The sequence below is a fragment of the Sphingomonas sp. genome, assembly GCF_017745215.1.
GTDB lineage: Bacteria > Pseudomonadota > Alphaproteobacteria > Sphingomonadales > Sphingomonadaceae > Sphingomonas.
Window position 1 is genome coordinate 54,632 of sequence record NZ_JAGHZV010000015.1, and the last position, 42,754, is coordinate 97,385.

Genomic DNA, 42,754 nt, shown 5'->3' on the forward strand with positions numbered 1-42,754 from the left:
CAGCTGACCGGCGAGAAGGCGACCGGCACGGTCAAGTTCTTCAACGCGATGAAGGGCTTCGGCTTCATCCAGCGCGACGACGGCCAGCCCGATGCCTTCGTGCACATCTCGGCGGTCGAGCGTGCCGGCATGAGCTCGCTCAACGAAGGCGACCGCCTGTCGTTCGAGCTCGAGGTCGATCGCCGCGGCAAGTATGCGGCGGTGAACCTCCAGTCGGAAGGCTGAGCGAGGCTCACGCAAGCCAAGCGAATCGGAAGGGCCGGGCGGAGACGTCCGGCCCTTTTCGATTCCTCCTCGTCGCCCCCGGCGAAAGCCGGGACCGAAGGTAGGAAAAGACGTCGCTCACGCCCCGGGTCCCGGCCTTCGCCAGGATCACGGTTGGCGTTGGTCGATGGCTCGGCTCAGTCCGCCGTGCCGGCGACGGGCAGTGTGAACGAGAAGCTTGCGCCGCCGCCGCCGGTGGCGGCGCTGTCGGCGGCGATGACCCCGCCATGCGCCTCGATGATCGACCGGCAGATCGGCAGGCCGATCCCCATGCCGCCCTGCTTGGTAGAGAAGAAGCTGTCGAACAGCCGCGCCTGGTGATCGGCGCTGATCCCGGGTCCGCTGTCCTCGATCGTGCAGCGGATCATGCCGGCGTCGGGCAGGCTGGTGCGGATCGCGATGCGGCGATCGGGGCTTTCGGCCTGCGCCATCGCCTGCATCGAATTGACCGCGAGGTTCACCACCACTTGCTGGAGCTGGATGCGGTCGCCGAGCACCGGCGGCGCGGCGAGGGCGAGCTGCTGCGTCACCGTCACGCCCCGCGACTGAAGCTCGTGGCGGAGGAACAGCAGCGCCTCGCCGATCACGTCGTCGAGCAGCACGCGGCCTTGCTGCGTCGCCTTGCGGCCGGCCATCGCGCGGATGCGGGTGATGATGTCGGCAGCGCGGCGGGCATCGTCGACGATCGCCTGGTTGATCTCGCGCAGTTCGTCCATGTCGGGGTCGGGACGGCTCAGCCAGCGCAGGCCGACGTCGCCATTGGCGGCGATCGCGGCGAGCGGCTGGTTGATCTCGTGCGCGATCGAGGCGGTCAGCTCGCCGAGCACCGAGACGCGCGAGGCATGCGCCAGGTCGGCCTGGAGCCGGTCGAGCGTCGCATAGGCTTCGCGGCTCTCGGTCACGTCGGAGACCGCGCCGATATAGTGCGGCGCGCCGCCGCCGTTCGCCATCGCATGCGCCACGGCGTGGACGTGCTTCACCGATCCGTCGGGCATCAGCAGCCGATATTCGAAGTCGAACCCGTCGCTGCCGGTCGCCGCGGCGCCGAGCACCTGGCGCACGCGGACCGAATCCTCGGGATGGACGCGCGCATGGAACATCTCGAGCGAGGCCGATTCGCCCACCGGATAGCCGAAGATCCGGAAGGTCTCGTCGGACCAGTGGATCGCCGCCTCGGCGGTATTCCAGCCGAAGCTGCCGGTGCGGCTCAGCCGCTGCGCCTCGGCGAGATAGGCGGCCTGGCTGCGGCGCAGCGCTTCGTCGGCGCGCTTCTTCTCGGTGATGTCCGAATTGCTCTCGAGCACGCGGAGCGGATTGCCGCGCTCGTCGAATTGCATCGACCAGCGCGCCGCGACATGGATCTCGCTGCCGTCGCGGTGGTGGTGCGTAAGCTCGCCTTCCCAGCGGCCGGTGGTGCGCATCTGCCGGTCGAGCTCGGCCTTGAGCTCGGGCTGGGTTGGCGCGAGCACCTCGATCGCCGGCCGGCCGATCGCTTCCTCGCGCGTCCAGCCGTAGAGCGTCTCGGCGCCGCGGTTCCAGCCCGTGACGATGCCGTCCATGTCGCGCACGACGAAGGCGTCATTGGTGAGCTCGAGCAGCCGCGCCTGCTCGCGCTGAACTTCGGCCGACACGCGGAGGCGTCGCACCAGCGTCGTCACCGCGAGCGAGCAGACCAGGAATGCGACCAGCGCCGCAATGTCCTGCACGTCGCGCACTTCGAGCGTGTGGCGCGGCAGCACGAAATAATAGTTGAGCAGCCCGCCGGCGAGCACGCCGAAGAACACCGAGGAGGCGAAGCTGTCGAGCAGCGACAGCAGCACGATCACGACGAGGAAGGCCGATGCGGCGGTGGCGAAGCTCAGCGCGAGGCTGGAGCAGAGCCAGGTCGTCGCGCCGAGCAGGATCGTCCCCGCGATCCACAGGATCGCCAGCCGGCGGAACTGCTCGAGCGCATAATAGCGCGCGAGCAGCGCGGCGATGGCACGCTGGATGCGCGGGGGGAGCGTGATCGGCACGTCAGCCGCCAGCCGGACGCTGGAGCCTGCGTCGCCGGGGATTGGGCCGGAAAGGAAGTCGGCAGCCGCTCATCGGCGGAAACATGCCGCGATTTGGTCCGAAATGCCATATTCCGGACGCGTAACGGAGACGTTATCTGCAATCTCTCGCAAAAGCCCCGGATCGCTCAGGCCGCGATCGCATGCTCCAGGCATTGCGCGAGGCGGTTGGTCTCGACCGGCTTGCGCAGGAAGCAGGTCGCCCCCTGCGCCATCGCGGCTTCCTCGAGCCCTTCGTCGGGGCGCGCGGTGATCACGATCACGGGAACGCGCGGCTTCTGACCCGAGAGCACGCCGGCGAGCTCGATTCCGCTCATTCCGCCCATCTGGATGTCGGTGATCACGCACGAACAATCCTGCGCGATGTCGGAGGCGATGAAGTCCTCGGCCGACGGAAACCCCTGCGCCTTGTAGCCGAGCGAGCGCACGAGGCGCACAAGCGCGTTCAGCAGGGAGGTATCGTCATCGACGATCGAGATGAGCGTTTCCGCCGTCACCGACTTTCCTTCTTCGTTCAGCCGCCGGTCGAGCGAACCGCTTTTCGATTATGGTCGTATCCTTCCACGGATGGCGCGGATTTCCAATAATACACTCGTGTTACGGAGAACTACGGTGTCTGCTGGAGGTCTTCGCCGTCGCCCAGCAGGCCCGCCATGCGCACCAGATCGGCATAGGTCCGCGCGCCCATCTTGCGCATCGCGGCGCCGCGGTGGATCTTCACCGTGACTTCGCTGAGGCCCAGTTCGGCGGCGACCTGCTTGTTCATCGAGCCCCTGGCGACCATCAGCATCACCTGGCGCTCGCGCGGCGAGAGCGTGGCATAGGCGGTACGCAGCCCCTCGATGTCGGTGGCGGCGGCGCGGCGCTTGCGGTCGCGGTCGATCGCGGCGGCGACGGCGTCGAGCATGTCCTGGTCGCGGAAGGGCTTGGGGAGGAAATCGACCGCGCCGGCCTTCATCGCGCGCACGGTCATCGGGATGTCGCCATGCCCGGTGACGAGCACCACGGGCAAGTGCGAATCGGTCTTGGCGAGCTGTTCCTGCAGGTCGAGGCCGTTGACGCCGGGCAGCCGCACGTCGAGCACGATGCAGCCGGGCAGGTCGGGCAGCGCGCTGGCGAGGAACTCGCGCGCGCTCGCATAGGTGCGCGTGCCGAGCCCCACCGAACGGAACAGCCGGGCGAGCGCGGCGCGCAGCGACTCATCGTCGTCGATGATGTGCACGATTGCCGTTTCGGTTGCTGTATCCGTCATGCCCCGACGCCTGACCCCCGGCGATCTATACGCACTTGGGGGCTGCCAAGTCATAACACGATGGTATGACGGGGGCTAAGGCCTCGCGGGCCAGGGGAGGAAGTGATGCGCAAGTCATTGGTTCTGACGGGATTGCTGCTCGCCGGCTGCGGCGGCCATGGCGGCGGCAACGAGTCGGCCGAAGCGCCTGGCGCCGCGGCGACGGCAGCAGCAGCCGCCAATCCCTCGACCGCGAGCTGCGCCGACAAGCCCGAGTTCGTGCCGGTGATCGCAGGTGCGGCGCTGGTCAATTGCGCCTCGGGCGACGTCGACGCGACCGGGCGGCACAGCGGGATGCTCGTCTACACGACCCAGGCGACGCCGGGTGCGGTGCTCGCCTGGTCGAAAGCGGAGGCGGGCAAGGCGGGGCTCGGCCTCAAGATGGACATGGAGACGATGATCTCGGCCGGCGACGGCGACCGCACGCTCGCCGTCTTCACCACCCCCGAGCAGCCGCGCGGCGCGCGCGTGACGGTCAACTGGGGCGTGAAGCAGCGGTAGGGCGTATCGCTCCCTTCCCCGTCATCCCGGCGAAAGCCGGGACCCAGGAGTCGCAAGCGATGCCCTCCGTAACCCTGGGTCCCGGCTTTCGCCGGGATGACGACTTGGGGAAAGCGGAAGGCGCTCAGCCCGCGACGATCTCGGCGGTGCCGAACCTGCCCGCCTGATAGTCGGCATAGGCCTGGCGGATCTCGTCGGCGCTGTTCATCACGAAGGGACCGTGCGCGACGATGGGTTCGCGGATCGGCGCGGCGTGGCCGAACAGGATCAGCGCGGGCCCCTGCGCCTCGATCGTCAGCGTGTCGCCATCGCCGAGCGAGGCGAGGTGCCATTCGGGCACGTCGCGCCCGCCGACCGCCACGCTGCCGCGCGCCGCGTAGAGGAACACGTCGCGCCCGGCGAGGCCCTCGAAGCTCAGGCTCGCGCCCGCCTCGAGCGTCGCGAAGCAGAGGAAGGTGCCGGTGAGCGACTCGACCGGACCCTCGATCCCGCCGAACGCGCCCGAAACCAAATGCACCGCCGCGCCGCCTTCGCGCACCACCGGCAGCGCGCCCGCCTGCAAGCCGACATAGCGCGGCGGGCTCATCTTGAGCCGCGCAGGGAGGTTCAGCCAGAGCTGGAGGATCTCCATCGGGCCGCCGTCGCGCTTGAAGGCGGCGGGCGAGACTTCGGCATGGACGATCCCGCTCCCCGCAGTCATCCACTGGATCCCGCCGGCGCGGATGATGCTCTCGCCGCCCGCCGAATCGGTATGCGCCAGCTCGCCTTCGAGGATGAAGGTCACCGTCTCGAACCCGCGGTGCGGATGCGGGCCGAAGGGCAGGCCGCGGTTGCCCGGCGGATAGGTCTGCGGGCCATGATGGTTGAGGAACAGGAAGGCGCCGACATTGGGCAGCCCGGGCCCGGGCAGCGGCCGCCGCGTGACGAGGTCGCCGATGTCGTCGCGAAACGCCGGGTGGATCGCCGTCACCGTCCGCATGCTCATCTCCGCAGCAGGAACACCGCATGCTCGGCGAGCAGGTTCGCCATCGCCGAGCCGGTGCTCCGGTCGCCCTTGAGGAACCAGGCGCCCTCGACTTCGATCCCGCGCTCCTTCACCAGCGCGCGGAAGTCGTCGACGGTGACGTGGTGGATGTTGGGCGTCGCATACCAGGCGACCGGCAGCAGCCGCGTCACCGGCATCCGCCCGCCCACCGCGAGCGAGGCGCGCACCCGCCAATGCGCGAAGTTCGGGAAGGAGACGAAGGCGCGCCGCCCGATCCTGAGCAACTGCTCGAGCACCCAGTCGGGCCGCATCGTCGTCTGCAGCGTCTGGCTGAGGATCGCATAGTCGAAGCTCGCGTCGGGATAGTCGGCGAGGTCGGTGTCGGCGTCGCCCTGCACCACCGAGAGCCCGCGCGCCACCGCCGCGGCGACGTCGTCGGCCGAGAGCTCGAGCCCACGCGCGTCGCAGCCCTGGCCGTCGCGCAGCGCCGCCATCAGCTCGCCGTCGCCGCAGCCGATGTCGAGCACGCGGCTGCCGGGCGCGACATGGCCGGCGATGATCGCAAGGTCGGGGCGAAGGCTCATCGCCGCTCGCCCGCGCGCAGGAAGCCGTCGATGACGCGGCTGAGCTCGGGTGACTCGAGCAGGAAGGCGTCGTGGCCGAACGGCGAGCGCAGCTCCACGAAGCTCGCCGGCGCCCCCGCGGCGTTGAGCGCGTGCACCACGGTCCGCGATTCGCTGGTCGGGTAGAGCCAGTCGGTGTCGAAGCTCACCAGGCAGAAGCGCGTCGCCGATCCCTTGAACGCGGTGGCGAGCACGCCGCCATGCTCCTCGGCAAGGTCGAAATAGTCGAGCGCGCGGGTGATGTAGAGGTAGGAGTTGGCGTCGAACCGGTCGACGAACGACAGCCCCTGGTGGCGGAGGTAGCTCTCGACCTGGAAGTCGGCGTCGAAGCCGAACGACTTGGCATCCCGCCCCTGGAGGCGCCGGCCGAACTTCTCGGTGAGCCCGGCCTCGGAGAGATAGGTGATGTGCGCCGCCATCCGCGCCACCGCGAGCCCCGCGGCGGGGGGATCGTTGTTGGCATAATAGTCGCCGCCGCGCCACTTGGGGTCGGCCATGATCGCCTGGCGGCCGACTTCGTGGAAGGCGATGTTCTGCGCCGAATGCCGCGCCGCGCTGGCGATCACCAGCGCCGAGGCGACGCGCTCGGGATAGGTCGCCGCCCAGCTCAGCGCCTGCATGCCGCCCATCGACCCGCCGACCACCGCGAACAGCCGCTGGATGCCCAGATGGTCGAGCAGCAGCGCCTGCGCACGGACCATGTCGCGGATGGTGAGCACTGGGAAACCCATCGCCCAGGGCTTGCCCGTCGCGGGGTTGAGCGAGGCGGGCCCCGAGGAGCCGAGGCAGCTGCCGATCACGTTCGAGCAGATCACGAAGAAGCGATCGGTGTCGATCGGCTTGCCGGGCCCCACCATCCGCTTCCACCAGCCGGGCTTGCCGGTGAGCGGGTGGTTGGAGGCGACGTGCTGGTCGCCGGTCAGCGCGTGGCAGACGAGGATCGCGTTGGAGCCGTCGGGAGCGAGGCTGCCATAGGTCTCGTACGCCACGTCGAGCGGCGCGAGCACGCCGCCGCCGTCGAGCCGGAGGGGCCCGGCAAGCGAGGCCGTGCGGGACAGGCCGAAACGCGCGTCGTGAAGCATGGCGCGTGCCTAGGGGCTCAAGCCTGCAGCTTCAACAGCTTCCGTCCCAGGATCATCTCGGCGGCGAGCCTCCCGCTGCTCGCGCCGCCGTTCATGAAGCCGAACCAGGCATCGGAGAGATGCTCGCCCGCGAACCAGATGCGGCCGTTGCCGGGGACGGTCTGCTCGTTGATCGTCGCGCCCTCGGCGGCGAGCAGGTGGCCGAAGCGCGTGAGCTGGCTGGGGCGGTAGTTGACGTAGCCGCCCAGCGTCAGCGGGTCGCGGCACCAGCCGGTGCGGCGGAACGGGCCCGTGGCGGTCACGGCGGCAAGCCCGGGGATCGCCGGCTCGGCGAGCGCGGCGAAGGCGGCGGCGCGTGCCTGCGGCGAGGTCGCGACATCCTCGACCTGGTCGCCGCCGAGGAACCAGGTCCACACCGGGTCGACGCGGTCGGCGCGGTGAACGCTGCCGTCCCAGCCGAGCGCGGCGCTGGCGGGGTCGACGTTCCACAGCTCGCCGCCGATGCCCATCGGCGCCTTCCACACCGCTTCGGCCGCGACTGCCTGGATCTTCTCGTTCCGCCCGAGCTCGGCCTCGGCGATATACGCGCGAAGGCTCGCCGGCAGCGGCACGCGATAGCCGATCTGGCGCATGATCCCGGCCGGGACCGCGACGACGATCTGGTCGGCGATCGCTTCGCTGCCGTCGAGGAAGCTCAGCCGATGGGTGCCGGCCGCGAGCGCGATCGACACCAGCCGCTTGCCCGTCTCGATCCGGTCGCGATGCGCTTCCGCAATTGCTTCGGGGAGCGCGCCGCTGCCGCCCTGGATGACATAATGTTCGTCCGACTGGCCGAGGATCTCGAACCGCTCGCCTTCCACCGTCGGCAGGTTGAACAGGAACGACATCGCCGACGAGTCCTCCGGCTCGGCGCCGAACTCGGTGCGGATGCTGCTCTCGAGCAGCGCCCGTGCCCAGGGCTCGTGGATCAGCGCGGCATGTCGGTCGAGATAGGCCTTGGCCGAGAGCCGGTCGATCGCGGCGGCGTAGCGCGGCTCCTTGTCGACGCGCGCGGCGTCGCGGTCGATCTGGCCGGCGATCCCGCGCAGCGCCTGCGCCAGCTCGGCCTCGGCGACACGGCGGCCGTTCGCGAGCACGACAAGCGCATGCGGCTCGGCCTTGCGGTCGACCAGGGGGATACGAAAGTGGTCGAGCAGCGCGCGCAGGTCTCGGTGGTCGCTGTTGACCAGCTGCCCGCCGACTTCGAACGCCGGGCCGTCGGCCGGGCGCTGGGTGAACATCCGCCCGCCGATCCGCTGGCGCGCTTCGTAGAGCCGCGCGTCGACGCCGGCGGTGCGGAGGTAATGGAGCGCGCTCAGCCCCGCGATCCCGCCGCCGATGATCGCGACTCGCCCGGGCGTGGCGGCGCGCGCCGGCCGCGGCAAGGCCGAGACCGCGCCCGCCGCAACGATCGCCTTGAGCAGCGCACGGCGCGTGGCACCGGCGCTGCCGGGCGTCGGCGGTGCTTCACCGGCCTCGGCCAGATGGTCGCGCCGCGCCGCTTCGAGCGCGCGCCAGAGGAAGCTGCTGCCCCGCATTGGTCCCTCCCTGCTTTGCGGCGATCTTGCCATTACCCGGCGCATCGGCCAAGCGGCTCGGCCATGAACGCTCCCGAACCCAAGCCCTGGATCATGGCGATCGACCCGTACAAGCCGGGCCGCTCCACCACCGACAGCGGCGCCAAGGCCGTCAAGCTCTCGTCGAACGAGAATCCGCTCGGCACCTCGCCGGCGGCACGCCAGGCGTTCGCGAGCGCCGCGCACAGCCTCGAGCGCTATCCCGACGCCAGCGGCACCGAGCTGCGCGACGCGATCGCCGCGATCCACGGGCTCGATCCCGCGCGGATCATCTACGGCAACGGCTCGGACGAAGTGCTTCACCTCGCCGCCGGTGCCTTCGCCGGCCCGGGCGACGAAGTCATCTACGTCAACTACGGCTTCACCGTATATCCGATCGCGACCCGCCGCGTCGGTGCCACGCCGGTGGTCGCGCCCGACCGGGACTATGCGACCGACGTCGATGCGATCCTCGCCTGCGTGACCGAGCGGACGAAGATCATCTTCATCGCCAACCCCAACAACCCGACCGGCACCTATGCGCCGCGCGCCGAGATCGAGCGGCTCCACGCCGGGCTGCCCGGCCATGTGCTGCTCGTGCTCGACCATGCCTATGCCGAATATATCGAAGGCAGCGACGACGACGGCGGGATGGCGCTGGCGAAGACCGCCTCCAACGTGCTCGTCACGCGCACCTTCTCGAAGATGTTCGGGCTTGCCGCCGAGCGGATCGGCTGGGGCTATGCCGCCGAGCCGATCATCGAAGCGATGCACCGCATCCGCCTGCCCTTCTCGATCACCATCGCGGGTACCGCGGCGGCGCTCGCGGCGCTCGGCGACACCGGCTTCGTCGAGCACACGCGTGCGCACAATGCCGAGTGGCGCCGCTGGTTCGCCGGCGAGATCGCCAAGCTGGGCAACGCCGGCATCCGCGCGGTGCCGAGCCAGGCGAACTTCGTGCTCGTGCTGTTCGAAGGCGAGCTGACCGCCGAGGCCGCGTACAAGGGGCTGATGGATGCGGGTTATATCGTCCGCTGGCTGCCGGGGCAGGGGCTTCCCCACGGCCTGCGCATCACCATCGGCACCGAGGACGACAATCGCGGCGTGATCGCGGCGCTGCGCCGGATGTCCGGGGCTGGGGCCGGCGTCGAGGCGGACGCGGGATGATCCCCTTCGCGCGCGTGACCGTCATCGGGCTCGGGCTGATCGGCTCGTCGATCGCGCGCGCGGTGCGCCAGCACATGCCGGGCGTCCGGGTGGTGGGCTACGACGCCGACCCCGAGGTGCGCGACATCGCGCTGCGCATCGACCTCTGCGACGACGTCGCCGACAGCGCCGGCGCGGCAGTGACCGACGCCGATTTCGTCATCCTCTGCGTCCCCGTCGGCGCGATGGGCGAGGCGGCGGCGAGCTTCGCCGAGGACCTGCCGCCCGATGCCGTGGTGAGCGACGTCGGCTCGTGCAAGGAAAGCGTCGTCCAGGCGCTCGCCGAGGCGCTGCCGGGCGCGACCGTGATCCCGGCCCACCCGGTGGCGGGGACCGAGAACAGCGGCCCCGAGGCGGGGTTCGCGAGCCTCTTCCACCACCGCTGGTGCATCGTCACCCCGCCCGAGGGCGCGAGCGAGCTTGCTGTGGCGCGCGTGATGGAATTCTGGAAGGCGCTGGGCGCCGAGGTCGAGACGATGGAGCCCGCGCACCACGACCGCGTGCTCGCGATCACCAGCCATCTGCCGCACCTGATCGCCTATACGATCGTCGGCACCGCTTCGGACCTCGAGGAAGTCACGCGCTCCGAAGTGATCAAATATTCGGCCGGCGGCTTCCGCGACTTCACCCGCATCGCCGCTTCGGACCCGACGATGTGGCGCGACGTCTTCCTGTCGAACCGCGAGGCGGTGCTCGACATGCTCCAGCGCTTCTCCGAGGACCTGACCGCGCTCCAGCGCGCGATCCGCTGGGGCAAGGGCGACGAGCTGTTCGAGCTGTTCAGCCGCACCCGGATGATCCGCCGCGGGATCATCGAGCAGGGCCAGGACGATTCACGCCCCGATTTCGGCCGCTCTCACGACTGATCCGCGCGATTGAGCGCGTTGATCCCCTCGTAGACCCGCGCCTCGGCCTCGGCGCGGGGCAGGCCGGGCGGGATCGGCTGGCCGAAGCGGAAGGTCACCACGCCGGGCCGCTTGGCGCCGCCCTTGGGCCAGACATGGCCGCTGCGGACCGCGATCGGCACCACCGGCAGCCCGAGCATGCGGTAGAGCCCCGCGAACCCCGCGCGCAGCGGCGGCATCTCGCCGGGCTTCACCCGCGTGCCTTCGGGGAAGATCATCACCGATCGCCCGCCCTCGAGCGCGTCCCTGGCGTCGCGCATCATGCTCCGCAGCGCCGCGGCGTTGGCGGCGCGATCGACGACGATCACGCCATAGCGCCGCGCGCACCAGCCCCAGACCGGGATCTGGACGAGCTCGCGCTTCATCACCGTCGCGGGCGCGCCGAGCAGCCGGGTGAGCTCGAGCGCTTCGAAGATCGCCTCGTGCTTGGCGGCGAACAGCACCGGGCCCGCCGGGATCTCGCCTTCGACGCGGGTCTCGATCCCGAGGATCCACCGCGCCGACCAGCGCATCACGCCCATCCAGCGATTGGAATAGGTACGCAGCGCTTCGCGCCCGAACAGCGCGGCCGCCGGCGCCAGCAGCACCAGCGGCACCGACAGCCCGTAGAAGACCAGCGAGAAGACGAGAGTCCGCAACCAGTTCACGCTTCAGCCCGCTCCCACCAGGATCGCCACCGCACGCACCAGGAACTTGTGATACTCGCGCAGCAGCGTGACGAACTTGGGCTTGCTCGGTACCGCGTCGCCGAGCACTTCGAGGTCGCTCCCCAGCATGTGCGCCAGTTCGAGCCGGGCGCGCGCCATGTGCCAGTCGGCGGTGACCAGCCGCACGGTCTTGTACTGGTGGCGGCGCACCCATTCCGCTGTCTCGTCGGCGTTCGAGCGCGTGTCGACCGCCTGGTGGCCGAGATCGATGCAGCAGGCCATCAGCCGCGGCTCGATCCTGTACTCGACCGCGAGCTCGCGCGGCTTCACTTCACGGCCCACCCCGCTGACGAGCATGTGCTCCGAGGCATCGTCGCGCAGCAGCTGGACGCCGCGGTCGATCCGCCCGGGGCCGCCGGTGAGCACGACGATCGCGTCGGTCTTGCGCGCGGCGTCGAGCGGGCGGCCGAGCATCAGGTAGAAGGCGACGAAACCCAGCGCCCAGGCGAGCAGCAGCAAGGCAACCACGCGGCGGATCACAGCGTTTTCCCCAGCGCGCGCAGCACCGCGAGCCGCGCCGCGAAGGTCGCGAGCAGCGCGAAGGCGATGGGCAGGAGGAGCAGCACGAACCAGTCGCGCTGCTGAAGCGCGACGCCCGCCATCACTTCGGACCCGAGCGACCCGAAGCGCGACTGGAGGAACCAGACGAGCCCGAGCGCGAGCAGCGTGCCGAGCACGCCGCCGATCATCGTGTCGAAGGCGATGCGCCGCTGGAACAGGCGGGCGACTTGAACATCGGTGGAGCCGAGCATGTGCAGCACTTCGATCGTGTCGCGGTGCGTGTCCAGCCCCGCGCGCGCCGCGAGCAGCACCACGGCGGCCGTCGCGCTGGCCATCAGCAGCACCAGCCCGCCCGCGAGCCAGCTCAAGGTCGCCATGAACTGGCGGACGGGGGAGAGCCATTTGGCATGCCGGTCGATCCGCGCGCCAGGCGCGATCCGCTTCGCTGCCGCCTCGGCTTCGGCGACCGCGGCTTCGCTGCGCACGTCGACGTCGATCAACGCGGGCATCGGCAGGTCGGGATCGAGCCCCGCGTCGCCGAGCCACGGCTTGAGCAGCTCGGCGAGCCGCGCGCGATCGGCTTCCTCGGCACGCGCGACGCCGGGGAGGCCGCGCAGCGCAGCGACCAGCGCGTGCGCCTCACGATCGCGGATGTCGGCGTTGGGCTCGATGATCTGGACGGTCAGGCGCCCGGCAAGCTGGCGGTCGAGCTGCGCGGTCGCGGCGAGCATGCCCAGCCCCAGCGCGCCCGAGAGCACGGTCAGGAACAGCATGATCGCCATGATCCAGGTCATCGCGCGCGTGCGCCGGCCCTCGTCGAGCAGGCGGCGGTCGGGCGCATTGGGGTTGAGGCTGAGCTTCACGGGCGCTCGGCCCCCGGCGGATGGCGGAGCGCGCCGGTGGGATCGTTGAGCTGCCCCTTCTCGAGCCGCATCATCCGCGCGTTGGGGATGCGGTTGAGCAAGTGGAAGTCGTGGGTGGCGACGACGACGGTGGTGCCGAGCCGGTTGAGCGAATCGAACAGGTGCAGCAGCCGCTCGGCCATTTCGGGGTCGACGTTGCCGGTCGGCTCGTCGGCGACGAGGATCTCGGGCCGTGCGATCACCGCGCGGGCGATGGCGATACGCTGCTGCTCGCCGCCCGAGAGCGTCGGCGGCCTGGCCTTGCCGCGGTCGGTGAGGCCCACCCAGGCGAGCATCTCGCGCACCGGCGCCTCGATCTCGCTCTCGGGCATGCCGGCGACGCGTAGCGGCAGCGCAATATTGTCATAGGCCGAGAGGTGGCCGAGCAGGCGGAAGTCCTGGAACACCACGCCGATCCGCCGGCGGAAGCCGGGAAGCCGGGTCCGCGGCAGCGTCCCCGCATCCTCGCCGAACAGCCGCACCGCGCCGCGCGTCGGCCGCTGGGCGAGGTAGAGGAGCTTGAGCAGCGAGGTCTTGCCCGCGCCCGAGGGGCCGGTGAGGAAGTAGAAGCTGCCCGACGTCAGCGTGAACGAGAGGTCCGACAGCGTCTCGGGGCTGGTGCCATAGCGCAGGCCCACCTGGTCGAATTGCACGATATTGGCCATTCGTCGACGCTCGGCCGCTCCTCTGCACCGCCCGGCCAGCCATCGCACAGCCGCCCCGCGGGCTCAAGGAGGGCGCAAGTTTCCTGTGGGAAACGGGTGCGATCCGGACCGACAGCCTTGCAGTTGCAAGGTCATGCGGACTAGAATCGCCGCCCATGATCCTCGAATGCAGCCAGTGCCGCACGCGTTACCTCGTGCCCGACAGCGCCATCGGCGCCGAAGGCCGCACCGTCCGCTGCGCGAGCTGCAAGCACAGCTGGTTCCAGGCGCCGGTCGCGCTCGATCTCACCACGCGCGCCTCGCCCGCCGATCTGGCGAAGCCCGAGCCTTCGCCCCGGCCGCGCTTCGCCGCCGCGGCGCCCCGGCCCGAGCCGGCGGCGGTCTATGGCGACGAGCCCGCTGCGCCGCCGCCCGAATACGACCCCTTCGCGCCCGAGGTCCCGTTCAAGCCGCGCCGCAACCCCGCGAAGCGCTGGACCGCCGCGGCCTTCGTCGCGGGCTTCTCGATGCTGCTTGGCACCGCGGCGATCCTCTACACCGGCGCGCCGGGCATCGCCTCGCAGTTCGGGCTGGGCTTCGGCCAGGCCGACACGCCGCTGCGCTTCGCCGACAAGGCGGTCGACCGGCGCAACCTCGCGAGCGGCGGCGAGATGCTCGCGGTCTCGGGCAAGGTGGTGAACCCCAGCGGCGACAAGCAGCACGTGCCCGACATCCGCATCGAGCTGCTCGACGCCAAGGGCGAATCGGTCGACAGCTGGCGCGTGACCCCCGAGGTGCGCTCGCTCGATCCCAACGGCACGATCGAGTTCAACAGCGCGCGGGTCAATCCACCCAAGACGGTGCGGATCGTCGACTTCAGCTTCGCGAGCGAAATCGGCGGTTGATCACGGCCAGCCGCGCGCCGTGGAGCAGCGCGGCGACGACCATGCCATAGCCCGAGGCATAGACCAGCGCGAACGGTCCCCAGCCCCAGTGCACCAGCAGCAGTCCCGCGCCGCCGGTGACGAGGAAATAGGCGATGATGCTGTTGACCCCGGCGACGACCTGATCGCCGAGCGAGCGCAGCGCGTAGACGAACACCACCTGCAACCCGTCGAACACGATGAACGGTGCCCAGATCGGCAGCATCGCGATCCCCAGCACGTGCACCGGCGGGGCCGCGGGGAAGAGGTCGACCACTTGCGCGGGGAAGGCGATCAGCAGCAGCGCGGGCACGCCGATCGCGACGGCGGCAATCACCGCGGCGATCCGCGTGCGCCAGGCGGCTTCCTGCGGCACGCCTTCGCCCACGGCATTGCCGGCACGCACGCCCGCGGCCGAGCCCAGCCCCAGCGCCACCGCAAAGGTGACGTTGTGGATCGAGAAGACGATCTGGAAGGCGTGCGCCACCACCTCGCCCTGCTGGGTCGAGAGCGCGATCAGGATCGAGAAGCCGGCCAGCTCGAGCCCCGACGCGAGCGCAGGCATCGCGCCGAATCGCAGCAGCGCGAGCGCGCCGCGCAGCGTCTCGGGCTCCAGCAGCTCGGCGACCTCGTGGACGCCCCGCACGCCGGCACGCGGCAGCGTCCAGGCCGCGGCGAGCATCCCCGCGCCGCCGATCGCCGAGGCGACCAGGGTTGCCGTCGCGGCGCCCACCGCGCCCATCGCCGGCAGGCCGAGGTGCCCGCCGGAGAAGGCCCAGGCGAGCACGGCGTTGATCGGCAGCACCGCCAAGTTGACCACGGTCACTCGCCGCGGCCGGCTCACGCCCTCGAGGAAGAAGCTGGCGGTGATGATCAGCAGCTGGAAGGGATAGGCGAGCCCCATCACCCGCACCACCGCGGCGGCCTCCGGCGCGATGTCCGGCGCGACGTCGAGCGTGTCGAGCATCGGCCGCGCGAAGAGCAGCAGCGCGCCGCCGCTGAGCAGCCCGAGCGCGACCGCGAGGATCAGGCCCTGATGGAACACGCGGCCGGTCTCGCGCAGCTCCCCCGCCCCGTCGGCGCGCGAGACATGGACGAGCACCCCCGACAGCGCGCCGATCGCGATGACAATGCCGATGAAGGTGACCGCGCGGCTCGCCCCCAGCGCGGCGACTTCGCCGGTGCCGGTCCAGCCGACCACCACCACGTCGGTGACGTGGAGGATCGTCCAGTTGAGGCTGGTCAGCACCACCGGCCAGGCGAGCGCCAGGATTCGCCTCGTCTCGGCGGCAAGGGCAGGGGAGGCGCGCATGGGGCGCCGCTGGTAGAGCCTTTTGTTCAAGTTGGAAACGGCACCGGCCCACTCCCCCACCCGACCACCCAGCGGAAGTATGTTGTGGGTGGTCGGGTGGGGGGAGTGGGCCGGTGCCGCACGGCGCGTGAGCGCCGTCAAATAGCGCGCTAACCCCGCTTGCATCCCCCGAACCGCTTTGCTAGGGGCACCCGCCTTACCAGCCGCCGGGACCTTCGGCGGAGTTTCACGTGCGGTCGTGGCGGAACTGGTAGACGCGCAACGTTGAGGTCGTTGTGGGCGAAAGCCCGTGGAAGTTCGAGTCTTCTCGACCGCACCATTTCCCCGGCTAGGGGATTGAAACTGAAGGAAAAACGGGGAGTGACTAAATCTAGCCCCCCGTTTCGTCCCCCTTCGTGTCGATGTCGTCGTCCTGGCTGCCCAAGAGGCCCGTATCCTGATGGTGTGATAGGCGCATCATGGGGGCCCCGAGGCGCTCCCACAAAAGGCGCTGACGCTCCTCCGGGTTGATCTCCATGCGTTCGAGCAACTCGTAGAATTGGCCGATAACGCCGATGCGATCCCGCTCCGTCTGAAGACGTAGGATTTCGATTTCGAGCAGCGCGCGTTCCTTTTCGGTCTCACACCGCCAGGCCCGGTCCTTTTTTCGCTCGTGCCGATCCTTGAGGTATTCGCGGATTTGCTGAAGCGGATTGAGCGAGCCGATAACCTCGACCCAGCCGGGCGATTGAATGGATATCCGCACTATTTCGAGTTGATCCAGCGGATACAGCTCGCTCCCTCGGAGGTCCGAGGCATCAAGATAGGATGGAGCCCATTCGAGTCCCTCTAAGTAAAAAGACTGTCGCCCGCGATATCGGCGGAGGGTTCGCTCATTCGGCAGCAGATGAAGCGCCAGATAGACGCCTTCCAAATCGGTCAGGAACTGTGCAAACTCTCCAACGCCTGCCCCTCTTTGAATATTAAGCCGAATTGATCCTCTCTCTGGCATCGCCGCCTCTCCTTAATATTCTCTCCGAAGTGGAGTGAGCTGGAGCTCAGTTTTAAGCGAGCCCGTAATACTCGCCAAATACGAGATCGATGTTAGTCTAGTCGCCCCGGGGATAACCTTGGGCATCGCGATGCTCCCGATACGGGAGTGTTTAGCGATGAGGTTGCTATCGAAGAAGCAGGTGAGGGAGAAGGTTCTCTACTCCCCCGCGCACATCGCCCGCCTGGAGGCGGCCGGGAAGTTCCCCAAGCGGGTGCGACTCGGCGCCGCACGGGTCGGATGGATCGAGCAGGAGGTGGAGGACTGGCTCCGGGAACTCGCCAGCAAGCGCGATACGCCCGGCTCCTGACGGAGCTTTTGGGCCGGTCCGCCTCGCCGGACCGGCCCCTTTTAGGCCCATAGGCGGGGGCATAGGCGGCCACGCCCTGTATGCCGGCGGGATGAGGATATAAGGCTCTCGACCGGCTCGATATTTCGCAAGGTCCGCTCGTCGACACCCCGCCACCCGCCCAATCTTCCAGCCGCCTGCAAAGGATCGGCTCATCCATTTTCAAGTAGTCTCTCCTTGACTCCAAAGTCGTCTCCCGACGTGCTTGCGCCTCGGGGGAATAGACATGCATCTGAAGATACGACGTTCCCAGCGCGAAGGCGGCGTGATCATTCCGCGGCTCATCTTTTGCCTGGACGCGCGGGTCGAGTTCGCCGCCGAGGAGCGGCAGAACATCATCCGGCACAAGCTCCAGAACGAGGCCATATATCGCAGCGGGGCGCAGCGCCGAGCCGCCGAGGGCAGCGCGCTGGCTGCGGCGAATGCGCGGGCGCGCGGGATCGAAACGAGCGATCTGGACAGCTTCCTCACCTCAACCACCGACACGATCGGATACGGGCTGAAGGCGGTGGCGCTCGACGCCGTGTCGAGGCTCCGCCTGACCATCACGGTCGGGACCCTTGAACGCGGCCAGCATATCGAGTGCCGGAGCATGGACGAGCTGCTCGGCGCCGAGCAGGCCATCCTCACCGCCTGCGAGAACCTGAAGGCATATCTCGACGCGGCGCTCACGTTCGACGGGCGGGAGATGATCCTCGACTTCTCGTCAGGCGAGGCGGTCGTCGTCGCGCAGGCGTCGCCCGAGCCCCTCCTCGCCGTTCCCGGCGCGCTTTCCCGCGCCGGCCACGCGCCCATGCTCGCCGGCCCCGGCGAGCCGCTTCCGAACGTATGGGAGCCGCGGAGCAGCAACCCGGCCATCGCCGCCATTCAGGGAGTGCTCGGCGCGCCGCTCCCGGTGCGGCTGGCGTGGGCGGCCGGCATCCTCATCCTCTTCTACCTATACGGCGCGATCACCTGATGGCGGGCGGCGCCGGGCCCTCGGTATACGTGCCGTGGCTCCGGCGCTTCGGAAACGAGCGCACATGGGAACTGCGCGAAACCCGGGAGCTGTACGCCCGCGTGCGGGCGCATCAGGACGCGATGCCCGAGACCCTGGCGTCCTTCTGCCGCGGCCTGGCCGAATATGCGGGCGACTTCCCCGAGGCGGCGCGCCCCATCGTCGCGCAGGCCGTGCGGGCGCTCGCCGCCGCAGAAGGGCAGATGTGGGACCTTCCCGAGCCCGCGCTCGAGCGGATGACGATGCCGGAATTCGTCGAGTACCGGAACCTTCTCTACGCCAAGGAGCACTTCTTCGCGAACCGGGCCGAACAGCTCGACCTGCTGCACGATGCGCTGTCGCGCCTTCTGTTCGGCATCGCGGAGGCGGTGCCTGCGCGCGGGCGCCCGTCGCCCTTCACGATCCCCCTAATCCATCTCCTGCCCGAGCCGCGGCTCACGGTCGAGCGCATTTGGGGCACCCTTGGCGACTATCACCCCCACGGGCTGTTCAAGGCCCTCTGCCGCCGGCTGTACCGCAACATGTGCGCGGTGTCGGGCCGCGATCCGCACGACCCGAGCGCCCGCCGGCCGCTCGTGATGCCGACCCAGAGCGCGCTCCCCCTCGACCAGCTCGCCGATGCGTATCTGGGCGGCACGCCCTTCCATGCGATGCTCATGGCGCCGGTGCCGCTCCCGCTCACGTATGAGCAGAGATATTCTCATATGCACCTCCTGGGGGGATCAGGCGCGGGCAAGACCACCCTCATCGAGGCGCTTATCCGCGACGACCTCGCCTCAGACGACCCGCCGAGCATCGTCCTGATCGATCCTCACTCCGACCTCGTGCGGCGGCTGGTGCGGTCGGAGCTCGGCGACGACCGCCGCGTGATCCTCATCGACCCGCGCGACACCAAGTATCCGCTGGCGCTGAACCCCTTCGCGCTCAACCAGGAGCGCCTCGCCGCATATGACGAGGCCACGCGCGAGCAGGTCTCGGCGGGCGTCATCGAGACCTTCGGCTATCTCTGGAGCGGGCTCACCAACCTGACCCTCACCGGCAAGCAGGAAGTCCTCTTCCGCTACGTGACTCGGCTCATGCTCTCGCTTCCGGAGGCCGAGGGGCGCAATGCCACTATCCTCGACATGCTCAAATTGATGAGCGACCCCGCGCCGTATGCGCGGGCGATCGAGCAGCTTCCCGAGATCCCGCGCGACTTCTTCCTGCGCGACTTCGCGAGCAAGGGCTTCGAAGGGACCCGCGAGCAGATTCGCTACCGCCTCCAGGCCATCATCGAGAACCCGACGATGGCGCGGCTGTTCACTGCGCCCGAGACGCGCATCGACTTCTTCACGGAGATGAACCGCGGCGCCGTGATCCTGGTCGACACCGCCAAGGACTTCCTCAAGGAAGGGTCGGCGATCTTCGGCAAGCTCCTCATCTCGCTGATCCTCCAGGCCGTCATGGAGCGGGCGGCGATCCCCGAGGCCGAGCGCACCCCGACCTTTATCATGGTGGACGAGGCGGGGAGCTTCTTCTCGTCGAACATCGACGACCTGCTGACCGAATCTAGAAAATACAAGGCGGGAATATTGCTCGCCCACCAGTATATGGATCAGGCCAGTTCCTCGCTTCGCGCGTCGCTCGCCGCGAACACCGCCATCAAGTTCGCCTCGGGGCTTTCGGCCGCGGACGCCGCCGCGATGGCGCGCGACATGCGCACAACCGCCGACTTCATCCTCGCCCAGCCCAAGCTCCAGTTCGCCGCATATATCCGCGGCGCGACTGCATCGGCCGTGTCGGTGCCCGTTCCGCGGCCCCGGCCGCCGAGGGAGCGCTCCCGCGAATCGCTCGAAGCGTTCATCGCGCGCAATCGCATGCGCGTCTCGGCCGTCCAGGCGACCTTGCCGCCTCCGCCGGTCGCGCTCGCGGGCCCCGACGAGGATATTTCGGCGGATTGGTAGAAAAAGCGGGCGGCGCATGCCGGCACATGGCGGATCAGGGCCCGGCAGGCCTCCTCATGCCGACCGGTTTCAAGCGCGCGATACGTGCATATGGAGCGTGTCCTTCACCGGAGGACGCTCATGGCCAGCTCGCCGCTATACGACGCCGCCGCGGGCGATACGCCCGCTCCCAAGGATGCGCTTGGAAGGCGCAGGCGCGTGGCGCCGCCCAATCCATCTTCCGGGCGCTTGGTACTCACCGAGGCCGACTACCTCATCTTCGACGCAATCGACCGGCACGGGCCGCTTCCGAGCCACTACCTGTACGAGTTCACCAAGCATCTGCGCCGCGACCGGTCGCACCTCCAGAACCGCCTCACCGAATTCTATAACGGGGACGCGGGCGGCTCGTACCTCGTGCGCCCGCCCCAGCAGTTCGCCAGCTACCACGCCCGCTATCAGCACCTCGTGTACGACCTCGCGCCGCGCGCAAGCGCCATCCTCGCCGAGCGGAGCCCATCCCTGGCGCCCCGCCGCGCCGACCCCTTCGTCCACCGGCTCATGGGCGCCTGCGTGGGCGCCTCCTTCGAGCTGACCGCGCCCGCGCTCGGCCTCCGCTATATCAGCCAGCGCGAAATCCTCGCGCACCCGAAGGCGGCGGCCGCGCGGGCGAGCGCCAATCCGCTCGCTATCCAGACGCCGGCCGGCACGCTCATCCCGGACGGCCTCTTCGGCCTCGAATATCCCGGGAAGGGTTTCCGGTTCTTTGCGGTGGAGATCGACCGGAACACCGAGAGCATCGAGCGCCGGAACCTCGCGCAGTCGTCCTTCGCCCGGAAGATCGCCGGCTACCTCGCAATACTGCGCACGCAGGCGTACCGCGAGCGGTGGGGCGTGCCGAATCTCCATGTGCTCACCGCCACGACGAGCGCGGCGCACGCCCGCGCACTCCTGGCGCATATCGGCCGGCATGCCGGCGACGCTGAAGCTGCACGGTTCGGCGTGGCGGTGGTGTCGGGGTTCGGCGCGCATTGGCGGGCGCCGAGTAAAGTTCTTTCTGGGGTGCTTACGGGAGCCTGGTGCACTCCGCTGACGGACAAATTATTGTCGACAGGTTGAACGCAAAACGCCAGAAAGCATGGTAATGTGAACGAAGCGATTAAGATTAATTATCTAAATTAAGTTTATGCACTCCGAACGATCAATGTTCATAATCATTAATTTTTGTGTAATTATTTCATCAGCCCTTCCGCTTGGTTTGATTTTACCGATAGGCATGGTGTTTTATAGCAGCGGATTTAACTCCGCGCTTGAACAATCCATCACTGATACATTTATTACCATGCTAATGCGCTATCCCTGGATCGCGTCAATTAGCGTGGTGGCATCGATCATTGCGTATGCGATAGGGCGGCTACGATTGGCTTACATCGTGCTCCTTACAGGGCCCGTAGTCGCCTACATTTTCATAGCGTTGCTCTTTGTCGCCGCGGTTGTCGTATGACCCCAGAAACTGCGCGGGAGCGCATGCGGAGCTGCATTCCCGCAAGGAACAGTCCGGCGAGCATGAGCGCCCAAGTCTGAGGCTCGGGAACGGAAGGGACGGGCGCTAGAGCTTCGACCGACGCGGCGAAGTTTCCGGAGGTTCGGAATCGGAGGTCAAACAAGATGGCTTCCGAGAAATTAGCGCGCCGACCTAGCGAGTCCAAGCCGTACACCGAAAAGCCCGTGGCGCCTTCATCAAAATAAAACCAGGAAAGCGACGTCAAGCTCGTTTCGGCGCCCCACCCGTTGGGACCATATGCCGAAACGACAAAACTCGAAATCCCGTTGAAATTCGGCAACTGCAAAGAGTGAAGGAAAGGAGACCCTTCATCTACTGCGAAAAGGTACCCGCCAGCCGGCGGTGGATCAAATAGCAATTCGGCAAGCTCGTCCGCGTAGTCGGCAAAATGTAATAATATATTGCCTCCAATTACGAGTGCCCCGCCTAAAATTTTTATATGTTCCAGCTTCGGCCCTTTTATATCATTCTCGATAGCGGTGTTCATTTTCATGGCGTCCGCCAAAATCTTCATGCCATGATCGTGAAGCGCTTCAAGCGCCGACACCTGATCGGGCAGATTGCCATCTAACGGGTGTACGGTTTTGGTATCGCCGAGTTGATCACCGACCAATGAAACCGCGTCTCCCCAGAGCCGATAGTTGATTATCTCCGTAGCGGGACGCCCGGACAGCCCATCAACAACACTGATCTCATCCTGCAGCGCGGATACTAACTTCGCCGGCCCAGGTGCATCAAAGGCTACCGCCCTAAATTTGGAAGCGTTCCCGAGTAGTTCGGCGATCGCTCCTCCTAGCGAATGACCAGTGAGCGTTATGTTGGAGGTTCCATATTGCTTTTCGACGGCCGCGAGAAATTCCGCCGCCTTCGAAGCATAAATCTCCATCGCAAACGATGGAATTCCAATATAAAATGACTGATCCGCAAGGAAATCTTTAAGACCAGAAAGGGTTTTTGGTTCAGTTCCGCCGAACGCAACCACAATCTGATCGCCGTTTTTGTATGCTATTGCAGTGAGGCCTTCGCCCGCAGGGGTGCTCATAACTTCGGAAAAGCGAGTCTCGTTAACATTCCCGTACGCCGAAAAGCTAAGCTGAGCCAATTCTTTATCGGTTGGAGGGGCCATACCCGAGCTGATAGTGAATCCGTTTACAACTCCCTCTCCCGCAGGCCCGCACGGGGCGAACTGGGTGCATGCGAGGCCATAGAACGTCCCGGGCCGATACTCGGTTGAGGTGTCGGAGTAGGAAACTCCTGGACCGGGCAGGCTGGTAGTCGAGAAATAACTGCTCGGGAATATGGTCAATACCTGAAGAAGTTTGTATGAATCCGGCCTGATGTTGAAAGTAGCCATGCCGGGATACGGGCCGCCCTGGATTGCTATAGAGGATATAAACTCCGGAAACCCATAGGAGGACACGGTATCCGTCCCATAAAATGGCTCAAACTCGGTCGAGGTAAATGAGAAGCTCGTTATTGCGCCATTGTATGTTGACGAAGCGTAATCGGAATACGTCGGATGGGCGCTCTGCTCGTAGGTAAACCATCCCGATACAGGCGTTGAATGAGTCTCGTAGCTGCCGGGGTCGAATGGATTACCATATCTGGTTTCGTAAGAGCCCGTGAATTCGAATTTTAACGATTGGGCCTCTGTCGGAAGGGGAGCGCCTGCTAATGCAAGCACGATCCCAGCAGCTAATGTCGCTCGCACCAGCATAATATGCCTCGTTTTTGTGAAATTCCCCGTATTCGAGTCAGGCATTGTAAGCTATCGCGCATTATTTCTCAAATCTGTTGAGTGAGAGCTGAACTGCTGGGCTTAACTCTCTTAAATATATAAACCTCAGCCGACCCGGCCCTACGGATGGCAGAGCCTTTGTCGATCTGTCACATACTAAGAACTGCATTAGCGACCGGATCTAAACTTTCGGGGTCGAGCCAAACCCGAGGGCGGCGACAACGGCTCAGTATATCGCGGGTCTTAGCGCCGGACATCGAAGGCGTTTTCGGATCGGTCCTGTCCAAAGCACCTCTGGGCAAACTGGATGCCTTCGACGGAACAGGCCTTACAATTGATCCATACGCAGCGGCCGGGCTGACAAATAGACCACGCCGACTTTTGCGCGGTCATCCAGACCTCTTCTAATCGAGACCGCGCAGAATGTTGCCCGGTTCAACATCTAGCGCTCGGCAAAAGCGCACGAATTCCCACACATCGAGGCGGCGCTGGCGACGTTCGATCCGACTGATGAAGGGCTGATCCTCGCCGTACGCAACCGCTAAATCCGCCTGGCTCATACCCAGCTCTCTGCGGCGCGCGATGAGACGATCGATGATCTCGATATAGGGCGCTTCGAACGCCGACTTCCGGGCCGCGGGCATACTTGCGGCCACTGGCAGGGCGTTTTGAGATAGTGCAAAACGCCCTATGGCAAATCTCCCTATTCCGTAGTAGAGCGAGCTTCGCATTGGTCAGGGGGGAGTGATGCATTTAGGGGACGCATCTAAAGCGCCGGCCTTAGGCGGTATCGTAGTTGCCCTGGTGGCCATGATCTTCACGTCGCCGTCCGTCGCGAGCCAGAAGATATACCTCAGCATAGGTCTCCGGGTCGGGGCCTATGTCCACGAAGCTACGCCGTGCGGGCAGGCGTCGAACGCCACCCTGATGTGGTATGACGGGCGATACTTCTCCGCTGGGCGACTGCCGAACGTGGCACCGCGCCCGGCCAAGGGCGGCGGCTGGACCGGAAGCTATCGCAATCCGGAGGACGGGACCCGGGAGACCGTCTCAATCGTCTTGCGCGGCCCGACGCGCTTTACCTGGCGCTCCCGCTGGGGCCGCTTCGCCTACCGCTTCTGCCCCAACCCGTCCCTTCCGGGCATGTGGCGCGGCATGACTCCTCGCGAGTACGTGGAGTGAGGCGCCTCAGCGCGGTCAAGCCGCGGGTCCTCGTTGTGGTCGGTGGCATCGTCCTCCTGCTAGCCCTTTTCGCCATCAGGGAATATTCCCTTCGGCGAACGCCGGTAGGCGTATGGTCGGACGGAAATACCGAGCTGACGTTTCTCGACGATGGAACTGCCGTCGTGGACGACGGGCGGGCGGCGAGGCCGCTCACATGGAAGAGCCTCGGCGGCAACCGATTCATCCTCACAGCCGCCGGCTTCATGCCGATGAGCGCGACCGGGTGCTTCGCGGCGAATGAAGTTAAGCTCCGGAGCGGGGCCCAGGATCAGATTTTTCATCCCGGTCCCCGCGGCACGCCGATCCGCGTCATCATGCCGGCGGGCGCGTGGTTCACGGGTCCGACCACCTGCGATCTTTGACGCCGGCAGTCTGAGTCGGATGAGCCGACCGATGCTGAGATACCTTGGAGAGGCCGATGAAACGCATGCTCGGGGCCGCACTGGCGGCAAGCCTATTCGGAACTAGTCCGTCGCCCGTGTACCTTACCCCCGACGGGTACGGCTCCGCACGGCTCGGTATGCCGGTACAACAGATCACGGAGATGCTGGGAACGCTTGAGGACGGCCGGGGCGACTTCAACTGCCTCGTTGCCCGATCCGGCAAGGATCGGGGCGTGCGACTCTTGTTCATTCGCGACCGGCTGGCGCGGGTCGAGGTCCGCGCGCCGAGCCGCGCGAGGACGCCGCGCGGCATCGGGATCGGATCGACCGAGGCGGAGGTGCGGCGCGCCTATGGTCCGGGACTGCAAGTCGAGGCCAACGAATACGAGCCTGCCCCTGCGAAGAATCTCACCTTCTGGACGCATCCTGACGCGCGCGGGGTCCGGTTCGAAACGGATGCGTCGCAACGGGTCGTCGCCATCTATGCCGGCGATCGGACGATCCGCTATGCCGAGGGCTGCTCGTGAGTACGCGGCGCATATTCATGCGGTGGGCGCTGCACCTCCCATGGCCGGATACGCCATTTGTCCCTCGGCCGGCTAAATTTCGCGTGATTACAACGACAATGCCGTTCGCCGAAAATCGTCGGATCGACGATTTACGTCGCCGCACAGTTTTAGCCGATGTGGACTTGAATTTTATATCCTTTTGCCTGTGCAAGCGATCGCAGCTTAACTGCTAGGTCGATAGCGTCCAAAAATCCCTTACGGCACTTTCGAATCTTTTCAGCCGCCAGTTTTGCCGTGTTGGCCGGATGGCTGACGGTATTGCGAAACTCCGCAACGAACTCGCGTGCACCACCGAGCGCAGCTCGATGGCCGGCCAACGCTTGGGCGCCATACATATCATCGATCCTATTTGCGAGCGCCTGATTGGGAGGCGCCGCCCCCAAGTCCCCTGCTTTAACCGCTTTGGTGCCAATTGCCCGAATAACTGCCTCCACAATCTGACCAGCGTCTTGCAGACCCTGCGTTTCGTTGGTCTGATAAACCGTGTAGGCGGATCGAAAGGCCACTTTGAGCGGTCCACTCAGCCCGGAAATCGCGCGGTCGAAGGCGTCGGGAGAGATATGTTGCGCCAACGGGACGCAGGGATGCTGAATTACGGCTTTGCCTTCGTCGTCGACGGTAATAATTCCAAAGCCATGATTCTTTAATTGAGCTACCTTCTTGTGCTTGGGATCACCAAGAAATGCCTCCAAGGTACAAGCTTGGTAGACCGATATCGGAAAATCAAAATGGCTAATTTCGTGGGCCGCCCCTTTGAGGCTCTCAGGATATAAATTATCCTCCACCTCGACAGCCACGATCTTAAATTTCCCGACCTTCAAATAAAAGCTCGGCCTCCACATAATTGTGTCGTCGATACCCTGCTCGATTTTGACGCCGTTATTGCCATATCTCCCTTTGCAGAACGCCAGAGAGTGGTTCGCAACGTCTCGCAAGCGGTCGCTGAGCGTATCAAAGGCCATCGACGGCCCTCAGCACCCGGTCGATCAACCGGTTAAGGTCGCTTAGGCGTTCACGCAGTTCATCTCCGATCGAAGATTCGTCATCGCTTTCGATTGTAGCATCGAGATATTCATATATCGAATCAACATTTAGCTTAATTTTCCTCTCATCGTATCTCGTTTCAAACTGCTCCGCGTAAACGTCGTGAATACTGACGGGCTTTGTTAGGTCGAAGATGTCGATGATGGCCTTTCTAGCCTTATCCTCCCGCACACCGACATTGCTAATGGAAGTGGCAATTTTGGATAGCTTACGGAAATCGGTAATATTGTTTATTGTGCCGCTCTTGAATTTCTCAATCAATGCGTCTCGCGCACCATTGATATCGGAAACGGCAGCAGGAACACGCTTCTGAACGGTCTTGAGGGCTTTTTCCATTTCAATGAAAAAATCTTCCGACAAGCGCTGAAGGTGCTTCGGGAGCGCAAGCTCTTCTTCGAGAAGACGTCGGTAATGATCAGGCAAATCAAATAGAAGTCGACACCTCCGAATTTGCCCGCGGGTCAAGCCCGTCATTTCACTCAGATCTTGCTCGTTAGGCTCTTTCCCGTCGTTTTCCGCGATGAACAGTTCAATTACATCGGGAAGTTTGTTCGCAATCGTCAAATAATCCCACTGCTCCCGAAGGGCGTGAATGTTGAACATTAAGAGCAAATTGTTCAGCCGCGTGGGCTTTGGCTGAACCAATGCTGGAATTTTCTTGAGGTTTAACTTGAGAGCAGATCGCCATCGCCGCTCACCATCAATCAATACGTATTTTCCGTCGTCTTCATAGACGGTTATTGGTACTTGAATGCCATATCGTCTGATCGACGCTATAAGCGTATCCATCTCTTCGGGCCGAAAGAACAGCCGTGGATTCTCCGGATTTCGGTCGATTTTATCCGGAGATAGGTCTCTAAGCTGGCCGTGAGGTTGCTTTTCAGACATCACACACGCCCCAGATATATTTTTTCAACTACGGCCGATTTCGCTTGGCCCTTGGACGCGCCAAATGTGGAGTGATCATGGCTGATGGCGTGGCAAATTTCTACGTCTCGATATGATCTTCTCAGTAGGTCTTCAATTTCGAAGCCCTTCGAATATGCCAGCCCGTTAGTGGGATAGCTCAGTACTAAGTCGGCACCTAGCCGCGCCGCGCTTCCGACCAGCGCTTCCAAAGAGGCTACAGATTGGCTCTTCAGCGAGAATTTCGTGACAAATCTCCCATCCCTGTAGACGCCCGCGCCACTCGTGGAAGGGTAGTCGTAAAGAAATAATGTTTCAAGAACATGATAATATCTAGAATATTGATCGTTAGTATATGGCGGATCTGCGTAGATAACGCTCGGCTTCATCTTCTCGCTAACGAGGCGAGGTAGTAAAGTCAGGGCATCCTCATTGAAGGATCGATTTTGCGACCGCCAAATATCATCACCGACCGGTTGCATTTCTTCATTTGATTCAAGCCATTCCTGCCAAATCATTCGCCGCCGTTGCCGCTGGAACGTCCGAAAATTGTTTAATTTCGGCGACAGGAACTGGGCGAAATGGCCGGTCGTGGTGGACACGCGAAGCATAGTCCTGCCCAGCGCGATCATGAGCCAACGCTCAGCATCTTCCATAAGAGCTGTCGGCGTATACCCCCGCACGGCTTCGACTATAGCATCTATTTCGAGAGCCTGTCGGAGGCCGAAAAAAGTGTCCGCATATTGACGAGTGAACAAGCTAGGGTAGCTGACCGGCGTGGCGATCGGGCTATGATTTAAGGCGCTCCTCAACGCGCTTCTTGCAACCGCGAACTCCTCAAAAGTGCTGGCCGCTAAGGCGTCGCTTTCGATCTCCAGATGGGCACGCCATTTTTCGCTACCGCGCGCCAGCGCCTCATGGAATCTCGTATGATAGATATCGGCTATCGATTGCGAACGAAGTGGCAAAACGCGGGATGTGAAAAGAGCCGCTCCGACTTGCGAAGCGAAGACCTGTGCATCATTTGTCCAAACTTGCCTGGTCGGGCCTACTGCCTCACCGACGGAGCACATACCAGCGAAGACATCGAGCATTGGCCCGGCGCGACAGTCTGCGAGCACATCCGCCACAGTCCCAGCAAGCTCGCGCTTGGTACCCATATAACTTATACCGACGCCCATCCGTAGCCCCGCTACGCCCCTCCAGGGCATTTCGAACGGCGCGAACTTTAGCGATAGCGTGATAAACGACAAGCAATCCGTTGTCATATCGCTGTCATAACGATCCATTTCGGTTTGATCGTTTGGAGAACCTCGACCGCGCCAGAGCGGCCTAGGGCCATCGCCATCATGCGCAGGAATTGGCGAAAACAACGCGCATTTGATGGTCTTAGAAGGTCTTGCTACGTTATCGTTGGCATCTCGAAGCTATAGCGGCACCAACTCCCCGCTGAACACCTTGCTCGGCGCGCCATCTATCATGATGCGGGCGTAGAAGTTGCGGTTGGGGAGGTTGATGAAGTCGCGCGCCTCGAACGTCGGCGCGAACTCCCGCGCCAACAGCGCCGCGTCCTCCACGCCCGTCCGGAAGGCGATGAGCGAACCCGCGTTGCCGAGCACGGCGTGGCGCACCTCCGGGTCAAGCTGAAAGCTATGCTGTGTCGCAAGCGTAATCGCGACCCCCGCCTTGCGCTGATCCGCCATCATGTTCGCGAATGAGAGGGTGGAGAAGGCCTGGAACTCGTCAACATACAGGTGGAAGGGGCGTCTCTGCTCGGGCGGCAATTCCAGCCGACTCAGCCCTGCCAGGCCGAGCGTGGATACAAGCAGGCTCCCCAGCGCCTGACTGCTGTCGCTCCCCAGCCGGCCCGTGGACAGGTTCACGAGGAGCGCCCCGCCCTCGTCCATGATGGATCGGAAGCGGAGATCGACTTTCGGCGCTACGAATACGCGATACAGCGCCGGGTCGGACAAAAGCGCGCCGAGACGGTTCTGGACAGGGGCCAGGGCCTCGGCCGCATACCGGGGCGGATAGTTCGCGAACTCGCTCTTCCAGAAGGCTCGGACAACCGGATTGCCGATCCCCGCCACCACGCCGCGGCGGAACGCCTTGTCGGCGTACATGCGCAGGATGTCCGGAAGCGTCGAGCCGTCGCGCTCCAGGAGCGCATACAGGGAATTGCGGAGCACATGCTCCATGCGCACGCCCCAGGCGTCGGGCCAGAGCTTCTTGAAGGCTTCCATGAGCCCCGATGCCGCGAGCGGGATCTTGTCCGGGCGCACCCGGCGGAGCGGATTGTATCCGTACGGGTTCGCGGGATCGGCGGGGTCGAAATAGGTCGTGCATTCGCCATCGAGCGCCACGCGCAGGCTTTCCGCCAAGTCCCCGTGGGGATCGAGGACGGCGAATCCGCGAGCCGCGCGATAGTCTTGTACCGCAAGTTGTTGAATTAACGTAGATTTGCCTACGCCGGTTTGGCCGAAGGCAATCAGATGCATCCTCAGGTCGGCGGGCTTGATCCCGAGAGTTTCTGCGCCGCCGTGATGGTTGGCTGTGCCTATGATGATGTGCTCCCGAAGCGCCATCTCCTCATTCTCGACGCGAAGATTATTGCGGCTAGTGCTGCGGAATTGCCGATTGGCATCCAGTTTGCCACTAGGCTGTAGGTTCATAAGCCCGTGGCCATAGCCTCATTGATCCCTCGGATTTTTCGCAGGTAGTTCCCAAAGCCTGACGATCGCCATATCTCCCGTTCATTAGGGGAAGAGCATGACCGTTAATCGAGAATACTGGCGGGAGAAGTTCGGCCAACTGCCACACTGGCCATGTCCCCTCTGCAAGAAGGGCAACTTGATCCCCATGCCTGATAAGGTGATCGTTGAAGAATCTGGCCCATCAAAAGATGCTCATGATCACGTCAATTGGGAGCCCGATTGGGTAATTCAACGCTTTGCTGGCTTCCTTCAATGCAGCAACAAGGATTGTCGCGACGTCGCGTCCATTAGTGGAAACACACCCGTCAATATCTACGAATATCAAGACGAGTATGAGCACCATCAGACGATCTCCGACCTCTACGTGGTCAAGTCCATCTTCCCCGCGCCGATCCCGATTGAAGTGCCAGAAGCTGTTCCCCAGGACATCAAAGAGGCCGTGGAAGGAGCTTCGGCGCTGGTGTGGGCCAGCAATGAGGCAGCGGGTAATCAGCTACGACAAGTCGTTGAACTGTTCCTTACCCACGAAGGCATCCCTGAGAAGGCTGCCAACGGGAATTACCTCACGGCGCACAACCGTATTCAGCAATTCCAGAAAATCGATTCTGAGAACGGTGATGCGCTTCTCGCGGTCAAATGGCTGGGAAATTCGAGCAGTCATCCCGGGGGGCTCACTCGAGATGATGTATTGGACGCTTTCGACATGATCGAATTCGTCTTTGAGAACCGCTACGCGACCAAAAAAGCCGACCTGAAAGCGAAAATCGCATCTATATTGGCAGCAAAGGGCCCGCCGAAAAAGGGGAAGCCCTGACCGTTAGATACCGCGCGGCCTTAGGGCGTCCACTATCGCATAAGTGGCAAAGCCACCGACCGAACACGTACGTGCTTTCAGAAACGGCTGAGAGACGAGGGCGCATTTAAATTCCTTCAGACTGCTTCTTGGCGATTTCCTCACGAGCTGCGGTTCCAACAGCCTCTACTAGGGCGCACAGAGTGGGAACGAGAGCCGCTGGAGGCTCATTTGAGCTCTTATCCGAGCCGTTTTCTTCCAGTTCCACCGCCCGCATTTTGCGCCTTAGTGTGGGAAGCCGCTTTTGTAGTTCAAGGTAGCGGGGAATGGCTTCAATGCTCAGTTTCCCATCGCGCAACGAGCGGTTCCAACTAAATTCCGTGAGCGTCTCCCGCTTTGCCGGCAGTTCTCCGTCCACGAATCGCACAAGTGCATGGAAGGCAAAGTCGAATGTTCGCGCAACGAGGGGCACCCAGTCATGCTCAGTGATTGCCTCGGCGGATTGTGCACGCAAACGGGCAATTTCTGCGCGAAGCTGGGGTCGCCGCGATTGGAACTCCGTGTCGTCGATCTGCTCGCGCAGGCGTAGATCGGTAAGAACGCCGAGCTGGCGCTCCGCCTGCGCCAAGGCGCTTTCACGTGATGATCTGATCGCCATGTGGGCGGCTCGATCTCCTTGCTGATTGCGTTCGAGAAACTGGAGCGCCCAATCCCGTATCTTCGGCTCCATGGCGACGAGCGCCAGCTTCTTGCCGATTTGGGTCTCGATTGAATCGACGTTGGTATAATATTGAGAGCAATCGCCTGATCTTGCGCCGATGCAGTAATACAGCACGTAGAGCTTGGTATCGCCGCTCTTAAGGCGCTTCTCCTTTCGCGTCGCGCTGATGAGTCTGCCGCACTCGCCGCAACGGATCATGCCCGTGAACGCATATTCGTGATAAATGCGATGTGGCTTGCCCGGGCGGCCCAAAAGCGCCTGCACGCGATCGAATTCCGCCATGGTGATCATTGGTCGATGTTGGCCGACTTCATAGCGGCCGCCGTAGGAGATCACGCCCGCATAGAAGGGGTTCGTGAAGATGCGGTAGAGCGCGCTAAGCGCGAGCGGCATGCCGCCCGTGTGGCGAGTGAGCCGCGTCCGGTACCCCCACTCCTCGTTGAGGAGTTGTAGAATGTGCCGGGGAAGATAGTCGCCCGTGAGCATGAGGCGCCAGGCGCGCTCGATGAGTGGGAAACGCTCTTCATCAACGAGGATGTAATTGGCACCCCGCTCATTCAGCTTGCTGTTTAGGTAGCCTTGCGGCGCGCGGCCGGGCATCCATCCCTTCTCGACCTTGCTGTCCAGCCCTCGTTTAACGTTCTTGGAGAGGTCGCGAACCATCTGGTTGGCGATGCCGAACTCCATGTAGGTGATGAGGGCGTTGTCCTCGCTCCAATAGTCCCGTTCGCTGGTCTTGATGTGGCGGATCTCGCCGCGCTGAAGCATGCCGATGATCGCGCCCGCCTCATCGGGGTTGCGCGCGAGGCGATCGAGTTTCCAGCAAATGATGCCGTTCACAACGCCGGATCGCAGATCGCGCAACAGGGCGTTGAACTGAACGCGCTCCCCGGGAGCCTTGGCGGACTTCGCCTCGCTGTAGCGCTTCGCGATGTTGAGGCCAGCACCTGCGGCCATCCTCTCGCACCAGCGCTCCTGGTCGTCGAGCGACTGAATTTGGCGCTCGTCTGATTCCGACGATTTGCGCCCGTAATATCCGTACCGCAGATCGCGGGGGTTCATGCATCGAGTATATCCGACAAACCCCATTTGTGCAGTAAGGCGCGGGCCCGTTCAAGCTGTCCGTAGGTGATGGGGCGGTAAACCAGGCTCATGAAACGCACGAGACTGGTAGCAAGTTCGGCGGCTTCCTCGTGCTCCAGCCGGTCCCCGTACACCTCAAGAAACAGCGCCTGAAATGACTCCACGTCCTCGACGGTCAGGTTCGGCCGAGGCGTGGGATCGGATGGCGGAGGCTGTTGCATGTCCCCGACGTCCCTCATGTCCTGTGCGCGGGAAGGGCGTTCCATTCCCGCACGATGAACCGAACACAGCGGCCTGCGCAGGGCGGTGGAATTGCCGTCGTCCGTTGATTCTGCCGCACTGCCCGCACGTCCGCATGTTCCGCATGCTATCGAGATGAGTACGGAAAATCCTGTGCCGATCGTCGCCGAGGTGCGTCCGGACGCCACCATTATCGAGACTATCTACGATCCGATCGAAGGTGCGACATCATTCGCCGTGTGCGATCCGGAGGGCCACATTGCGGTCCTGCCGGCGTTCGACCTTCCGGATGGGCGCCGGCTCGTGCCGTACTCGGCATCGAACAACCTGCTTACTTCGGGCTGTGTCCTTCTCCCTTCGGGCGTTGGGGAGGTTGGGGACGTTGGGGAGCTGGTGGCGGACATCCGGCGCTATATCGCCCGCTACGTCGATGTCTCGGCCGAGTTTCTCGCGCTCGCGCCCTACTATGTCCTCCTGTCCTGGGTATACGACGCCTTCAAGGAAGTGCCGTACCTGAGGCTTCTGGGGGCATGGGGCAGCGGGAAGACCCGGGGCCTGCTCACGATCGGGTCGATTTGCTATACGCCGTTCTTCGCATCCGGCGCGTCGACCGTCTCGCCCATATTCCATATTCTCGATCGCTTCCGCGGCACGCTGGTGCTGGACGAAGCCGACCTACGCTGGTCGGACACCACTAACGAGTTGGTGAAGATACTCAACAACGGCACGGTGGATGGCCTGCCGGTGCTGCGGACAATGACGAACCGGCACCGCGAATTAAATCCGCAGGCGTTTCGCGTCTTCGGCCCGAAGCTGCTCGCCATGCGCGAGAGCTTCCAGGATGACGCACTCGAAAGCCGGTTCATAACAGAGAGCACGGCCCGCCGCGCGTTGCCCACAGGCATCCCGCTTCACACGCCCGATACACTAGCAATAGAGGCGCGTTCGCTGCGCAACAGGCTTCTCGGCTATCGCCTGCGCTACCGGCATGCGGTGGGCCCCGACGGAGCGCGCGCGATTTCCGGAGTGGACGCCCGAACTAATCAGATGGCGTTGCCGCTCCTTTCCCTGATCGAGGACAACGAAGAATGCGCGCGTATCGCGGCGTGGCTCGCTGGGCTTTCGGGCGCGCGTGATGAAGCGCGCGGCCAACTGCCCGAGGCGCTGGTGCTCGCCGCAGTCGTGGACGCATTTTCGCATGAGACCGGGCCGTACGTCTCAATCGCCGACATCGCGCGGCGCTTTAATGATGCCAGCATAGCCCTGGGGAGGTCGCCGATGACCAACAAGTGGGTAGGCGGCGTCGTACGGCAGGCCTTCGGGCTCATGACGAGCAAGTCGAACGGCGTGTACGGCATTCCGCGCGCGCAATGGGCCAGAGTTCAGAAGCTCGCGGCGGCTCGCGTCGTGCCAGCGCGTTTCGATCTCCCCAGCTAATTCCCCAATGGAGCCGCGAGGCAATTCTACCGCACTGCCGAGCGGGGCGCGGTTTCGCGACGATGGGGAAGCGGCAGTCGCCGCGCCTAACGACCATCCCTATGCACAAACACAACAAGCTGCGCGCCGAGCGCAAGTCATGGGCGCTTGATCAAGCAGAGATCGCCGCGCTCATTGGTATCTCTCCGGGCTCCCTGCACAAGTTCGAGCGCGCGCACCGCAGGCCCGGAACGCTGGAAGTCGCTATCGGGCTCGAGCTGGCGCTCGGAAAGTCGCTAGCTGAGCTGTATCCGCGCCTCGCCGGTGCGATGGCCAATCGCATCGCGCATAACGCGGGCGACCTGAGCGCACGCCTTGAGTTCCGAACCGGGCCGGTCGCGGAACGCAAACGCGAGTTCCTGGGGGAGCTGGCGGAACGCCTGCATAACGCGCTTGAAGCATGAGCGCGGCGCCGTACCGGGCCATCACGCTCGCTATTCATCCGAATTCCCGCGGTTTCGGCTGGGCGGCATTCACGAGCCCTTTTTCGCCCTATGATTGGGGTTCGGTAAGCCTGAAAGGGAAGTACAAAAACGAGCGCTGTTTGGATCGCGTACAGAAGCTCGTGCGCCAGCTCACGCCCCAGACCCTCGTACTTGAGGCCTTCGAGGATGGGTCGGCGGCCAATCGACCCCGCTTCGTCGGGTTATGTCGGGCGATCGTCGCGCTAGCGACTGCGGAAGGCATCGAAGTAGCCGCGTACCGCTTCATCGATGTGCGCTCCTGCTTCGTCCATCTGGGCGCTATGAACCGATACCAGATCGCCTGCGCTATCGCGCGGCAGTTCATTCAGTTCGCGCATTACTTGCCGCGGAAGCGCCGGCCCTGGGATAGTCAGGCTTGGCGAGCATCTCTTTTTTGCGCCGTGGCGTTAGCGCTCACGCACTACCAGCTAGATGCACGGGAAATTCTGAGACAACTCTCCGGCTAAAGCCCAACGGGCTAGTGCGCCGCTCTCGCGGTCAACTGTTGTATCGACCCAAGCAAATGAAATTCAGAGCCAGCTTACTATTTCATTTATTTTTGAAATGAGCGTAGAAGAATTGTGCTTCCGATCCATTTTTTTGATGCTCAGCTATAGTTGTCTCATGCGATCTTTCAAGCGATTTCTGTACTGACATCCTGTCGGATAGCCTTGCTCGCAAAATCTCTCATAATATCTTAAGGCGATATTATAATCTCTCTCCACGCCGAAGCCATCCTCGTACATACTGCCTAAATTAAAGCAGCTGTACCTCATTCCGCCATCGCACGCTTTCCTAAAGTAAATTGCCGCCTGTGAATAATCCCGTGATATATTTCGCCCCCGATAATACATTATCGCGAGATCGTCGCAGCTTTCGAATTTACCTCTACCACATTCGTCCTTAAGGCGTGAAATGTCGACGTCATATTGTAATCCCTCCGCCTGGCTCGGCGATTGGGTTGGTGCGGGCGTGGAAAGGATCGCCGTTTCGGAAGGCTTCTGCCAAGTTGGCTTTGGAAGATCAGGCGGGCAGGCCGGAGCGGTGGGATTAATCATGCACGTAATATATTCAATGATCCCGACCTTCGTGGAGGCCCACACCACTTGGTTCAATATTAGAAACGCAATTGGTAGCAAAATGGCCAAAACCGCGGCCATTCGGGTTCGAGGAGCATGATTTCCGCGGCTGATAAAAAAGGCAATGCACGCGCTAAAAAATACGAGCAGACAATCTAAGATAGCAATGTCGCCCACGCGCTAAACCTTCCGACAGGCCTCAGTAATCCACTTTGTCGAACGTCGGAGTATAGTTCGCATAAAAGCTCGTCGATGTGAATTTTCCCTCTACCTGAGGTCTGAATATCTCGATCGCATCGAGACCGAGAGTGGCCCTCGCGGGGATGGCGGACCTCATGCGGCCAAGGCCGGCGCCTTCGAAACCCCATATGCCGTTCTGATAGGTAAAACTGGGCGATGGCACCGCCATCGCCCTAGGTGTTGATCTGGATGGTACTAGCCGATCCAGCCCGAGAAGAAATCGCTCGGGCGTCAGACATCAAGCAGGAAATTTTGCCAATTTTCTAGAAGATTGCGCCGCTTCTCCAGCCGATCCGACCGCTGATATGCGCCCACGACCCCGGTATCCACGACATGTCCCAGGACGGCTTCCTTGACCGCGAAAGCGGCGTCGGTCTGCTCTTCGCACCAGGTACGGAAGGTTGATCGGAAGCCGTGGGGACGCGCGTCGTATCCCTGGCGCTTCATCAGGGTTGCCATGGCGGCGTCTGAGAGGGGCTGGCCCTTGTAGGCGGGGAAGAGGTGGTGCTTCGACTTCTTCCGGCACTCCTCCGCGACCGCGAGCGCCTCGCCGACGAGCGGCACGCGCCTCTCGATGCCGGTCTTCGTGCGTTCGGCCGGAAGCGTCCAAATGGCGCCGTCGATCTCGTCGAAGGTCGCCAGCCGGACCTCGCTCGTCCGCGCGCAGGTCAGGATGAGGAAGCGCAGGGCGAGCGCCGATACGCCCTCGACCGTGAGGAGCCATTTGTAGAAGGCGGGGGCGTCGGCGTACGGAAGCGACGGGATGTGCTCGGTCGTATGCCGCTGCTTCCCGAGAAGCGCCCGCGCCTTCATACAGGCCTGCATGTCCACCGACAGACCGAGCGCCGCGGCGTGCTTCACGGCCAGATTAACGCGGTTGAGCGCCTTCGCCGCCGCTTCGGGCTTCTCGTGCCACAGGGGCGCGAGCAGGTCCCTGAGGACGTGCTGATCGAGGTCCTCGATAGCGTGGGTGCCGATCTTGGGGATGACGTGCGTTTCCAACGGCGACATCCAGCGCCCGGCCTTGCCGTCGCCCTTGAGCTCTGCCTTCCGGGCCTCGAAGCATCCTTCGATCGCTTCCTTGACCGTGAGCCGGCGGACGCCGCGCTTGGCCTTGCGCCGCACCTCGATCGGGTCTTCGAGCCCGCGCGAAAGTTTGCGCGCCTCGGCCGCCTTTTCCCGCGCTTCGGCGATCGAGACGTCGGGCCAGCGGCCGAGCCCCATCTCGCGGCGCCTGCCGCTCACGAAGACCCGCAGGACCCACTTCCCGCGGGCGCGCTCGGACTTCACGAGCCACAGTCCCTGGCCGTCGCCATAGCTGCCTTCGGGGGCGTTCTTGGCCTTGAGCTGGGTCAGCACGTTGTACTTCATGGCCCCCCGTTCAGTCCCCCGTTGTATGAGAGAAGTTGTGTTAGCACATGCGCAGGTATGCGCATAGTTCTTTGTGATCGCAGGCGCTTAGGGTCGGCATGAGCAGCTATGTACCCCTCAAGGGTGCCTCTCGACCGCACCAGTGAAACCCGGGAGAAGCAGCGCCGAGCCGGTGCTGCACTGCACCGAATCTCCTCGCCTCCGGCATAATTTTGCGACAAGTGGCGGATAGAGCCCGGCGCGTCCGCGTTGCCCGATAGACGCGCGCGGGCCGTTGAAACGCGGGTTGGAGACGGGGCAGCGATGCTGAAATGGGGTTGTGCAATTTCCGGGCTGATGATCGGCGCGCTCTCGATGGCGTCGGCGGCCCAGGCCCAGCAGGCGTCCCAGCCCGTTCCGAAGCCGACGCCGGCGCCTGCACCCGCCCCCTCGCCCGCCGACCAGTCGGGTGATGCCGAGGGCGGCGATTCGGACGAGATCATCGTCAACGGCGAGCTGCGCGGCGCGGTGCCCGGCGACATCAAGCCCGAGCAGCAGTACAGCCAGGCCGATATCCGTGCGTACGGCGTCAGCTCGGTCTCGGACCTGATCACCCAGCTCGCGCCGCAGACCTATAGCGGCCGCGGCAGCGGCGGGCAGCCGGTGATCCTGCTCAACGGCCGCCGCCTCGCCAGCTTCGCCGAGATCCGCGACATCCCCACCGAAGCGATCGAGCGCGTCGACATCCTGCCCGAGGAAGCCGCGCTCAAGTTCGGCTATCGCGCCGACCAGCGCGTGGTGAACATCGTGCTGCGCCAGCGCTTCCGCGCGCTTACCACCGAGCTGGGCGGCAGCCTTCCCACCGCGGGCGGTAGCAGCGGCAAGCGCGGCAGCGGTGACATCCTCAAGATCGCCCGCGACAAAAGGATGAACGTCGACGTCCAGTACCAGTCGAACTCGGCGATCCTCGAGAGCGAGCGCAACATCGCGCCGACCGCGGGCGCGACGGTAGACCAGCGGCCGTACCGCACGCTCGTCGGCCCGTCGCAGGCACTGACGATGACGGGCACCTATGCCCAGAACCTCTCGGCGCACACCTCGCTCTCGGTCAACGCGCGGCTCGAGCAGACCCAGCGCGACAGCTGGCTCGGCCTGCCGCTCGCCGGCGGCGACAATCCGCTCATCCGCAACAGCAACAACCGCACCGCGCACGCCGGCGTCACGCTCAACGGCGACCTCGCCAAATGGCGCTGGTCGGTCACCGGCAACTACGACCGCGTGACGTCGGAGACGCTCACCACCACCAACAACCCCGCCGCCGATCGCGCGCATTCGGTGTCGAGCGTCGGATCGGTCGACGCGCTGATCAGCGGTCCGCTCGCCAAGGTGCCGGGCGGCGACGTCAACGTGAGCTTCCGCGCGACCGGCGGGACGAGCCAGTTCGACAGCAGCTCGTTCCGCAGCGGCATCGCGCGCAGCGGCTCGGTCGGCCGCGACCGCGTCGACGGGCTCGCCAACATCGACATCCCGATCACCAGCACGCGCAACAATTTCCTGAGCGCGATCGGCGATTTCGGGATCAACGGCAATGTCGAGGTCGAGCATCTCTCGGACTTCGGCACGCTGACCACCACCGGCTATGGCGCGCGCTGGGCGCCGATCTCGCAGGTGCGCTTCATCGCCTCGGTAACCGACGAGGAAAATGCGCCGAGCGCCTCGCAGCTGGGCGATCCGGTGGTGTTCACCCCGGCGGTGCGCGTGTTCGACTTCGTCCGCAACGAGAGCGCGGACATCACCACGATCACCGGCGGCAACCCGGCGCTGGGCGCCGAGAAGCGCCATGTCTTCAAGCTGGGGGTCAATGCGCGGCCGCTCGACAAGACCGACCTGACGCTCAACGCCGATTTCGTCAAAAGCACGTCGCACAACGAGATCGCGAGCTTCCCGGGGGCGACTGCCGAACTCGAGACCGCCTTCCCGTCGCGCTTCGTGCGCGCGTCCGATGGGCGGCTGCTGAGCATCGACCAGCGGCCGCTGAACTTCGAACGCGCCAGCCGGTCCGAGCTGCACTGGGGCTTCAACCTGACGCTGCCGATCAAGTCGTCGCTCGAGCGCGCGATCGAGAAGGCGCGCGGCGATTTCGAGAAGGCGCGCGACGATGCGCAGGCGGCGGGCAAGCCCGCGCCCGATCCGCGGGCCTTCTTCGCCGACATCATCAAGCGCTACGGCGCGGGCCGGCCCAACCTCGGCAACAGCATCTTCGGCGGCCCGATCTTCGGTGGTCCGGGCGGCGCCGGCGGCCGCGGTCCGGGCCAGGGGCAGCAAGGTCAGGGCCGGCAAGCTCAGGGGCAGCAGGTCCCGGCCCAGCCCGGCCAGGGCGCGCCCGGCACCCCGCCTCCCGGTGACGGCCAGACCGCGCAGGCGGGCCAGGGCGGCCAGCCCGGCGCGGGCGGTGTCCGCGCCGGCGGCGGTGGGTTTGGCGGTCCGGGCGGGGGCGGCGGCTTCCGCGGCGGTGGCGGCTTCGGCGGCGGCCGCGGCGGGTTCGGCGGCGCGAACAGCCCGCTCTCGGGCCGCCTACAACTCAGTCTCTACCACACCTGGCGCTTCAGCGACCGCGTGCTGATCAGCGACGCGCTGCCCGAGCTCGATTTTCTCGACGGCTCGGCGCAGGGCAGCTCGGGCGGCGAATCGCGCCACGAGCTCGATCTGCAGGCAGGCTATACCAAGAACGGCATGGGCGTGCGCTTCACCGGCCATTGGGAAAGCGCCACGCACGTCGACGGCGGCACCGCGGGCGCGACCAACCGGCTCGAGTTCGGCAGCCTGGGCACGCTGGGCGTGCGGCTGTTCGCGGACATGGGCCAGCAGATCAAGCTGCTGCGCGAGCACCCTTGGCTGCTCGGCGTGCGCGTCTCGCTTGGGGTCGACAACATCTTCGACGCCAAGCGCCGCGTGACCGATTCGACCGGGGCGACGCCGCTCGGCTACCAGCCCGACCAGCTCGATCCCAATGGCCGGGTGATCCGCTTCACGATCCGGAAGCTGTTCCTCTAGGTGTCCGTATTGAAAACGCGCGCGACGGCGCGTTTTAGGCGGTACCGGCCCGCTCCCCCTCCCGGCCACCCAACGTCAGTGTATTCTATGGGTGGCCGGGAGGGGGGCGGGCCGGTACCGCCATGCGCCGCGAGGCGCATTCAAGCTCACTGCCCGAACGCCCCAGCGCGATAGAGCAAGGTGATCGCCACGCGGCGGTTGCGCGGGTCGGCGGGGTCCTTGGCGATCATCGGCTCGCGATCGGCGACGCCTTCGATGCGGGCGAAGCGCGGCTCGGGCACGCCGCCGGCCTGGAGTCGGCGGCGCGTCGCCTCGGCGCGGCCGCTGGAGAGCATCCAGTTGTTCATCGCCAGCGGGTCGCCATAGGGCAGGCTGTCGGTGTGGCCGCGGATCATGATCGGGTTCTCGAGGTCCCTGATCGACTCGGCGATCAGCCCGATCAGATTGTCCGCGGCGGAGACCAGCTGCGTGGTGCCGACGTCGAACATCGAATAATCGGCGTCGTCGAGCAGGTCGATCCGCATGCCGTCGCGCGTGGCGGTGAAGCGGACATGGTTGGCGAGCTTCGCCAGCCGCGTGTTCGAGCGCATCTTCTCCGTCACCGTGTCGCGCATCTTGGCGAAGTTGCGCTGATCCTCCAGCGCGATCGCGCGCTTGTCCTTGAGCGTGCCCTTGTCGCCGGTGCCGACCTGCAGCCCGCCCGTCGCCTCGACCGGGACGGTCATCGATCGCGTGCCGGTCTGCGTGGCCTTCTGGGGGTAATTGTCCTTGCCGCTCAGCGCATCGCCCTTGAGCACGCCGTTCGAGCCGGCGCTGTTCTGCTTGAAGTCGATCAGCGTTGGGGCGAAATAGTCGGCGAGCGCCTTGCGCTGCTTCTCGGTGGTGGCGCCGAGCAGCCAGAGCAGCAGGAAGAAGGCCATCATCGCGGTCACGAAATCGGCATAGGCAACCTTCCAGGCGCCGCCGTGATGGCCGCCGTGACCTTCGACGTAGATCTTCTTGACGATGATCTTGGGCTGGAGGTTCTGCCCGTGCGGCGCGCGTCCGGCCATTATTCTGCGCCTCCGGCGCGGCGGCACCGGCCCGCATCGGGTGAACGGCGCCCCGCGCCGTTCAGGCCATGCCGGGGGCATGGCCGGCCCAGATGCGCCCCACCCGGCCACCCATCCAGGATACGCTCGTGGGCGGCCGGGTGGGGGAGCGGGCCGGTGCCGCTCTGGCGAAGCCTGTCAGCCATCAGCGCCCCCTGAGGCCGTCGAACACCTCGCCGAAGTTCGGCTGGTTGTGGTGCGCGATTCCCGAGCGCGCCGCCTCGATCACCAAAGGCTGCGGATGGCCATGGAGCGAAGCGATGATGATCTGCTTCACCACGTGATAGATCGCCGAATCGGCGTCGATCACCTGCTGGAGCCGCGTCGCGAGCGGGCCGACGATGCCATAGGCGAGCAGCACGCCCATGAAGGTGCCGACCAGCGCCGAGCCGATCATCCCACCCAGGATCGTCGGCGGCTTGTCGATCGAGCCCATCGTCTTCACCACGCCGAGCACCGCCGCGACGATGCCGAGCGCGGGCAGCGCGTCGGAAAGCGACTGGAGCGTGCCCTGCGGCCCCTGGACGTCGTGGTGGTGGGTCTTGATCATGTTGTCCATCACCTCCTCCACCGCATGCACGTCGAGCGTGCCCGAGGAGACGACGACGAGGCGGAGCGTGTCGGCGATCAGGTTGATCAGCGTCTTGTCCGCCACCAGGCGCGGATATTCGGCGAAGATCGCGCTCGAGGCGGGGTCCTCGACGTGCGGTTCGAGCGCGATCGGCCCTTCGGTTCGCAGCATCTTCATGAGCTTGGAGACCAGGAAGATCGTGTCGAGATAGTCCTGCTTCTTGTACTTCGGGCCCTTGAGCACCTTCACGAAGCCGCCGCCGAGCGCCTTCAGCTCCTTCATCGAATTGCCGATGATGAGCGCGCCCAGCGCGGCGCCGCCGATGATCAGCATCTCGTGGGGGATCGCCTCCATCACGGGGCCGAGCGCACCGCCGGTGATCGTGAACCCACCGAAGACCATCACGAGCAGCACGACGAGGCCGATGATCGGAAACACTGGTGCTCACTCCCCCTGCACGTTCATGGTTAGGAACGGCCGTTTTCTGCGGAACTTGAGGGGAAAATTGCGCCTGTTGCGTTCCGCACTACCCCAAAGGCCGTCATCCCGGCGAAAGCGAGGTCTCTGCGAAAGAGGGTGACTATCGATGTGTGATCTGATTCGATGGGAGGGAGCATCGGAGGTGTGGGATGGAGCAGCGAGGATTTGCGGAGGCGT

Annotated in this window: 42 protein-coding genes and 1 tRNA gene (1 of these 43 only partly in view); 18 read left to right on the forward strand and 25 right to left on the reverse strand. The window is 64.6% G+C overall.

Features of this window, described 5'->3' with window-relative positions; all coding sequences use genetic code 11:
- Positions 1-225, forward strand: the end of a protein-coding gene (locus J7495_RS15095) for a cold-shock protein (RefSeq protein ID WP_294057518.1). Its footprint begins 573 nt before the window's first position; only the last 225 of its 798 coding nucleotides appear in the window; its start codon lies beyond the left edge, outside the window; the stop codon is at positions 223-225.
- A 176-nt stretch (positions 226-401) separates the two neighbouring features.
- On the opposite strand, the gene J7495_RS15100 is transcribed toward J7495_RS15095, so the two are convergent.
- The 3 genes from J7495_RS15100 to J7495_RS15110 form a co-directional block, all read right to left on the reverse strand.
- The gene (locus J7495_RS15100; protein WP_294057519.1) at positions 402-2,279 is read right to left on the reverse strand and encodes a PAS domain-containing protein; all 1,878 of its coding nucleotides are present in this window, start codon (positions 2,277-2,279) and stop codon (positions 402-404) included.
- Positions 2,280-2,446: 167 nt separating this feature from the next.
- Positions 2,447-2,815 carry a response regulator gene (locus J7495_RS15105; RefSeq protein WP_294057520.1) on the reverse strand — a complete coding sequence of 123 codons (369 nt, stop codon included), beginning with the start codon at positions 2,813-2,815 and terminating at the stop codon, positions 2,447-2,449.
- Positions 2,816-2,925: 110 nt separating this feature from the next.
- Positions 2,926-3,570, reverse strand: a complete 645-nt coding sequence (locus tag J7495_RS15110) for a response regulator transcription factor (protein WP_294057522.1) — start codon at positions 3,568-3,570, stop codon at positions 2,926-2,928.
- Between the two features lie 105 nt (positions 3,571-3,675).
- Here J7495_RS15110 and J7495_RS15115 point away from each other — a divergent pair, with 105 nt between their 5' ends.
- Complete coding sequence (locus J7495_RS15115) at positions 3,676-4,110, forward strand: hypothetical protein (protein ID WP_294057523.1); 435 nt, start codon at positions 3,676-3,678, stop codon at positions 4,108-4,110.
- A 124-nt stretch (positions 4,111-4,234) separates the two neighbouring features.
- Here the strand turns inward: J7495_RS15115 and J7495_RS15120 are convergent, their stop codons facing one another.
- From J7495_RS15120 to J7495_RS15135, 4 genes are read right to left on the reverse strand one after another with little or no spacing between them, the layout of a single operon-like run.
- Positions 4,235-5,089, reverse strand: a complete 855-nt coding sequence (locus tag J7495_RS15120) for a pirin family protein (protein ID WP_294057524.1) — start codon at positions 5,087-5,089, stop codon at positions 4,235-4,237.
- 2 nt (positions 5,090-5,091) lie between these two features.
- Entirely contained in the window at positions 5,092-5,679 is a 588-nt protein-coding gene (metW, locus tag J7495_RS15125; RefSeq protein ID WP_294057525.1) for a methionine biosynthesis protein MetW, read from the reverse strand.
- Entirely contained in the window at positions 5,676-6,800 is a 1,125-nt protein-coding gene (locus J7495_RS15130; RefSeq protein WP_294057526.1) for a homoserine O-acetyltransferase, read from the reverse strand. The genes metW and J7495_RS15130 overlap by 4 nt, the downstream gene beginning before the upstream one ends.
- Positions 6,801-6,817: 17 nt before the next feature.
- Positions 6,818-8,377: an FAD-dependent oxidoreductase gene (locus tag J7495_RS15135; RefSeq protein WP_294057527.1), complete on the reverse strand. Its 1,560-nt coding sequence runs from the start codon at positions 8,375-8,377 to the stop codon at positions 6,818-6,820.
- A 63-nt stretch (positions 8,378-8,440) separates the two neighbouring features.
- On the opposite strand from J7495_RS15135, the gene hisC reads away from it, so the two are divergent.
- Positions 8,441-9,562, forward strand: coding sequence for a histidinol-phosphate transaminase (gene hisC / locus J7495_RS15140; protein ID WP_294057528.1), 1,122 nt, complete (start codon positions 8,441-8,443; stop codon positions 9,560-9,562).
- On the forward strand, positions 9,559-10,467 hold the full coding sequence (locus J7495_RS15145; RefSeq protein WP_294057530.1) for a prephenate/arogenate dehydrogenase family protein: 909 nt from the start codon (positions 9,559-9,561) through the stop codon (positions 10,465-10,467). The genes hisC and J7495_RS15145 overlap by 4 nt, the downstream gene beginning before the upstream one ends.
- On the opposite strand, the gene J7495_RS15150 is transcribed toward J7495_RS15145, so the two are convergent.
- The 4 genes from J7495_RS15150 to ftsE are packed head-to-tail and all read right to left on the reverse strand — an operon-like array spanning position 10,458 to position 13,281.
- Complete coding sequence (locus J7495_RS15150) at positions 10,458-11,153, reverse strand: lysophospholipid acyltransferase family protein (protein ID WP_294057532.1); 696 nt, start codon at positions 11,151-11,153, stop codon at positions 10,458-10,460. The two genes, J7495_RS15145 and J7495_RS15150, sit on opposite strands and share 10 nt — an antisense overlap.
- Before the next feature lie 3 nt (positions 11,154-11,156).
- Positions 11,157-11,693, reverse strand: coding sequence for a YdcF family protein (locus J7495_RS15155; protein WP_294057534.1), 537 nt, complete (start codon positions 11,691-11,693; stop codon positions 11,157-11,159).
- Entirely contained in the window at positions 11,690-12,577 is an 888-nt protein-coding gene (locus tag J7495_RS15160; RefSeq protein WP_294057535.1) for an FtsX-like permease family protein, read from the reverse strand. The genes J7495_RS15155 and J7495_RS15160 overlap by 4 nt, the downstream gene beginning before the upstream one ends.
- On the reverse strand, positions 12,574-13,281 hold the full coding sequence (ftsE, locus tag J7495_RS15165) for a cell division ATP-binding protein FtsE (RefSeq protein ID WP_294057536.1): 708 nt from the start codon (positions 13,279-13,281) through the stop codon (positions 12,574-12,576). Before ftsE ends, J7495_RS15160 begins: the two co-directional genes overlap by 4 nt.
- Positions 13,282-13,436: 155 nt before the next feature.
- Here ftsE and J7495_RS15170 point away from each other — a divergent pair, with 155 nt between their 5' ends.
- Positions 13,437-14,165 (forward strand): MJ0042-type zinc finger domain-containing protein, encoded by a 729-nt coding sequence (locus J7495_RS15170; protein ID WP_294057537.1) that lies wholly within the window; start codon positions 13,437-13,439, stop codon positions 14,163-14,165.
- Here J7495_RS15170 and J7495_RS15175 read toward each other — a convergent pair.
- The gene (locus J7495_RS15175) at positions 14,137-15,495 is read right to left on the reverse strand and encodes an MATE family efflux transporter (RefSeq protein WP_294057538.1); all 1,359 of its coding nucleotides are present in this window, start codon (positions 15,493-15,495) and stop codon (positions 14,137-14,139) included. The two genes, J7495_RS15170 and J7495_RS15175, sit on opposite strands and share 29 nt — an antisense overlap.
- Before the next feature lie 232 nt (positions 15,496-15,727).
- Here J7495_RS15175 and J7495_RS15180 point away from each other — a divergent pair.
- Positions 15,728-15,814 (forward strand) — tRNA-Leu (locus tag J7495_RS15180).
- Between the two features lie 51 nt (positions 15,815-15,865).
- Here J7495_RS15180 and J7495_RS15185 read toward each other — a convergent pair.
- On the reverse strand, positions 15,866-16,486 hold the full coding sequence (locus J7495_RS15185) for a hypothetical protein (RefSeq protein WP_294057540.1): 621 nt from the start codon (positions 16,484-16,486) through the stop codon (positions 15,866-15,868).
- Positions 16,487-16,520: 34 nt separating this feature from the next.
- Between J7495_RS15185 and J7495_RS15190 the strand changes: the two genes are divergently transcribed.
- From J7495_RS15190 to J7495_RS15205, 4 genes are all read left to right on the forward strand, one after another.
- Positions 16,521-16,835: an AlpA family phage regulatory protein gene (locus tag J7495_RS15190; RefSeq protein WP_294057542.1), complete on the forward strand. Its 315-nt coding sequence runs from the start codon at positions 16,521-16,523 to the stop codon at positions 16,833-16,835.
- A 265-nt stretch (positions 16,836-17,100) separates the two neighbouring features.
- The gene (locus tag J7495_RS15195; protein ID WP_294057543.1) at positions 17,101-17,832 is read left to right on the forward strand and encodes a hypothetical protein; all 732 of its coding nucleotides are present in this window, start codon (positions 17,101-17,103) and stop codon (positions 17,830-17,832) included.
- A 695-nt stretch (positions 17,833-18,527) separates the two neighbouring features.
- Entirely contained in the window at positions 18,528-19,814 is a 1,287-nt protein-coding gene (locus J7495_RS15200; RefSeq protein WP_294057571.1) for a type IV secretion system DNA-binding domain-containing protein, read from the forward strand.
- Between the two features lie 120 nt (positions 19,815-19,934).
- The gene (locus J7495_RS15205; RefSeq protein ID WP_294057544.1) at positions 19,935-20,912 is read left to right on the forward strand and encodes a replication-relaxation family protein; all 978 of its coding nucleotides are present in this window, start codon (positions 19,935-19,937) and stop codon (positions 20,910-20,912) included.
- A gap of 347 nt (positions 20,913-21,259) precedes the next feature.
- Here J7495_RS15205 and J7495_RS15210 read toward each other — a convergent pair whose 3' ends face one another.
- A complete protein-coding gene (locus J7495_RS15210) occupies positions 21,260-23,074 on the reverse strand; it encodes a PEP-CTERM sorting domain-containing protein (protein ID WP_294057545.1) in 1,815 nt (604 codons plus the stop codon).
- Positions 23,075-23,499: 425 nt separating this feature from the next.
- A complete protein-coding gene (locus J7495_RS15215) occupies positions 23,500-23,826 on the reverse strand; it encodes a helix-turn-helix transcriptional regulator (RefSeq protein ID WP_294057547.1) in 327 nt (108 codons plus the stop codon).
- Positions 23,827-23,899: 73 nt separating this feature from the next.
- On the opposite strand from J7495_RS15215, the gene J7495_RS15220 reads away from it, so the two are divergent.
- Genes J7495_RS15220 through J7495_RS15230 form a run of 3 tightly spaced genes read left to right on the forward strand, consistent with a single transcriptional unit; the run spans position 23,900 to position 25,229 of the window.
- Positions 23,900-24,277, forward strand: a complete 378-nt coding sequence (locus J7495_RS15220) for a hypothetical protein (RefSeq protein ID WP_294057548.1) — start codon at positions 23,900-23,902, stop codon at positions 24,275-24,277.
- A complete protein-coding gene (locus J7495_RS15225; RefSeq protein ID WP_294057549.1) occupies positions 24,274-24,681 on the forward strand; it encodes a hypothetical protein in 408 nt (135 codons plus the stop codon). Before J7495_RS15220 ends, J7495_RS15225 begins: the two co-directional genes overlap by 4 nt.
- A gap of 56 nt (positions 24,682-24,737) precedes the next feature.
- Complete coding sequence (locus tag J7495_RS15230) at positions 24,738-25,229, forward strand: hypothetical protein (RefSeq protein ID WP_294057550.1); 492 nt, start codon at positions 24,738-24,740, stop codon at positions 25,227-25,229.
- A gap of 149 nt (positions 25,230-25,378) precedes the next feature.
- On the opposite strand, the gene J7495_RS15235 is transcribed toward J7495_RS15230, so the two are convergent.
- The 4 genes from J7495_RS15235 to J7495_RS15250 all read right to left on the reverse strand — a co-directional run bounded on the left by J7495_RS15235 (position 25,379) and on the right by J7495_RS15250 (position 29,806).
- The gene (locus J7495_RS15235) at positions 25,379-26,233 is read right to left on the reverse strand and encodes a hypothetical protein (RefSeq protein WP_294057551.1); all 855 of its coding nucleotides are present in this window, start codon (positions 26,231-26,233) and stop codon (positions 25,379-25,381) included.
- Positions 26,223-27,203: a ParB/RepB/Spo0J family partition protein gene (locus J7495_RS15240; protein ID WP_294057552.1), complete on the reverse strand. Its 981-nt coding sequence runs from the start codon at positions 27,201-27,203 to the stop codon at positions 26,223-26,225. The genes J7495_RS15235 and J7495_RS15240 overlap by 11 nt, the downstream gene beginning before the upstream one ends.
- Positions 27,203-28,315, reverse strand: a complete 1,113-nt coding sequence (locus J7495_RS15245) for a DNA adenine methylase (RefSeq protein ID WP_294057553.1) — start codon at positions 28,313-28,315, stop codon at positions 27,203-27,205. Before J7495_RS15245 ends, J7495_RS15240 begins: the two co-directional genes overlap by 1 nt.
- Positions 28,316-28,648: 333 nt before the next feature.
- Positions 28,649-29,806: a type IV secretion system DNA-binding domain-containing protein gene (locus tag J7495_RS15250; RefSeq protein WP_294057554.1), complete on the reverse strand. Its 1,158-nt coding sequence runs from the start codon at positions 29,804-29,806 to the stop codon at positions 28,649-28,651.
- A gap of 184 nt (positions 29,807-29,990) precedes the next feature.
- On the opposite strand from J7495_RS15250, the gene J7495_RS15255 reads away from it, so the two are divergent.
- Positions 29,991-30,749, forward strand: a complete 759-nt coding sequence (locus J7495_RS15255; RefSeq protein WP_294057555.1) for a DUF4145 domain-containing protein — start codon at positions 29,991-29,993, stop codon at positions 30,747-30,749.
- A gap of 106 nt (positions 30,750-30,855) precedes the next feature.
- Here J7495_RS15255 and J7495_RS15260 read toward each other — a convergent pair whose 3' ends face one another.
- Both J7495_RS15260 and J7495_RS15265 read right to left on the reverse strand, forming a co-directional pair.
- Positions 30,856-32,511, reverse strand: a complete 1,656-nt coding sequence (locus tag J7495_RS15260) for a recombinase family protein (RefSeq protein WP_294057556.1) — start codon at positions 32,509-32,511, stop codon at positions 30,856-30,858.
- Positions 32,508-32,753 (reverse strand): hypothetical protein, encoded by a 246-nt coding sequence (locus J7495_RS15265; protein WP_294057557.1) that lies wholly within the window; start codon positions 32,751-32,753, stop codon positions 32,508-32,510. Before J7495_RS15265 ends, J7495_RS15260 begins: the two co-directional genes overlap by 4 nt.
- A gap of 172 nt (positions 32,754-32,925) precedes the next feature.
- Between J7495_RS15265 and J7495_RS15270 the strand changes: the two genes are divergently transcribed.
- The 3 genes from J7495_RS15270 to J7495_RS15280 all read left to right on the forward strand — a co-directional run bounded on the left by J7495_RS15270 (position 32,926) and on the right by J7495_RS15280 (position 35,179).
- Positions 32,926-34,209 (forward strand): hypothetical protein, encoded by a 1,284-nt coding sequence (locus J7495_RS15270; RefSeq protein WP_294057558.1) that lies wholly within the window; start codon positions 32,926-32,928, stop codon positions 34,207-34,209.
- Positions 34,210-34,310: 101 nt separating this feature from the next.
- Positions 34,311-34,652: a helix-turn-helix transcriptional regulator gene (locus J7495_RS15275; protein WP_294057559.1), complete on the forward strand. Its 342-nt coding sequence runs from the start codon at positions 34,311-34,313 to the stop codon at positions 34,650-34,652.
- Entirely contained in the window at positions 34,649-35,179 is a 531-nt protein-coding gene (locus J7495_RS15280; RefSeq protein WP_294057560.1) for a hypothetical protein, read from the forward strand. Before J7495_RS15275 ends, J7495_RS15280 begins: the two co-directional genes overlap by 4 nt.
- Before the next feature lie 144 nt (positions 35,180-35,323).
- Here the strand turns inward: J7495_RS15280 and J7495_RS20230 are convergent, their stop codons facing one another.
- Together J7495_RS20230 and J7495_RS15285 are read right to left on the reverse strand one after the other, a co-directional pair.
- Complete coding sequence (locus J7495_RS20230; RefSeq protein ID WP_366811251.1) at positions 35,324-35,872, reverse strand: tetratricopeptide repeat protein; 549 nt, start codon at positions 35,870-35,872, stop codon at positions 35,324-35,326.
- Between the two features lie 390 nt (positions 35,873-36,262).
- A complete protein-coding gene (locus tag J7495_RS15285) occupies positions 36,263-37,402 on the reverse strand; it encodes a site-specific integrase (RefSeq protein ID WP_294057561.1) in 1,140 nt (379 codons plus the stop codon).
- Positions 37,403-37,738: 336 nt separating this feature from the next.
- Here J7495_RS15285 and J7495_RS15290 point away from each other — a divergent pair, with 336 nt between their 5' ends.
- On the forward strand, positions 37,739-40,435 hold the full coding sequence (locus J7495_RS15290) for a TonB-dependent receptor (RefSeq protein WP_294057562.1): 2,697 nt from the start codon (positions 37,739-37,741) through the stop codon (positions 40,433-40,435).
- Positions 40,436-40,581: 146 nt separating this feature from the next.
- On the opposite strand, the gene J7495_RS15295 is transcribed toward J7495_RS15290, so the two are convergent.
- On the reverse strand, positions 40,582-41,487 hold the full coding sequence (locus J7495_RS15295) for a flagellar motor protein MotB (RefSeq protein WP_294057563.1): 906 nt from the start codon (positions 41,485-41,487) through the stop codon (positions 40,582-40,584).
- Positions 41,488-41,671: 184 nt separating this feature from the next.
- A complete protein-coding gene (gene motA / locus J7495_RS15300) occupies positions 41,672-42,535 on the reverse strand; it encodes a flagellar motor stator protein MotA (protein ID WP_294057564.1) in 864 nt (287 codons plus the stop codon).
- Between the last annotated feature and the right edge of the window lie 219 nt (positions 42,536-42,754).

What these genes read in the sequence shown, in the direction of transcription:
- J7495_RS15110 (WP_294057522.1), bottom strand. Translation starts at nt 3,570, where the DNA reads ATGACGGATACAGCAACCGAAACGGCAATCGTGCACATCATCGACGAC.
- J7495_RS15115 (WP_294057523.1), top strand. Translation starts at nt 3,676, where the DNA reads ATGCGCAAGTCATTGGTTCTGACGGGATTGCTGCTCGCCGGCTGCGGC.
- J7495_RS15120 (WP_294057524.1), bottom strand. Translation starts at nt 5,089, where the DNA reads ATGCGGACGGTGACGGCGATCCACCCGGCGTTTCGCGACGACATCGGC.
- metW (WP_294057525.1), bottom strand. Translation starts at nt 5,679, where the DNA reads ATGAGCCTTCGCCCCGACCTTGCGATCATCGCCGGCCATGTCGCGCCC.
- J7495_RS15130 (WP_294057526.1), bottom strand. Translation starts at nt 6,800, where the DNA reads ATGCTTCACGACGCGCGTTTCGGCCTGTCCCGCACGGCCTCGCTTGCC.
- J7495_RS15135 (WP_294057527.1), bottom strand. Translation starts at nt 8,377, where the DNA reads ATGCGGGGCAGCAGCTTCCTCTGGCGCGCGCTCGAAGCGGCGCGGCGC.
- hisC (WP_294057528.1), top strand. Translation starts at nt 8,441, where the DNA reads ATGAACGCTCCCGAACCCAAGCCCTGGATCATGGCGATCGACCCGTAC.
- J7495_RS15145 (WP_294057530.1), top strand. Translation starts at nt 9,559, where the DNA reads ATGATCCCCTTCGCGCGCGTGACCGTCATCGGGCTCGGGCTGATCGGC.
- ftsE (WP_294057536.1), bottom strand. Translation starts at nt 13,281, where the DNA reads ATGGCCAATATCGTGCAATTCGACCAGGTGGGCCTGCGCTATGGCACC.
- J7495_RS15170 (WP_294057537.1), top strand. Translation starts at nt 13,437, where the DNA reads ATGATCCTCGAATGCAGCCAGTGCCGCACGCGTTACCTCGTGCCCGAC.
- J7495_RS15175 (WP_294057538.1), bottom strand. Translation starts at nt 15,495, where the DNA reads ATGCGCGCCTCCCCTGCCCTTGCCGCCGAGACGAGGCGAATCCTGGCG.
- J7495_RS15185 (WP_294057540.1), bottom strand. Translation starts at nt 16,486, where the DNA reads ATGCCAGAGAGAGGATCAATTCGGCTTAATATTCAAAGAGGGGCAGGC.
- J7495_RS15195 (WP_294057543.1), top strand. Translation starts at nt 17,101, where the DNA reads ATGCATCTGAAGATACGACGTTCCCAGCGCGAAGGCGGCGTGATCATT.
- J7495_RS15200 (WP_294057571.1), top strand. Translation starts at nt 18,528, where the DNA reads ATGGCGCCGGTGCCGCTCCCGCTCACGTATGAGCAGAGATATTCTCAT.
- J7495_RS15205 (WP_294057544.1), top strand. Translation starts at nt 19,935, where the DNA reads ATGGCCAGCTCGCCGCTATACGACGCCGCCGCGGGCGATACGCCCGCT.
- J7495_RS15210 (WP_294057545.1), bottom strand. Translation starts at nt 23,074, where the DNA reads ATGCTGGTGCGAGCGACATTAGCTGCTGGGATCGTGCTTGCATTAGCA.
- J7495_RS15215 (WP_294057547.1), bottom strand. Translation starts at nt 23,826, where the DNA reads ATGCGAAGCTCGCTCTACTACGGAATAGGGAGATTTGCCATAGGGCGT.
- J7495_RS15230 (WP_294057550.1), top strand. Translation starts at nt 24,738, where the DNA reads ATGAAACGCATGCTCGGGGCCGCACTGGCGGCAAGCCTATTCGGAACT.
- J7495_RS15235 (WP_294057551.1), bottom strand. Translation starts at nt 26,233, where the DNA reads ATGGCCTTTGATACGCTCAGCGACCGCTTGCGAGACGTTGCGAACCAC.
- J7495_RS15240 (WP_294057552.1), bottom strand. Translation starts at nt 27,203, where the DNA reads ATGTCTGAAAAGCAACCTCACGGCCAGCTTAGAGACCTATCTCCGGAT.
- J7495_RS15245 (WP_294057553.1), bottom strand. Translation starts at nt 28,315, where the DNA reads ATGCTCGATGTCTTCGCTGGTATGTGCTCCGTCGGTGAGGCAGTAGGC.
- J7495_RS15250 (WP_294057554.1), bottom strand. Translation starts at nt 29,806, where the DNA reads ATGGCGCTTCGGGAGCACATCATCATAGGCACAGCCAACCATCACGGC.
- J7495_RS15255 (WP_294057555.1), top strand. Translation starts at nt 29,991, where the DNA reads ATGACCGTTAATCGAGAATACTGGCGGGAGAAGTTCGGCCAACTGCCA.
- J7495_RS15260 (WP_294057556.1), bottom strand. Translation starts at nt 32,511, where the DNA reads ATGAACCCCCGCGATCTGCGGTACGGATATTACGGGCGCAAATCGTCG.
- J7495_RS15265 (WP_294057557.1), bottom strand. Translation starts at nt 32,753, where the DNA reads ATGCAACAGCCTCCGCCATCCGATCCCACGCCTCGGCCGAACCTGACC.
- J7495_RS15275 (WP_294057559.1), top strand. Translation starts at nt 34,311, where the DNA reads ATGCACAAACACAACAAGCTGCGCGCCGAGCGCAAGTCATGGGCGCTT.
- J7495_RS15280 (WP_294057560.1), top strand. Translation starts at nt 34,649, where the DNA reads ATGAGCGCGGCGCCGTACCGGGCCATCACGCTCGCTATTCATCCGAAT.
- J7495_RS20230 (WP_366811251.1), bottom strand. Translation starts at nt 35,872, where the DNA reads ATGGCCGCGGTTTTGGCCATTTTGCTACCAATTGCGTTTCTAATATTG.
- J7495_RS15285 (WP_294057561.1), bottom strand. Translation starts at nt 37,402, where the DNA reads ATGAAGTACAACGTGCTGACCCAGCTCAAGGCCAAGAACGCCCCCGAA.
- J7495_RS15290 (WP_294057562.1), top strand. Translation starts at nt 37,739, where the DNA reads ATGATCGGCGCGCTCTCGATGGCGTCGGCGGCCCAGGCCCAGCAGGCG.
- J7495_RS15295 (WP_294057563.1), bottom strand. Translation starts at nt 41,487, where the DNA reads ATGGCCGGACGCGCGCCGCACGGGCAGAACCTCCAGCCCAAGATCATC.